Annotated in this window: 59 protein-coding genes and 1 pseudogene (1 of these 60 running past the window's edge); 26 read left to right on the top strand and 34 right to left on the bottom strand. The window is 71.5% G+C overall.

Annotation, left to right across the window (positions count from 1 at the left end; translation table 11 throughout):
- Positions 1 to 491: pseudogene (locus tag ACGFI7_RS32780) on the top strand (2-oxoacid:ferredoxin oxidoreductase subunit beta); the annotation flags it as partial.
- Positions 492 to 529: 38 nt separating this feature from the next.
- Here the strand turns inward: ACGFI7_RS32780 and ACGFI7_RS32775 are convergent.
- The 9 genes from ACGFI7_RS32775 to ACGFI7_RS32735 are packed head-to-tail and all read right to left on the bottom strand — an operon-like array spanning position 530 to position 10,824.
- On the bottom strand, positions 530 to 1,222 hold the full coding sequence (locus ACGFI7_RS32775; protein ID WP_393411391.1) for a hypothetical protein: 693 nt from the start codon (positions 1,220 to 1,222) through the stop codon (positions 530 to 532).
- A complete protein-coding gene (locus ACGFI7_RS32770) occupies positions 1,219 to 2,178 on the bottom strand; it encodes an NAD-dependent epimerase/dehydratase family protein (protein WP_393411389.1) in 960 nt (319 codons plus the stop codon). The genes ACGFI7_RS32775 and ACGFI7_RS32770 overlap by 4 nt, the downstream gene beginning before the upstream one ends.
- Positions 2,175 to 3,476, bottom strand: coding sequence for a nucleotide sugar dehydrogenase (locus tag ACGFI7_RS32765; RefSeq protein ID WP_393411387.1), 1,302 nt, complete (start codon positions 3,474 to 3,476; stop codon positions 2,175 to 2,177). Before ACGFI7_RS32765 ends, ACGFI7_RS32770 begins: the two co-directional genes overlap by 4 nt.
- 17 nt (positions 3,477 to 3,493) lie before the next feature.
- Entirely contained in the window at positions 3,494 to 4,450 is a 957-nt protein-coding gene (locus ACGFI7_RS32760) for an endo alpha-1,4 polygalactosaminidase (RefSeq protein WP_393411385.1), read from the bottom strand.
- Positions 4,447 to 5,313 (bottom strand): NAD-dependent epimerase/dehydratase family protein, encoded by an 867-nt coding sequence (locus ACGFI7_RS32755; RefSeq protein WP_393411383.1) that lies wholly within the window; start codon positions 5,311 to 5,313, stop codon positions 4,447 to 4,449. The genes ACGFI7_RS32760 and ACGFI7_RS32755 overlap by 4 nt, the downstream gene beginning before the upstream one ends.
- On the bottom strand, positions 5,310 to 6,044 hold the full coding sequence (locus ACGFI7_RS32750; protein WP_393411381.1) for a sugar phosphate nucleotidyltransferase: 735 nt from the start codon (positions 6,042 to 6,044) through the stop codon (positions 5,310 to 5,312). Before ACGFI7_RS32750 ends, ACGFI7_RS32755 begins: the two co-directional genes overlap by 4 nt.
- Positions 6,045 to 6,062: 18 nt before the next feature.
- Positions 6,063 to 7,472 (bottom strand): hypothetical protein, encoded by a 1,410-nt coding sequence (locus ACGFI7_RS32745; RefSeq protein ID WP_393411379.1) that lies wholly within the window; start codon positions 7,470 to 7,472, stop codon positions 6,063 to 6,065.
- Positions 7,469 to 8,869, bottom strand: a complete 1,401-nt coding sequence (gene pelF, locus ACGFI7_RS32740) for a GT4 family glycosyltransferase PelF (protein WP_393411377.1) — start codon at positions 8,867 to 8,869, stop codon at positions 7,469 to 7,471. Before pelF ends, ACGFI7_RS32745 begins: the two co-directional genes overlap by 4 nt.
- The gene (locus ACGFI7_RS32735) at positions 8,866 to 10,824 is read right to left on the bottom strand and encodes a hypothetical protein (protein WP_393411375.1); all 1,959 of its coding nucleotides are present in this window, start codon (positions 10,822 to 10,824) and stop codon (positions 8,866 to 8,868) included. The genes pelF and ACGFI7_RS32735 overlap by 4 nt, the downstream gene beginning before the upstream one ends.
- Positions 10,825 to 11,199: 375 nt before the next feature.
- Between ACGFI7_RS32735 and ACGFI7_RS32730 the strand changes: the two genes are divergently transcribed.
- From ACGFI7_RS32730 to ACGFI7_RS32695, 8 genes are all read left to right on the top strand, one after another.
- A complete protein-coding gene (locus ACGFI7_RS32730; protein ID WP_393411373.1) occupies positions 11,200 to 12,018 on the top strand; it encodes a BTAD domain-containing putative transcriptional regulator in 819 nt (272 codons plus the stop codon).
- Positions 12,019 to 12,118: 100 nt separating this feature from the next.
- Positions 12,119 to 13,072: a hypothetical protein gene (locus ACGFI7_RS32725; protein ID WP_393411371.1), complete on the top strand. Its 954-nt coding sequence runs from the start codon at positions 12,119 to 12,121 to the stop codon at positions 13,070 to 13,072.
- A gap of 12 nt (positions 13,073 to 13,084) precedes the next feature.
- Entirely contained in the window at positions 13,085 to 13,975 is an 891-nt protein-coding gene (locus ACGFI7_RS32720; protein WP_393411369.1) for an NAD-dependent epimerase/dehydratase family protein, read from the top strand.
- Between the two features lie 52 nt (positions 13,976 to 14,027).
- Positions 14,028 to 14,690, top strand: coding sequence for a polysaccharide deacetylase family protein (locus ACGFI7_RS32715; protein WP_393411367.1), 663 nt, complete (start codon positions 14,028 to 14,030; stop codon positions 14,688 to 14,690).
- Entirely contained in the window at positions 14,690 to 15,598 is a 909-nt protein-coding gene (locus ACGFI7_RS32710; RefSeq protein WP_393411365.1) for a glycosyltransferase family 2 protein, read from the top strand. Before ACGFI7_RS32715 ends, ACGFI7_RS32710 begins: the two co-directional genes overlap by 1 nt.
- Positions 15,595 to 16,623 (top strand): GNAT family N-acetyltransferase, encoded by a 1,029-nt coding sequence (locus tag ACGFI7_RS32705; RefSeq protein ID WP_393411363.1) that lies wholly within the window; start codon positions 15,595 to 15,597, stop codon positions 16,621 to 16,623. Before ACGFI7_RS32710 ends, ACGFI7_RS32705 begins: the two co-directional genes overlap by 4 nt.
- Before the next feature lie 102 nt (positions 16,624 to 16,725).
- Positions 16,726 to 18,030, top strand: a complete 1,305-nt coding sequence (locus ACGFI7_RS32700) for a nucleotide sugar dehydrogenase (RefSeq protein ID WP_393411361.1) — start codon at positions 16,726 to 16,728, stop codon at positions 18,028 to 18,030.
- The gene (locus tag ACGFI7_RS32695; protein ID WP_393411359.1) at positions 18,020 to 19,204 is read left to right on the top strand and encodes a glycosyltransferase family 4 protein; all 1,185 of its coding nucleotides are present in this window, start codon (positions 18,020 to 18,022) and stop codon (positions 19,202 to 19,204) included. The genes ACGFI7_RS32700 and ACGFI7_RS32695 overlap by 11 nt, the downstream gene beginning before the upstream one ends.
- 23 nt (positions 19,205 to 19,227) lie before the next feature.
- On the opposite strand, the gene ACGFI7_RS32690 is transcribed toward ACGFI7_RS32695, so the two are convergent.
- Complete coding sequence (locus ACGFI7_RS32690; RefSeq protein ID WP_393411357.1) at positions 19,228 to 20,055, bottom strand: glycosyltransferase; 828 nt, start codon at positions 20,053 to 20,055, stop codon at positions 19,228 to 19,230.
- Between the two features lie 32 nt (positions 20,056 to 20,087).
- Between ACGFI7_RS32690 and ACGFI7_RS32685 the strand changes: the two genes are divergently transcribed.
- Both ACGFI7_RS32685 and ACGFI7_RS32680 read left to right on the top strand, forming a co-directional pair.
- Positions 20,088 to 20,636: a dTDP-4-dehydrorhamnose 3,5-epimerase family protein gene (locus tag ACGFI7_RS32685; RefSeq protein ID WP_393411355.1), complete on the top strand. Its 549-nt coding sequence runs from the start codon at positions 20,088 to 20,090 to the stop codon at positions 20,634 to 20,636.
- Positions 20,637 to 20,648: 12 nt separating this feature from the next.
- Positions 20,649 to 21,575, top strand: a complete 927-nt coding sequence (locus ACGFI7_RS32680; protein WP_393411353.1) for a hypothetical protein — start codon at positions 20,649 to 20,651, stop codon at positions 21,573 to 21,575.
- Here the strand turns inward: ACGFI7_RS32680 and ACGFI7_RS32675 are convergent.
- Together ACGFI7_RS32675 and ACGFI7_RS32670 are read right to left on the bottom strand one after the other, a co-directional pair.
- Entirely contained in the window at positions 21,524 to 22,885 is a 1,362-nt protein-coding gene (locus ACGFI7_RS32675) for an O-antigen ligase family protein (RefSeq protein WP_393411351.1), read from the bottom strand. The genes ACGFI7_RS32680 and ACGFI7_RS32675 overlap by 52 nt on opposite strands.
- Positions 22,882 to 23,589, bottom strand: a complete 708-nt coding sequence (locus ACGFI7_RS32670; RefSeq protein ID WP_393411349.1) for a hypothetical protein — start codon at positions 23,587 to 23,589, stop codon at positions 22,882 to 22,884. The genes ACGFI7_RS32675 and ACGFI7_RS32670 overlap by 4 nt, the downstream gene beginning before the upstream one ends.
- A 221-nt stretch (positions 23,590 to 23,810) precedes the next feature.
- On the opposite strand from ACGFI7_RS32670, the gene ACGFI7_RS32665 reads away from it, so the two are divergent.
- Together ACGFI7_RS32665 and ACGFI7_RS32660 are read left to right on the top strand one after the other, a co-directional pair.
- Positions 23,811 to 24,182: a type II toxin-antitoxin system RelE/ParE family toxin gene (locus ACGFI7_RS32665; protein ID WP_393411347.1), complete on the top strand. Its 372-nt coding sequence runs from the start codon at positions 23,811 to 23,813 to the stop codon at positions 24,180 to 24,182.
- The gene (locus ACGFI7_RS32660) at positions 24,179 to 24,514 is read left to right on the top strand and encodes a helix-turn-helix domain-containing protein (protein WP_393411345.1); all 336 of its coding nucleotides are present in this window, start codon (positions 24,179 to 24,181) and stop codon (positions 24,512 to 24,514) included. The genes ACGFI7_RS32665 and ACGFI7_RS32660 overlap by 4 nt, the downstream gene beginning before the upstream one ends.
- A 351-nt stretch (positions 24,515 to 24,865) precedes the next feature.
- On the opposite strand, the gene ACGFI7_RS32655 is transcribed toward ACGFI7_RS32660, so the two are convergent.
- The gene (locus ACGFI7_RS32655) at positions 24,866 to 25,090 is read right to left on the bottom strand and encodes a DUF397 domain-containing protein (RefSeq protein ID WP_393411343.1); all 225 of its coding nucleotides are present in this window, start codon (positions 25,088 to 25,090) and stop codon (positions 24,866 to 24,868) included.
- Positions 25,072 to 25,902: a Scr1 family TA system antitoxin-like transcriptional regulator gene (locus tag ACGFI7_RS32650; RefSeq protein WP_393411341.1), complete on the bottom strand. Its 831-nt coding sequence runs from the start codon at positions 25,900 to 25,902 to the stop codon at positions 25,072 to 25,074. The genes ACGFI7_RS32655 and ACGFI7_RS32650 overlap by 19 nt, the downstream gene beginning before the upstream one ends.
- Before the next feature lie 264 nt (positions 25,903 to 26,166).
- Here ACGFI7_RS32650 and ACGFI7_RS32645 point away from each other — a divergent pair, with 264 nt between their 5' ends.
- From ACGFI7_RS32645 to ACGFI7_RS32615, 7 genes are all read left to right on the top strand, one after another.
- Positions 26,167 to 26,670 (top strand): ATP-binding protein, encoded by a 504-nt coding sequence (locus ACGFI7_RS32645; RefSeq protein WP_393411339.1) that lies wholly within the window; start codon positions 26,167 to 26,169, stop codon positions 26,668 to 26,670.
- A 658-nt stretch (positions 26,671 to 27,328) separates the two neighbouring features.
- Positions 27,329 to 27,574, top strand: coding sequence for a hypothetical protein (locus tag ACGFI7_RS32640; protein WP_164904003.1), 246 nt, complete (start codon positions 27,329 to 27,331; stop codon positions 27,572 to 27,574).
- A gap of 68 nt (positions 27,575 to 27,642) precedes the next feature.
- Positions 27,643 to 27,960 carry a type II toxin-antitoxin system VapC family toxin gene (locus tag ACGFI7_RS32635; protein ID WP_393411408.1) on the top strand — a complete coding sequence of 106 codons (318 nt, stop codon included), beginning with the start codon at positions 27,643 to 27,645 and terminating at the stop codon, positions 27,958 to 27,960.
- Between the two features lie 231 nt (positions 27,961 to 28,191).
- Positions 28,192 to 28,701 carry a hypothetical protein gene (locus ACGFI7_RS32630; RefSeq protein WP_393411336.1) on the top strand — a complete coding sequence of 170 codons (510 nt, stop codon included), beginning with the start codon at positions 28,192 to 28,194 and terminating at the stop codon, positions 28,699 to 28,701.
- Positions 28,702 to 28,711: 10 nt separating this feature from the next.
- Entirely contained in the window at positions 28,712 to 30,364 is a 1,653-nt protein-coding gene (rmuC, locus tag ACGFI7_RS32625; RefSeq protein ID WP_393411334.1) for a DNA recombination protein RmuC, read from the top strand.
- 110 nt (positions 30,365 to 30,474) lie between these two features.
- Positions 30,475 to 31,359, top strand: a complete 885-nt coding sequence (locus tag ACGFI7_RS32620; protein WP_393411332.1) for a DUF6492 family protein — start codon at positions 30,475 to 30,477, stop codon at positions 31,357 to 31,359.
- Positions 31,356 to 32,228: a DUF6492 family protein gene (locus ACGFI7_RS32615; protein WP_393411330.1), complete on the top strand. Its 873-nt coding sequence runs from the start codon at positions 31,356 to 31,358 to the stop codon at positions 32,226 to 32,228. Before ACGFI7_RS32620 ends, ACGFI7_RS32615 begins: the two co-directional genes overlap by 4 nt.
- On the opposite strand, the gene ACGFI7_RS32610 is transcribed toward ACGFI7_RS32615, so the two are convergent.
- The 20 genes from ACGFI7_RS32610 to ACGFI7_RS32515 form a co-directional block, all read right to left on the bottom strand.
- Positions 32,207 to 33,124 (bottom strand): hypothetical protein, encoded by a 918-nt coding sequence (locus ACGFI7_RS32610; RefSeq protein WP_393411328.1) that lies wholly within the window; start codon positions 33,122 to 33,124, stop codon positions 32,207 to 32,209. The two genes, ACGFI7_RS32615 and ACGFI7_RS32610, sit on opposite strands and share 22 nt — an antisense overlap.
- 61 nt (positions 33,125 to 33,185) lie before the next feature.
- Positions 33,186 to 34,061 (bottom strand): glycosyltransferase family 2 protein, encoded by an 876-nt coding sequence (locus ACGFI7_RS32605; RefSeq protein WP_393411326.1) that lies wholly within the window; start codon positions 34,059 to 34,061, stop codon positions 33,186 to 33,188.
- Entirely contained in the window at positions 34,048 to 35,496 is a 1,449-nt protein-coding gene (locus tag ACGFI7_RS32600; protein WP_393411324.1) for an oligosaccharide flippase family protein, read from the bottom strand. The genes ACGFI7_RS32605 and ACGFI7_RS32600 overlap by 14 nt, the downstream gene beginning before the upstream one ends.
- Entirely contained in the window at positions 35,493 to 36,449 is a 957-nt protein-coding gene (locus tag ACGFI7_RS32595) for a hypothetical protein (protein ID WP_393411322.1), read from the bottom strand. The genes ACGFI7_RS32600 and ACGFI7_RS32595 overlap by 4 nt, the downstream gene beginning before the upstream one ends.
- Positions 36,449 to 37,717 (bottom strand): DUF4910 domain-containing protein, encoded by a 1,269-nt coding sequence (locus tag ACGFI7_RS32590; protein WP_393411320.1) that lies wholly within the window; start codon positions 37,715 to 37,717, stop codon positions 36,449 to 36,451. The genes ACGFI7_RS32595 and ACGFI7_RS32590 overlap by 1 nt, the downstream gene beginning before the upstream one ends.
- Positions 37,714 to 38,733, bottom strand: a complete 1,020-nt coding sequence (locus tag ACGFI7_RS32585; RefSeq protein ID WP_393411318.1) for an NAD-dependent epimerase/dehydratase family protein — start codon at positions 38,731 to 38,733, stop codon at positions 37,714 to 37,716. Before ACGFI7_RS32585 ends, ACGFI7_RS32590 begins: the two co-directional genes overlap by 4 nt.
- Positions 38,734 to 38,738: 5 nt before the next feature.
- Positions 38,739 to 39,389, bottom strand: a complete 651-nt coding sequence (locus ACGFI7_RS32580) for a PIG-L deacetylase family protein (protein ID WP_393411316.1) — start codon at positions 39,387 to 39,389, stop codon at positions 38,739 to 38,741.
- Entirely contained in the window at positions 39,386 to 40,165 is a 780-nt protein-coding gene (locus ACGFI7_RS32575; RefSeq protein WP_393411314.1) for a sugar phosphate nucleotidyltransferase, read from the bottom strand. Before ACGFI7_RS32575 ends, ACGFI7_RS32580 begins: the two co-directional genes overlap by 4 nt.
- Entirely contained in the window at positions 40,162 to 41,364 is a 1,203-nt protein-coding gene (locus ACGFI7_RS32570; protein ID WP_393411312.1) for a class I SAM-dependent methyltransferase, read from the bottom strand. Before ACGFI7_RS32570 ends, ACGFI7_RS32575 begins: the two co-directional genes overlap by 4 nt.
- The gene (locus tag ACGFI7_RS32565; RefSeq protein WP_393411310.1) at positions 41,361 to 41,972 is read right to left on the bottom strand and encodes a dTDP-4-dehydrorhamnose 3,5-epimerase family protein; all 612 of its coding nucleotides are present in this window, start codon (positions 41,970 to 41,972) and stop codon (positions 41,361 to 41,363) included. The genes ACGFI7_RS32570 and ACGFI7_RS32565 overlap by 4 nt, the downstream gene beginning before the upstream one ends.
- Positions 41,969 to 42,826, bottom strand: a complete 858-nt coding sequence (gene rfbD, locus ACGFI7_RS32560) for a dTDP-4-dehydrorhamnose reductase (protein ID WP_393411308.1) — start codon at positions 42,824 to 42,826, stop codon at positions 41,969 to 41,971. Before rfbD ends, ACGFI7_RS32565 begins: the two co-directional genes overlap by 4 nt.
- Entirely contained in the window at positions 42,823 to 43,752 is a 930-nt protein-coding gene (gene rfbB, locus ACGFI7_RS32555) for a dTDP-glucose 4,6-dehydratase (RefSeq protein ID WP_393411306.1), read from the bottom strand. Before rfbB ends, rfbD begins: the two co-directional genes overlap by 4 nt.
- Entirely contained in the window at positions 43,749 to 44,816 is a 1,068-nt protein-coding gene (locus tag ACGFI7_RS32550; protein ID WP_393411304.1) for a glucose-1-phosphate thymidylyltransferase, read from the bottom strand. The genes rfbB and ACGFI7_RS32550 overlap by 4 nt, the downstream gene beginning before the upstream one ends.
- 2 nt (positions 44,817 to 44,818) lie before the next feature.
- Positions 44,819 to 46,273: a sugar transferase gene (locus ACGFI7_RS32545; RefSeq protein WP_393411302.1), complete on the bottom strand. Its 1,455-nt coding sequence runs from the start codon at positions 46,271 to 46,273 to the stop codon at positions 44,819 to 44,821.
- 275 nt (positions 46,274 to 46,548) lie between these two features.
- Positions 46,549 to 46,899, bottom strand: coding sequence for a hypothetical protein (locus ACGFI7_RS32540; RefSeq protein ID WP_393411300.1), 351 nt, complete (start codon positions 46,897 to 46,899; stop codon positions 46,549 to 46,551).
- A 73-nt stretch (positions 46,900 to 46,972) separates the two neighbouring features.
- Positions 46,973 to 47,593: a GntR family transcriptional regulator gene (locus tag ACGFI7_RS32535; protein WP_393411298.1), complete on the bottom strand. Its 621-nt coding sequence runs from the start codon at positions 47,591 to 47,593 to the stop codon at positions 46,973 to 46,975.
- A gap of 10 nt (positions 47,594 to 47,603) precedes the next feature.
- On the bottom strand, positions 47,604 to 48,491 hold the full coding sequence (locus ACGFI7_RS32530) for a DMT family transporter (RefSeq protein ID WP_393411296.1): 888 nt from the start codon (positions 48,489 to 48,491) through the stop codon (positions 47,604 to 47,606).
- A 19-nt stretch (positions 48,492 to 48,510) separates the two neighbouring features.
- Complete coding sequence (locus tag ACGFI7_RS32525; RefSeq protein WP_393411294.1) at positions 48,511 to 48,888, bottom strand: hypothetical protein; 378 nt, start codon at positions 48,886 to 48,888, stop codon at positions 48,511 to 48,513.
- Positions 48,889 to 49,201: 313 nt separating this feature from the next.
- Complete coding sequence (locus ACGFI7_RS32520; RefSeq protein WP_393411292.1) at positions 49,202 to 49,696, bottom strand: GNAT family N-acetyltransferase; 495 nt, start codon at positions 49,694 to 49,696, stop codon at positions 49,202 to 49,204.
- On the bottom strand, positions 49,696 to 50,052 hold the full coding sequence (locus tag ACGFI7_RS32515; RefSeq protein WP_393411290.1) for an MmcQ/YjbR family DNA-binding protein: 357 nt from the start codon (positions 50,050 to 50,052) through the stop codon (positions 49,696 to 49,698). Before ACGFI7_RS32515 ends, ACGFI7_RS32520 begins: the two co-directional genes overlap by 1 nt.
- An 86-nt stretch (positions 50,053 to 50,138) precedes the next feature.
- Between ACGFI7_RS32515 and ACGFI7_RS32510 the strand changes: the two genes are divergently transcribed.
- From ACGFI7_RS32510 to ACGFI7_RS32485, 6 genes are all read left to right on the top strand, one after another.
- Positions 50,139 to 50,531, top strand: coding sequence for a hypothetical protein (locus ACGFI7_RS32510; protein WP_393411288.1), 393 nt, complete (start codon positions 50,139 to 50,141; stop codon positions 50,529 to 50,531).
- Between the two features lie 200 nt (positions 50,532 to 50,731).
- A complete protein-coding gene (locus ACGFI7_RS32505; RefSeq protein WP_393411286.1) occupies positions 50,732 to 52,354 on the top strand; it encodes a sensor histidine kinase in 1,623 nt (540 codons plus the stop codon).
- Between the two features lie 84 nt (positions 52,355 to 52,438).
- Complete coding sequence (locus ACGFI7_RS32500) at positions 52,439 to 52,867, top strand: roadblock/LC7 domain-containing protein (protein WP_393411284.1); 429 nt, start codon at positions 52,439 to 52,441, stop codon at positions 52,865 to 52,867.
- Positions 52,864 to 53,214: a DUF742 domain-containing protein gene (locus tag ACGFI7_RS32495; RefSeq protein WP_393411282.1), complete on the top strand. Its 351-nt coding sequence runs from the start codon at positions 52,864 to 52,866 to the stop codon at positions 53,212 to 53,214. Before ACGFI7_RS32500 ends, ACGFI7_RS32495 begins: the two co-directional genes overlap by 4 nt.
- Positions 53,195 to 53,797: an ATP/GTP-binding protein gene (locus tag ACGFI7_RS32490; RefSeq protein WP_393411280.1), complete on the top strand. Its 603-nt coding sequence runs from the start codon at positions 53,195 to 53,197 to the stop codon at positions 53,795 to 53,797. The genes ACGFI7_RS32495 and ACGFI7_RS32490 overlap by 20 nt, the downstream gene beginning before the upstream one ends.
- Before the next feature lie 12 nt (positions 53,798 to 53,809).
- Positions 53,810 to 53,999 carry the 5' portion of a cytochrome P450 gene (locus ACGFI7_RS32485; RefSeq protein WP_393411278.1) on the top strand. 1,028 nt of this gene lie beyond the right edge of the window, so the window shows 190 of its 1,218 coding nt (coding positions 1-190); its start codon is at positions 53,810 to 53,812; its stop codon lies off the right edge, out of view.

The following is a 53,999-nucleotide window of genomic DNA, read 5'->3' as shown; positions in this document are numbered from 1 at the left end:
GGACCATCGATTCGGATCGTAAGCATCTGCAGGCGGTGTTGCGGGAGGCGACCGCGCATCGGGGTGCGTCGCTGGTGGAGATCTACCAGAACTGCAACATCTTCAACGACAACGCCTTCGAGCCGCTGAAGGACCCCGAGGTCCGCGACGACATCACGCTGCGGCTGGAGCACGGTCAGCCGATCGCCAGCGCGTCCAAGGCGGTCATCCGGGGCGCCGACGGCAGCCTGGAGGTCGTGCCCCGCGACGGCGTGGCTGAGGACCGGATCCTGGTGCACGACGCGCATCGCCCGGACCCGTCGGTGGCGTTCGCGCTGTCCCGGCTGGACGAGCCGGCGTTCGAGCACGTGCCGATCGGCATCTTCCGCCAGGTCGACCGGCCGTCCTACGACTCGCTGATGGCCGCTCAGCTGGAGGAGGCGGTGGCGCAGCAGGGCCCGGGTGACCTGGCCGGGCTGCTGATGGGCGGCGACACCTGGCGCATCAGCTAGACAGGCGATCGAGGCGCCGCCGGAGTACCGGCGGCGCCTCAGATGCGTGAGAGCACCCGATCGCTGACGAAGCAGAGCATCCCGAACTCCCTGGCCCGGCGGCAGGCGAAGTCGGCCAGCTCGTCGCTGTCGGCGTAGTCCAGCGCGTACAGGTCGAGCCCGAGGCCGAGCAGGCGTTCGGCGACGGAGGCGTGCGCCTCCAGCACGTCGTCCGGCCACGGCGCGTAGCTCTCGGTGTCGACCCAGCGGGCCGAGAACGACTCGAACAGCACGCCGTCGACCAGGTCGGCGAGCTCGGGCAGCAGCCCGAACCCCCGGTTGGCCAGCAGGTAGCCGGGCCTGGCCTCCTCACGGATGGCGGCGATCAGCAGCAGCAGGTGAGGCAGGTCGTCCGGGTAGTTGTGCTCGATGTTGAGCGTGTCGAGGAACAGGCCGTGGAAGCCGTCGCGCATGGCGCGTACCGCCTGGTCGACCACGTGGGCCACCCAGCGCGGATCGCCCACGTGCACGAACGCGCCGCCCCAGTCGGGGTTGCGCTCCGGCCGGTGCCACGGCGCGGGCGGCCCGACGTCCTCGGTCAGCGACAGGTAGCCGAGGGTCCGCACGCCGCGCTCGCGCAGCAGCTCCAGCTCGGCCCGCGAGTAGAAGTCGGCCTGGAGGACGACCTTGTCGAAGCGGGAGAGCCGGTCGACCTCGCCCGCCCCGTAGTAGAAAGCGATCGGTCCGCTCATCCCGTCCACGACTCCCGGTACCACGCGTACGTCCTGCGGACGCCCTCCTCCAGCGGCACGCGCGGCTCGTACCCGGTGAGCCGGCGCAGCAGCGTGAGGTCGGGGCAGCGGCGCGCGACCGATCCGGCGGGGGCGGGCAGCTCGCGGATGACCGGGTTGACCCCGGCGACCCGCAGGACCAGCTTGGCCAGGTCGCCGATGTTGGTCTCCTCGGTGTCGTCGCCGATGTGCACGATCCGGCCGGCGGCTTCCGGGGCGTCCATGAGCGCCATCATGGCATCGGTGGCGTCGTCCACGTAGCAGAACGCCCGGCTCTGGTCGGAGCCGTAGAGGTCGAAGGGGTCCTCGCCGCGCATGGCGCGCAGCGACAGCTCCGGGATGACGTGGTCGGCGCCCATCCGGGGGCCGTAGACGTTGTGGAAGCGGCCGACGACGGCGGCGAACCCCTTGGCCTCGGCGGTGTGCAGGACGGCTGCCTCGCCGAGCATCTTGGAGATCGCGTAGGTGTAGCGGGGCGAGCCGACGTCCTCGATCATCAGCGGCACGCTCTCCGGCGTCGGCACCGGGACCACGCCGGCGCTGACGCCGCCCGCGTACGCCTCGCTGGTGGAGGCGAAGAACAGCCGCCCGCCGGGGGCGATCCAGTCGAGCAGGTGCATCAGGGCCAGCGTGTTGACCCTGATCACGCGCGCCGGGTCGGACACCACGTTCCGCACGCCGACCACGGCGGCGAGCATGTAGACATGGTCCCAGCGGTGCTCCAGCGCCGCGTACGAGGCCGGGTCGGTGAGGTCGGCCGACCTGATCTCGATCCGGTCGGCGAGCCGGGCCAGCTCCGGGTCGCGGCGGCCGCGGGAGAAGTCGTCGATCACGGTGACCTCATGACCGTCGGCGAGCAGCCGCGCGGCCAGGTGGAGGCCGATGAACCCGGCGCCGCCGAGCAGCAGGACCTTCATGACGCGCGCTCCTTCGCCAGGTAGCCGATGCCGGCGTAGCGGACGCCGCGCGCGATGACGGCGGCCTCGTCGAGGATCCGCCAGGAGTCGAACAGCACCCGCAGGCCCGACCCGGCCAGCTTCTGCGCCACCTCGATCTCCCGGTAGTCCGGATGGTCGTTGATCAGGATCATGGCGTCGGCGTCCGCGAACGCCTTGTCCAGGCTGACCGGCTCGCCCCCGTACTGCCGGATCACCTCGTCGGCGACCAGCGGGTCGTGTCCGCGCACGGTGAGCCCCGCCTTGGCGAAGACCGGCATCATGTCCGCGATCGGGGTGCCGCGCATGTCGTCGGTGGCGGGCCAGCCCTTGTACGCCCAGCCGAGCACGGACAGCCGGACGCCCTCGGTGCGGCCGAACTCCTCCTGGACGAGCTCCACGACCCGCTCGGCGACGTGCCCGGGCAGGCGCTCGTTGAGCGCCCGCGCCCGGCTCACCAGGTACGGTCTGCGCCACGTGCTGGCGAGCATGAGGTACGGGTCCTTGGTCAGGCAGCCGCCGCCCACGTAGCCGGGCTTGGCCAGGTCGGGCCGGGGGTAGTCGAGGTTGGTGGCCCGGATGACCTCCAGCGGGTCGAGCCCGTGCTGTTCGGCGATGAGGGCCAGCTCGTTGCCGAAGGCGTAGATGACGTCGGTGTGGCAGTTGTTCGACAGCTTGACCATCTCGGCGGTCTCCAGGTTGGAGACGGTGATGATCTGGTTGGCCAGGTCGGCGAAGACCTGGACGCCGGCGCGCAGGCTCTCCTCGTCGAGGCCGCCGATCACCTGGGGCAGCTCGACCAGTTCGCGCAGCGCCTGGCCCTGGATGGTGCGCTCGGGCGCCATGACCAGCCGGGGGCGGGCCCAGCGGGCGGCCAGGGCGGGCAGCACGATGTCGCGGCTGGTGCCGATCGGGACCGTGCTGCGGACGACGACCAGCGTGTCCGGGTGGCACCGGCGGGCGACCTCCTCCGCGGCGGCGGCGAGGTTCTCCAGCTTGGGGGTGCCGGTGGTCAGGTCCACCGGGGTGGACACGGACAGGATGGCCGCGTCGAGCGGCTCGTCCGGCAGGTGGTCGCCGATGAAGATCCGCTCGCCGAGGAACTCGGCGAAGGCCTCCGCCACGCCCGGTTCGTAGACGTGGACGCGCCCGCTGGACAGCGCCTCGACGACGCGGGCGCTGGCGTCGACCCCGAACACGGTGTAGCCCTTGCGGGCCATGGCCGCGGTCAGCGTCAGCCCCACGTAGCCCATGCCGATCACGCCGACGGTCTTGGGCATCGGATGCTCCTTTCCTCTCACTGCGGTTCACATGGCGGGCTGACGCGGTCGAGGTCGACCACGGTGACGTTTCCCGCTGTTGCGTGCCTGCGGTAGCGGGCGCAGGCGGCCTCGATGTTCGCCGGGTCCACGGCGTAGTCGGTGGCGAGCACGGCCTTGCCCAGGCTCTTCAGCGCCAGGGCGTCGGCCAGGTTCTGGCGGCACCAGTCCTCGCGGCAAGGGACGTCGGTGGCGCGGAAGAACAGCTCCTCCATCCCGATGCCGTCGATCGCCTCCGGGTAGCCGGTGAAGTGCCGCAGCTCCGGGGAGTTCTGCGGGACGATCGCGAAGCCGGGACGGCGCTGCTTGGCGTAGCGGCTGATGCGGATGACCAGGTCGGCCATCTTCCTGCCGAGGGTGGCGCGGGTCTCGCCGGGCACCGCCGCCAGGTCGATCTCCTCGTACGCGAGCGGGGTGTCGAGGTAGACCCCGTCGAACCCGGCGGCGAGCGCGCGGTCGAGCCGGGGCCGGACGACCTGGTCCCACCAGCGCTCCTCCCAGTAGCGGGCGAAGTGCTCGTCCGGCCAGTCGGGCCAGGTGTGCAGGAGCAGGTCCCGGTCGACGGCCCGGAAGTCGGTGCGGAACTCCTCGATGGAGCCGATCTCGAAGTACGCCAGCATCAGCTTGCCGGTGGCGCGGACGCGGGCGATCTCCTCACGGGTGAAGAAGCCCGCGGCGGTGCCGTCGCGGGACAGGTCGACGATCGCGAGCCGGTGCGGCGACCGGGCGATCGTGTCGAGGCGGCCGTCCGGGTAGCCCTGGAGCACGTACGTGAACGAGGTCACGGACGCCAGCTCGGGCACCGCCGGCCCACCGCCGGGCTCGGGCCCGGCACGGACGGCGGCCTGGACGCACCCGGCCAGCGCGGCGAGCGCCGCCCCGGCCGCCACGACCGGCCTGAGCACGCCCCCGGCGAGGGACGGTCCCGGCCTCACAGCATCGCCTTGATCGAGTCGTGCAGGCCGAACTCCGGCTCCCAGCCGAGGACGTCCCTGCTCCGGGTGAGGTCGGCCCGGCTCCAGCCGACGGTCTCCGAGCGGCCGGGCCCGGACGCGCCCTCCCGGATCTCTCCGGTGAAGCCGGCCTCGGCCGCGAGCAGGCGGACCGCGTCGCGGACCGGCACGGCCCGTCCGCCCCCCACGTTGAAGACGCGTTCCGGCAGGTCGGGCGCGAACGCGGCGCGCACCACCGCGCGGGCCACGTCGCGGACGTCGACGAAGTCACGGCGGGCGCCGAGCGGCCCCAGATCGAGGTCGCGCGCCCCGCCCGTGAGCAGGTCGCGGACCCGGCCGAGCACGCTCTCGCCGGTGATGCCCGGCCCGACCGGGTTGAACACGCGCAGCGAGGCCCCGTCGACCCTGCCGTCGGCGGCCGCCTGCTCCACCAGCAGGGTGCCGGCCAGGTGGCTGATGCCGTAGGCGCTGACGGGCCGGGGCGGGTCCTGCTCACGGGCCGAGCGACCTGGCGGCGTCGGCCCGTACTCGGCGGCCGAGCCCAGCCGGACGAACCGGGCGCCGGGCGCGGCCTCGGCCACCGCCTCGATGATGACGGCGGTGGCCACCGCGTTGCCGCGCATCAGCTCGTCGTACCCGCCGGACATCCGCCCGGCGCAGGTGAGCACGGCGGCCGGGCGGACGGCGCGCAGCAGCGCGGCCACGTCGGCGGGACGGGCGGCGAGCAGATCGAGGTCGGCCCGGCCGGGACAGTGCAGGCCGGTCACCCGAGGGTCCCGCGCCAGCAGTTCCCTGACCTGCCGCCCCAGGAAGCCCGAGGCGCCGAAAAGCAGGACGTCCGTCATCGCACCGGATCCCTGGACGGCAGCGACGGCAGCAGTTGCGGCCTGATCTCGTCGAAGCGGGCGTTGGCCTCGTCGTAGTCGTCGGGCCTGCCGATGTCGAGCCAGTAGCCGTCGAACTCGTAGATGCCCGGCGGCCGGTCCTGCGCGAGCAGGTCGAGGACGAGGTCGTCGAAGCCGAACGACATCCCTTCGGGGTAGCGGGCGATGGTGTCCCTGGACAGCGCGTACACGCCCATGCTGACCAGGTAGCTGAGCAGCGGTTTCTCCCGGAAGCCGACGATCCGGCCGCCGCTCGCCTCCAGCACGCCGAAGTCGATCTTGACGACCCGGGGCGAGGTGGCGACGGTCAGCGGCGCGTCGGAGGCGACGTGCCGGGCCAGCAGGTCGGCGTAGTTCAGGGTGGTGAGCACGTCTCCGTTCATCACCAGGAAGTGCTCCGGCAGCCGATCCCTGATCGGGAACAGCGGCCCGATCGTGGACAGCGGGGCGAGCTCCTCGGTGAAGTCGACCGACAGCCCCCATCGTGATCCGTCGCCGACGAACGCCCGGATGAGCGGGCTGAGATGGCCGACCGCCAGCGTGGCGTGCGTGAACCCCTGGTGGGTCAGCTGCTGCAGGATGATGTCGAGGATCGCGTACTCCTCCCCGATCGGCACCAGCGGCTTGGGCAGGGCGGACGTGTACGGCCGCAGGCGGACCCCCTTGCCGCCCGCGAGTATGACGACGTGCATGTGGTTCCCTCCTGTTGTTCAGCGGTACCGCTGCACGTCCTTGAGGCTGGAAGCCATCAGGACGAGCAGGACGAGGAAGAAGACGAGGCCGGCGAGGAGGAACAGCAGGACGTCGGCCAGAGCTGTCGGGGTCCCGGGCAGCAGCGGGCGCGCCCCCGGGTGCACGGCCAGGGCCAGCGCCTGCGCCGCGCACAGGTGCCGCACCTTGCCCTGGTTGGCCAGCAGGAACGCCACGAAGTAGGCCGCCCCGACGACCACGTGCGCGGCGGCCATGGCCAGGCTCGCGTCCGATAACCTCCCGGTCGCGTGCAGGAACGCCAGCGGCAGCGCGGACAGCGCGGCCAGCGTGACCAGGCAGCCGAGCACGCCCTTGGCCAGCAGCCACCGGCCGTGCGAGGTGAACTCGGCCGGGTAGCGCACCCGCCGGATCGCCGTCCTGGCGTCGTCGTCGAAGACGTGCGCCCGGTACTCCAGCACGCCCATGCCGAGGACCAGCCCGGCGCCGGCGACGGCGATGTCGGTCCTGTCGAGCACGTACGTGGCCTCGGCCTGGAGCAGGAAGAGCGCGGTGAGCAGGCTGTAGAGGAAGGCGGGCGGCAGGCCACGCAGGTTGGCCCGCAGCAGCGTGCGCAGCGGCGGCTCGGCGGCGGGCTCGTCGTCGGCGCCCGGGGCCAGAGTGAGCAGCATCGCGGCGCCGACCACAGCGGCGACGCAGATCACGCCCAGGCAGACGGTCAGCAGGCCGACGAAGCGGTCGGCGACGCCGATGTAGCCGATCCCGGCCAGCACGGCGGGCGCCATCATCGCGGCGAGCCAGGCCTCGCGCCGGTAGAAGAGCAGGATGCCGGACGCGATCTGGAACGCGATCTGCGTGATGCAGAGCGCGACCAGCGCCACGGGCGCGCCCATGGCCAGGGCGAGCCCGGTGGCGGTCAGCGCCGCGCAGCCCACGCCGATCACCAGCCCGGTGCGCAGCACCCGGCCGGCCGAGCGCGGGCAGCCCCGGCCCACCAGCGTGTAGGCGAGCTGGGCGGCGGCGCTGCCGACCACCCAGCCGATCCCGGTGGTGAACACCAGCCCCGGCATCAGCCACTGGGTGCCGACCAGGCCGGAGGCGGCGGGCAGCAGCGCCGCGGGCAGGCCGTACAGCAGGCCGTGCAGGATCTGGGCGACCGGCCTGGCCCGGCGCAGCGGCGCGTCGGGCACCGGCGGCACGGCTTTGGCGGCGACCCGCGAGAACGCGGTCTCGGCCAGCGAGAACACGTCCGTGTGGCCGTACCGCTCGCGGGCGATCTTGTCGTTGAGTCCCTCGCTCTCCAGGATGGCGGCCACCTGGAGCGGCTCGACGGCGCGGGCCAGGCTGGCGTCCATGGGCTCGATGAGGTCGTCGATCGGGTGCGCGTGCCCGTCGTCCCTGGTCGCGGTCATGGCCTCAGCTCCGCGTACACGGCGCGGTAGTCGTCCAGCGACTGCTGGAGGGTGAAGCGTTCCAGCACCCGGCCGCGTGCGATCGCGCCCAGCCGGCGGCGCAGCGGCCCGTCCTTGAGCAGGCGCACGGCGGCGTCGGCGGCGGCCACGTGGTCGCGCGGCGGCACGATCAGCCCGGCGTCGGCGACCGCCTCGGCGACGCCGCCGACGTTGGTGCACACGACGGTCCTGCCGCAGGCCATGGCCTCCACGACCGTGTAGGGGAAGCCTTCGGAGATGCTGGTGAGCGCGACGACGCTGCCCGCGTGGTAGGCGTCGACGGGGGTGGACACGCGGCCCTCGAACACGGCCGCGCCCTCCAGGTCCAGTTCGTCGATGAGCTCCAGGCAGCTCTGGTAGTAGCTCTCGTTGCCGGACGGCACGCCGCCGAAGATGCGCAGCCGGGCGTCCGGGATCTTGTCGCGGACGATCGCGAACGCCCTGATCAGCGTGTGCAGGTCCTTCAGCGGGTCCACCCGGCCCATGAAGACCAGGGTCGGCTCGTCGGGCTCGGACTCGGCGAGCGGGAAGTCGTCCGGGTCGACGCCGTTGTACATGACCCTGATCCGGTCCGGGTCGGCGCCGTTGTGCAGCTGCCAGCGCCGGTTGTACGAGGAGTGCGGGGCGATCCGGTCGGCCGCCACGTAGGCGGCGCCGGCCAGCCTGCGGAAGAAGCTCAGCAGCAGCACCCGGACCGCGTGCGAGACGGGCTCGTGCACGTACTGCAGGTAGCGTTCACGCAGGTAGACCCCGTGTTCCGAGAGCACGACGGGGGTGCCGTACTGCCATTTGGCGGTCATCGCGACGAGCATGCTGAGACCGTTCATGGCCACATGGGTCAGGTCGGTGCGGAGCGGCGGCTCGGCCAGCGGGCGCAGCATGTGGCCCATCAGGTCGCCGGCCACGATCGCGTCGGCCAGGTTGATGCCGTCGGTCCTGTTCCAGTACCACGCGTCCATGAGCTGGGTGAGCGAGTCGTTGGCGACCAGGGCGCCCACCAGGTCGCCGCCGTCGTGCGCGTACCTGTAGAGCGACTCCAGCACGGCCAGGAACTCCTCGCTGCCCGCGCCCATGACGGCCGGGGTGAGCACGATCTGCAGGAAGCGCTCGTACGCCTCGGCGAAGTCCCGGCCGGGCGGGCGGCCGGGTCGCCGGCCGCCGCCCTTCCACAGCGGGAGGTTGATGACCTGCTCCAGGTTGGGCGGCAGCTCCCACACCGGCCGTTCGTCGCCGTCCACGGTCATGGTGACGACGTCCCACCGGTAGTCCGGCATGCCCCTGATGAGCTGGTCCATCCACACGCTCACGCCGCCCATGGCGAACGGGTACGTGCCCTCGGACACGAGCGTCACTTTCACGGGCGCACGCTCGCGTTGACGGTGAGCGGGACGCCGGCCGTCAGGTCGAGGTGGGCGACGGTGTCGGTGCCGTACGCGGTCGCGCCCGGCGCCGCGGCGTTGGTGGCGAACACCTCGGCGTCGGCCGCGGCGCTGAATGTGACCGTGCCGGCAGCCCGGTCGAACACGGCACGCACGCCGGCCAGGTCGTCGAAGTGGTCGGTGCGGTCCTCGACGTAGCCGGCCAGCCCGCCCCAGTTCGGGGTGAGCAGCGGGACGTTGTAGTAGCTCTCGTACTTGGCCATCACGGCCTTCAGCCAGTCGAAGACCAGGCTCTTGTTCGAGCCGTAGTTGCGCAGGTTGCCCTGGTGGAACGTGTGCGTGTACACCGACCCCGACATGACGTGCTGCATGGCGACGTCGCTCTCGTGGCCGAGGACCTGGGCGTAGGTCTGGTCCACCGGCCAGTACGGGAACTTGCCGTTCGGGCCGTAGTAGGAGTTGTAGAACAGCGTCTCCTCGGCCGGCGTGGTCGTGTGGTACGCGATGTTCGTCGGCCAGTCGGGCACCACCATGACCGACGGCTCCAGCGGGTGGCGGATGCCGCAGTTGAAGCACGCGGGCCGGTGGCTGCCGAACGACATGTTGCCGTGGAGATACTTCACGCCCAGGTCGGCGGCGGCCTGCAGCAGGTGCGGGTTGGACGCGGCCAGGCCGTGGTCGGTCGGCGGGTCGATGTCGTTGTTCGGGTCCGGGTGGTAGACGCCCAGGCCCGAGTACTCGCCGGTCTTGAGCACGGTCGGGTCGACGGTGAAACCGAGCGCGGCGGCCCTGGTCAGGTTGTCCTGGATCTCGGCGTGGCTGGTCGCGTAGTCGGTGTCGTTCATCTTGGGGTGGGTGAACGTGTGGTTGATCCAGGTGAACGAGGTCTTGCGGCAGCGCGAGTACGCGGTCAGCCCGTCGGTGAGCAGCGGCGGCAGCAGGCACATGGAGGGCGCGTTCGGGTCGGATCCCTCGCCGTTGTAGGCGATGTTGAGCTTGAACGCGCCGGCCAGCGGGTGCCCGGTGCGGAAGGAGTTCTGCTGCTGGTACGTGCTCACGGCGTCGTTCCTGCTCAGCCGGAAGCCCGGGTTGGAGTCGACGGTGCCGTTCGGGAGCAGGTGGTCGGTGTAGCTGAACCAGTCGTCCACGTCCGCGTTCAGGTAGTGCCGCTGCTCGCCCAGGTAGAGCCCCCTGGTCGCCCACCGGAACAGCCCGAAGGTCAGCAGGTCGGCCTGCGGGAGGTACTGGTTGGAGGTGAAGGTCAGCGCGGCCCGCTCACGGCCGTCGGTGGACGTGCTGCGCACGCCCAGCACGTCGGCGCCGCTGGTGATGAGCGGGTCGGCGGCGCAGCCGGCCGCGATCGTGCTCCGGTAGAGGTACGAGAGCGAGATCGGCACGTTGACGCCGTTGCGCAGGTAGTCGAACACGCCCGCGCCCGCCGGGGTCAGCGCGGTGCTGATCGGCGTGTCGCCGACGCCGCCCTCGCTGCCGGCCCGCAGGCAGTAGTCCTCGGGCCAGGTCCCGTACGCGGTGTAGAGCGAGACCTGGCGGACGCCGTAGTCGCGCTCGTACGCCCATAGAACGTTCCATTCGTTGGCGTCGAGGCCGCTGAGATACTGGCCGCCGTCCTCGTAGAGCAGGCTGTTGCTGGTGAGCAGGATCGCGTTGTAGCGGCCGGCGCCGTCGGCGGCGATCAGGTTGGGGAGCGACTCGGTCCTGGTGTGCACGACGTCGTAGGCGGCGCCGAGCCGGTCCAGCGCGGCCCGCCAGGTGTCCTCGCCCCAGTCGTTCTCGTCCACGGCGACGACGAGGGCGCGCAACTCGACCTGGTCGGTGGCGGCCGCGGCGAGGGCTCGCGCGGTGGTTGCGGCGCGGGTGTCCTGCTTTATCGGGACTTTGCCCGACTTTTTCGGTATCGGCCGTGGAATGTCCACTTTTGGACGGTCGACCTGTCCGCGTACCGGCGCGTGACCGTGCGTTCGATCTTTGGGTGAGGATTCGGCTGGTGCCGAATGGGCGATGAATAGCCCCGAAACGAGCGTCATGATCCCGGCCAGCGCGATCATCCTGCTGGAACGTGCCAGATTAATGTTCTTGGACAGCCGAAAAGAACTCACCAGTATCACCCGTCTAAGCCCAGGCCCCCGATTAGCCGTAGAAATGCCGAGCAACCCGCCTTCGGCAGCCTTGAGTGTGCGGACGACGGGTTTCACTCGAGTTTCATGGAGGTTTCCCGCAAGACAGTTAAGGCGGTGGCAAGCGTTCGCTCTATAACAGGAGAATCAGGAACGGCGCGGGAAGGGGAGCCCATGCAGTTCGGAATTCTTGGGGCGCTGGAGGTGGTCTCGGAAGGCCAGCGCCTCCCCGTCCGCTCTGCCAAGCAGCGGACGCTCCTGGCCCTGCTGCTCTGCCACCGGGGCCGGGTGGCGCGCAGCGAGGCGCTCATCGACGCCCTCTGGGGCGAGGAGGTCGCCGACGCCGGCCAGCGGCGGCTGCGGCTGCAGCTGTTCCGGCTCAGGCGGGCGCTCGGGCCGAAGGCGGAGATCGTCCACGACTCGGCCGGCTACCTGCTGCGGGTGCCGCCGGGAGCGGTGGACGCGTGGCGGTTCGAGGAGCTGGTCCAGGAGGGGCGGCAGGCGGTCAAGGCCGGCGCCGTCGCCAGAGGCGGCGAGCTGCTGCGTACGGCGCTCGGGCTGTGGCGCGGGCCTGCCCTCTCCGGGCTGGACGACCTCCCGCTGCTGCACCACCAGGCCACCCGGCTGGAGGAGGAACGGCTGGCCGCGCTCGCCGACCGGGTGGACGCCGACCTGCGGCTGCACCGGCACGCCGACCTCGTCGGCGAGCTGACGGCGCTGGTCCGTGAGCATCCGCTGCGCGAGCGGTTCCGCGGCCAGCTCATGCTGGCGCTCTACCGGGCCGGGCGGCAGGCGGAGGCACTGGCCGTCTACCGCGACGGGAGGCACATCCTCACCAGCGACCTCGGCCTGGAGCCGTCGCCCGAGCTGCGACGGCTGGAGACGGCGATCCTCACCAGCGACGCGTCCCTGACGATCACCGGCACGGTCCACCACCGCGTGTCCCGCCGTCCGGTGCTCGGCTGCCCGCACTGCGCGCGCCGCCACCGCTGACCATCCCGCCCCGGGCCGGGGCTCCCCAGCCGAACCCGGCCCGGACCCGGCCCGGACTCGGATCTGGCGCCGGGAGGCCGTCTCGGGTGAGGATGCCGGGGTGGTGAAGGCGTGGTGGGGCGTCGGCGCGGTGGTGGTCGTCGCCCTCGTGGTGGCCGCCGTGGTGGCCGCCGTGGTGACCACTGTGCCGGCCGCCGCGCCGGGACAGCGACCCAGGAGCGCGCCGGCGCCTGTCCCGACGGCGGCTGTCCCGACGGTGCCCGAGAGGAGCGTGCCCGACGGGTTCCCCGATGCCGGGAGCACCGGGGTGCCGCCGGGCGCCGAGCTGGCCGTCGTGACCGGCGACCGGACGTTCGCCACGGACGGCGAGGTGGTCGAGGGCCTGGAGTTCCACGGGTTCGTGACGGTGACGGCGCGCGGCGTGACGTTCAGGAAGTGCCGTTTCCTCGGCGGGAAGGCCGACCGGGTGCGCCCGCTGCTCGACACGGAGCACGCCCGCGACACGGTGATCGAGGACTCCGAGTTCCGCGCCGCGCACCCGTCGCCGTCGGTGGACGGCATCTGGGCAGCGCACACCAGCATCCTCAGGTCGGAGTTCACCGGCACGGTCGACGGGATCAAGGCGCACACCGGCACCGTGGTCCGCGACTCCTACATCCACGACCTGACCTGGTTCGCCTCGGACCCCGACCAGGACGGCGGTCCCACCCACAACGACGGCGTCCAGGCCTTCGCCGAGCAGACCGGCGTCACGCTCCGGCACAACACGATCGACCTGTCCACCACCCGCGACCCCAACGCCGCCGTCCAGTCCTCGGCCGACGACCTGCGCGTCGTGGACAACTACCTGGACGGCGGCGGGTGCGTGGTGAACATCGACCACACGCCCCTCGGCCGCCCGCTGCGCGGCCAGCACGTCAGCGGCAACCGGTTCGGCCGCGCCTCCGCGTACGACTGCCCGATCCTGCTCAGCACCGGGGCGGCGATGACGGGCGGCGGCAACGTGTGGCACGACACCGGCCGGCCGATCCCCGAACCCGGACGGCACGACTAGCGGGAGTGGCACATGTGGGAGCGAACGCCGGTGCTGGTCACCGGGGCGACGGGGTTCATCGGCGCGCACCTGGTCAGGCGGCTGGCCACGCTGGGGGCGCGGGTGCACGCGGTCAGCCGCCGCCCGCCGGACGTCCCGGAGCACGGCGAGGAATGGCACGCCGCCGACCTGAGCGACCAGGCCGCCACCGCGGCGCTGGTCGCGCGGACCGCGCCCGAGGTGGTCTTCCACCTGGCCAGCGAGGTGACCGGGGTGCGCGAGCCGGGCGTGGTCGCGCCCACGCTGGCGGCCAACCTGACCGCCGCCGTCAACCTGCTCACCGCCGTCGCGGGCACTCCCGTACGCAGCGTCGTGCTCGCCGGCTCGGTGGAGGAGCCGCGTGACGGCCTCGCGCCCGGCTCGCCGTACGCGGCCGCCAAGGCGGCGGCCACCGGCTACGCGCGCATGTTCCACGCGCTCTGGCAGGTGCCGGTCTCGGTGCTGCGGGTGGCGATGGTGTACGGGCCGGGCCAGCGGGAGACCTCGCGGCTGATCCCGTACGCGACGCTGGAGCTGCTGCGCGGCCGGGACCCTGAGCTGACCTCGGGCACCCGGATGGTGACGTGGGTGTACGTGGAGGACGTCGTGGACGCGTTCGTGCTGGCCGGGTCGGGCCGGGCGGCGGGGCTGGTGCTCGACGTCGGGACCGCCGAGCCGGTGTCGATCCGCGACACGGTTGAGCTGCTCGCCCGGGTGGTGGGCGGCGCCGCGCGGCCCCGGTTCGGCGCGGTCGCGGCCCGCCCGCTCGACCGGACGCAGCGCTCCGACCCGGGCCCGGCGGAGCGGGCGCTGGGCTGGCGGCCGGTCACGGAGCTGGAGGCAGGATTACGCCAGACCGTCGCCTGGTACGCAAAGTACCTGTAACACCCCATCTAGGACGGCGATATCCCTCCTGACGACTGACGCAGGGGGCGGGATGCGTGCGGTGACCAACCTGACCGTGCACGGCATCGGCCACACCACCCGCGAGCTGGACCCGGGTGAGGGAGACACCTGGGTGAGCGTGGCGCAGTTCGAGCAGGTGGTGGACGCCGTGGCGGGACGGCCCGACGTGCGGCTCACGTTCGACGACGGCAACGCCTCCGACGTGGAGATCGCGCTGCCCCGGCTGGTCGAGCGCGGGCTGAAGGCCGAGTTCTTCGTGCTGGCCGGGCTGCTCGGCGAGCCGGGCCGGTTGGACTCCGAGGGGGTGCGCGAGCTGCTCGGCGCGGGCATGCGGATCGGCTCGCACGGCTGGGCGCACCGCGACTGGCGCACGCTGGGCCCGCGCGAGGCGGCCGAGGAGCTGTCGGCCGCGCACCACCTGCTCGGGCAGCTCGTCGGCGAGCCGGTGTCGCGGGTGGCGATCCCGTTCGGCTCCTACGACCGGCTGGTGCTGAGCAGGCTCAGGAGCATGGGCGTGACCCGCGCGTACACCAGCGACGGCGGCCGCGCCCGGCCGGGCGCGTGGCTGCAGCCGCGCACCAGCCTCCGCCACGACCTCGATCGCGGCTGGATCGCGCGGGTGCTGGACGGCGGCCCCTCGCTGCCGCGCCGGGCGGCCAAGCTCGCCATGCGGCTCTACAAGCGGGTGCGCTGATGGCCCGGGTCGCCGTGGTGATCGTCACCTACAACAGCGCCGACGTGCTCGGCGGCTGCCTGGACTCGCTCGCCGCCGGGGCCGAGGGGGTGGAGCTCGCGGACGTGGTGGTGGCCGACAACGCCTCCAAGGACGAATCGGTCGCCGTCGCCGAGCGGGCCGGGCCGCCGGTCCGGGTGGTGCCGGTGGGCAGGAACGCGGGGTACGCGGCGGCGGTCAACGCCGGGATCGCCGCGCTCGACCTGGACGCGCTCGACGGCGTCTACGTGCTCAACCCCGACTGCCGGCTGCGGCCCGGGGCCGTCGCGCCGCTGCTGAGGTGCCTGCGCGAGCCGGGCCGGGGCATCGCGGTGCCGTACATGGTCAACCCGGACGGTTCGCTGCAGCCGTCGCTGCGCCGGCAGCCGACCGTGGGCCGGGCGCTGGCGGAGGCGTTGATCGGCGGCGGCCTGGCGGGCCGGGTGGGCCGGCTGGGCGAGCTGGTGACGGACCCGCGCGACTACGCGCGGCCGGGGGCGTTCGCCTGGGCCACCGGGGCGGCCATGCTGATCACGCCCAGGGTGATCCGCGAGGTGGGGCCGTGGGACGAGTCGTTCCTGCTCTACAGCGAGGAGACCGACTTCTGCCTGCGCGCCGCCGACCTGGGCTGGACCACGTGGTACGAGCCCGCGTCGGTGATCGAGCACATCGGCGGCGACTCCGGGGTGAACCCGACGCTGGCCGCCCTGCTGGTCGTCAACAAGGTGCGGCTCTACCGGCGGCGGCACGGGCCGCTGGCCGGGCTGGCCTACTACCTGGCCGTGCTGGGGGGCGAGTCGGTGCGCGCGCTCGCGGGCCGGCGCACCTCCCGCGCCTCGGTGGCGGCGCTGCTGCGCCCGTCACGCCGGATGACGGCGCTGCCGCAATGAGCCGCGTCCCGGCCGTGCGGGTCGTGCCGTTCGACCGGCTGTCGGCCGCCGAGCTGGACGCCTGGCACGCGCTGCGGGCCGCCAACCCCGCCCTGGACAGCCCGTACTTCCATCCCGGCTTCGCCGCCGCCGTGCACGCGAGCGGGCGCCCGGTGCACGTGACCGTGAGCGGGACCGGCGGCGGGGTCGACGCGCTGGTGCCGCACCACCGCACCGGGCGGATGCTGCGCCCGGTCGGCTGGCCGGGCGCGGACTTCCAGGGGCCGGTGCTCGCAGCGGGGACGCCGTTCCGGCCGCTCGACCTGCTCGCCAAGGGGGTCGCCGGGTACGCGTTCGACCATCTGGTGGAGGAGGCCCCAGGGTTCGGGCCGTGGGTGATCGGGCGCAGGCCGTCGCCGTACCTGGAGGTCGGCGGCGGGCTGCCCGGCTACCTGGGGCGGGCCTCGCGCAGCGGCCGGGACAACATGAACCAGGCGCGGCGCCGGGCCGCGAAGGCGGAGCGGGAGCACGGGACGGTGAAGTTCGAGGCCGACTCGCGCGACCGGGACGCGCTCGCGCTGGTGATCGCGCTCAAGCGGGCGCAGTACGCGGCCACCGGCGCGGCCGACTACTTCGCCGAGCCGGACCGGGTGCGGCTGCTGGAGAGCCTGCTCGGCGCCCGCGACGGGTCGTTCGGCGGGGTGCTCTCGACGCTGCACGCGGGGCCGCGGCTGGTGGCCGCGCACTTCGGGCTGCGCGCGGGCGGGGTGCTGCACTGGTGGTTCCCGGTGTACGACCCGGCGTTCGCCCGGCTGTCACCGGGGTGGATGCTGCTGCGCGAGCTGGTCGCCGCGGCCCCGTCGCTCGGCGTGGACCGGATCGACCTCGGCAGGGGCGAGGACGAGTACAAGCGGCGGGCCAAGACCGGCGAGACCTGGGTGTGCCAGGGCGTGGTGACGCGGAACCCGGCGCGGCGGGCGGCGGCGGTCGCGATGGCCCGGGCGCGGGCGGCGGCGAGATCTGTCCGGACCCGGACACGTACGTAACGTTCCAACGGACATCCCCGACATATCCGGTGGAGGCGGGAAGATCGCGATGACCCGCCGACGGCACGGTCCAGCGATCCAGCGCGCTCAGGCGGGGGAACCATGCGGATCAGCGTCTTCGGGCTCGGCTACGTGGGGTGCGTCTCGGCGGCGTGCCTGGCCTCGATGGGCCACGAGGTCGTGGGCGTGGACGTCAACCCCGCCAAGGTCGAGCTGGTCAACGGCGGCCGGGCGCCGATCGTCGAGGCGCGCATCGGCGACCTGGTCGAACAGGCGGTGCGGGCGGGCCGGCTGCGGGCCACCACGGACGCCGCCGCGGCGGTGGGCTCCGCCGACCTCTCGCTGGTCTGCGTCGGCACCCCGTCCGAGCCGAACGGCAGCCTGTCGACCACCTATCTGGAGCGGGTCGCCGACCAGATCGGCCGGGCGCTGCGCCCCGGGCACGTCGTGGTCTTCCGCAGCACCATGCTCCCGGGCACCTGCGCGGACCTGCTGGTCCCGATCCTGGAGCTGGCCTCCGGGCTGCGGGCGGGACAGGACTTCGGGGTGGCGGTCAACCCGGAGTTCCTGCGCGAGGGGACGAGCGTGCACGACTTCTTCGAGCCGCCGAAGACCGTGATCGGGGAGTCGGACCCGGGCACCGGGGATGTGGTGGCGGGGCTGTACGCGGGGTTGCCGGGTGAGGTGTTCCGGGTGCCGATCCCGGTCGCCGAGATGACGAAATATGCGGACAACGCCTTTCATGCCGTCAAGATCGGCTTCGCCAACGAGCTGGGCGCGGTCTGCCAGGCGCTCGGCGTGGACTCGTACCAGGTCATGGACGTCTTCCTGGCCGACAGGAAGCTCAACATCAGCCCCGCCTACCTGCGGCCCGGGTTCGCGTTCGGCGGGTCCTGCCTGCCCAAGGACCTGCGCGGCCTGGTGTACGCGGCGCGCAAGGCGGACGTGTCGGTGCCGTTGCTGTCGCACGTGCTGCCGGCCAACGAGGCGCACCTGCGGCGGGCCTTCGACCTCGTGACCGCGCCGGGGCTGCGCAGGGTCGGGCTGTTCGGGCTGTCGTTCAAGCCGGGCACCGACGACCTGCGCGAGAGCCCGCTGGTCGAGCTGGCCGAGCGGCTACTGGGCAAGGGCTACGACCTGCGCATCTACGACGCCAACGTGTCGCTCTCGCGGCTGGTGGGGGCCAACCGGGCCTACATCGCCGAACGGCTGCCGCACCTCGGCGACCTGCTCGCCGACTCGGTGGCCGAGGTGCTGGAACACGCCGAGGTGTGCGTCGTCGGCAGCACGGACGCGGCGGTGCTGGAGGCCCTCGACGGCTTCCGGGGCAAGGTGGTCGACCTCGTGCGCGTGCCGGGCGCCGTGGCGCACCGCGACAGAAAGGATTACGTGGGCATTGGCTGGTAGAGCGCTCATCCTCGTCGAGAACCTCTCCGTCCCGCTCGACCGGCGCGTCTGGCAGGAAAGCCTGGCTTTGCGCGAGGCCGGCTGGGAGGTGCACGTCATCTGCCCGATGGGCGCCAGGCAGGACCGCGAGGCCGAAGCGGTGATCGACGGCGTGCGCATCCACCGCTACCCGCTCCGCGCCGCCACCGGCGGGCCGGCCGGATACCTGCGCGAGTACGGGTCCGCGCTGTGGCACACGTTCCGCATCGCCCGCCGGCTCGGCCGCTTCGACGTGGTCCACGGGTGCAACCCGCCCGACCTGTTCTTCCTGGTGGCGCTGGCCATGCGGGGCCAGGGCACGCGGTTCGTGTTCGACCAGCACGACCTGGTGCCCGAGCTGTACCTGTCGCGCTTCGGCCGGGGGCGCGACCTGCTGTACCGGGCCGTGTCCTGGCTGGAGCGGCGCACCTACCGGGCCGCGCACGTGGTGATCGCCACCAACGAGAGCTACCGCGAGGTCGCCCTGACGCGCGGCGGCAAGCTGCCCGGTGAGGTGTTCGTGGTGCGCAGCGCGCCGGTCGTGGAGCGGTTCCACCAGGTGCCCGCCGAGCCCGCGCTGCGCCGCGGCAAGCCGCACCTGCTCTGCTACCTGGGCGTGATGGGGCCGCAGGACGGGGTCGACTACGCGCTGCGCAGCCTGGCCCGGCTGCGCGACGAGCACGGGCGCACCGACTGGCACGCGGTCTTCGTCGGCGGCGGCGACACCTTCGACGCGATGGTGGCGCTCTCCCGGGAGCTGGGGCTGGACCAGGTCGTCGAGTTCACCGGGCGGATCCCGGACGAGGACCTGATGCGTTACCTGTCGACCGCCGACGTGTGCCTGTCGCCTGACCCGTTGAATCCGCTCAACGACGTCTCCACGATGAACAAGGTCATGGAGTACATGGCGATGGCCCGGCCGATCGTCTCCTTCGAACTGCGCGAGGCGCGGGTGTCGGCGGGCGAGGCGGCCCTGTACGCGCCGGCCGACGACGAGTCGGAGTTCGCCAAGCTCATCGCGCGCCTCCTGGACGACCCGGAGGAGCGGCGGCGGATGGGCGAGATCGGCAGGGAGCGGGTGGCGGGGCCGCTGTCGTGGACCCACTCCAAGAAGGCACTCCTCGCGGCCTACGAAGCCGCCGTGGACCCCCGGTGACCGTCATCCCCGCCGGGCCCGCGTCATTCCCTGCGGCTGCTCGCGTCCGTACCCCAGCGGGTCCTCTCCCCTCGCAGCGAGGTGAGGGCGCGGTCGGTGGCGAGCACCGTGAGGTAGCAGGCGGCGTCCAGGATGCTGACTTCGCGGGCGGCGAGGAGGTCGCGCAGCGCCCCGGCGCGCAGCGAGCGGGCCGGGAGGCCGAGGCGGGCCAGCTCCCGGTTGCCCTGCCGCACCCGGACCCGGCGGGCCAGGTGGGCTCGGACGGTGCGGGCCGGCCGGACCACCGACCTGGCCCCGGTCACCACCACCCGCTCGGCGGAGGCGAAGGACGCGTCCACGTAGCCGTCGTCGGAGATCACCTCGGGCAGCGGGAACACCCGCCGGTGCCCCTCCTCGGCCAGCGCGTACACCCCCACCCCTGCCAGCGCCCGGTGCGGCGCGATCAGCCGGTCGTGCACCCGGTGCACCCGGCGGACGACCCGCCCCACCCCCGACAGGTCCCACTCGGGCGCCGGCGCGCAGGCCAGCACCCCCGGCCGGGACGCCGCCGCGGCGAGCGCGCGCACCGACGCCGCGTCCAGCCGCACGTCCGCGTCCTGGTAGACGCGCGGGAAGACGCGGCAGGCGGCGTCGCCCAGGCGCAACGCCCCGGCCTTGCCCGGCTTCGAGGTCTCCAGGACCCGCACCCCCGGCCGGGCGGCGGCCCGCGCGGTGCCGTCCGTGCAGGCGTTGGCCACCACGATCACGTCGAACTCGCCGGGCGAGGTCCCGGCCAGCAGCGCGTCCAGGTTCGCCCCGATCACGCCCGCCTCGTCGTGGGCCGGTATCACCACGCTGACCGTCGGCCTCATCGCACCGCCTTCCGGACACTCAGGAGACCAGTATGAAAGTGGAACCGGGCGAGCTCGACGGGGTGCTGCTGTTCAGGCCGACCCCGCACCGGGACCGGCGCGGGCTGTTCACCCGGACGTTCGACGCCGCCGTGGCCGCCGAGGCCGGGCTGCGGCCGGAGGCGTTCATCCAGGACAGCCAGTCGCGATCGGTCCGCGGCGCCGTCAGGGGCCTGCACGGGCGCGGCGGGCACGGCGAGGCCAAGCTGGTGCGGTGCGCCCGGGGCGCGATCCACGACGTGCTGGTGGACGCCAGGCCGGGCTCGCCGACGTTCGGGCGGCAGATGGCGGTGCGGCTGGACGACGAGGACTTCACGGTCCTGTACGTGCCGCCCGGGCTGCTGCACGGCTTCCAGGCGCTGACGGAGCCCGCCGACACCTGCTACCGGATCTCCCGCGAGCACGACCCCGCGGAAGATCTCGCGGTCCGCTACGACGATCCGGATCTGAAGGTAGCGTGGCCCCTGCCGGTGACCGAGGTCAGCGAGCGCGACCTGGGCGCGGGCTCCTGGGCCGACCTGACGCGCCGGCTCCGCGGCTGAGAGGTGATGTCCGTGAGCGGGTCCCGCCGGGGCGGTGGACGCGCGAGGTCCTTCTGGGTGGTGGCGGCGGCGGTCGTGCTCGCCGCCTGTCAGGCGGAGCCGAGGCCGACGGTCGCGCCGCCCCCGCCGACCCCGTCGGCCTCGATCGCCAGGCCCGACGGCAGCTCCTGCCCCGACCATCCCACTCCGGCCTGTACGGGCGCGCCCGAGGGCATCAAGCTGACCACGCTGCCGCTCAACACCGAAGACGTCGCGTACAAGGTGCAGACGCCAGGAGCGGTGCTCGACGGGGTGCACATCCGCGGCCCCCTGCTCGTCCACGCCGACGACGTCACGATCAAGAACAGCGTCGTCGACGGGCACATCACCAACGCCGACGGCGACCGGTCGTTCCGGTTCACGATCAGCGACACCACCGTCGGCACCACGAAGACCTGCGGTCCGCTGCCCGCGATCGGCCACGACAAGTACACCGCCACCCGCGTGCTCGTCCAAGGCCACAGCGACGGCTTCCGCGTCTCCGGTGACGCCGTGGACATCCGCGACTCGTATGTCAAACTCTGCTCGAACCCCGGCGACCACTCCGACGGCATCCAGGCCTACCACGGCGGCAAGGGCCTGACCTTCCACCACAACACGGTCGACCAGCGCGAGGCCGAGCACATCACCGCACCGATCTTCCTGGTGGACGAGGGGTCGTCGGACGTCGTGGTCACCGACAACCTCGTGATGGGCGGCACGTTCAGCATCCAGGTGCGCAACGCGCGGGGCAAGCAGGTCGTGCGCGGCAACAAGCTCGTCGACAAGTCGTGGGTGTACGGCCCGGTCGACTCCGAGTGCGGCCGTACCGACTGGTCCGGGAACGAACTGGTCACCATCGACGCCGCCTATCGGGTCACCTCGATCGTCGGGCCGCTGGCCTGCGAGGGCGCGAGCTGATCGGCGCGCACCGCGCGCAGCAGCGCGCCCGCCGCGCCGACCAGGAGGAACGAGATCCCCGTCACGGTGTGGAACGACAGCAGGTCGAACGTGAACGACCCCGCCAGCGGCACCACCAGGCAGGCGGCGACGGTCAGCCCGAGATCGCGGGTGACCGGGTCGGCGCTGAGGAAGCGCGCCCTGAGCGCCGCGTAGCACGCGACCACGAACAGCGCGGCGAACGCCGCCGTGCCGATCAGGCCGGTCTCCACCATGGACAGGATGTACTGGTTGTCGAAGATCTGGTGCTTGGGCGCGTACCAGGTGCCGAGCCCGCGGCCCAGCCAGAAGTGGCGGCCGATCTGCTGCGCGGCGACCGCGTAGTCGTGGGTGCGGTACTGGATGCTCTCGTCGTTGCCGAGATTGGTGAACAGGCCGACGAACGTGCCCAGCAGCCCCGGCACGGCCACCCGGATCGCCACCAGGAACCCGGCCGCGACCAGCAGCGCCTGCAGCCGCCGCCGGCCCGGCCAGCCCGCGAACAGCACCACGCCCGCCACCACCAGGCTGAGCATGGCCGAGCGGGACACCGAGAACATCAGCCCGCACCCGATCAGCAGCGCGCACGCCCACCAGCGCAGTGACGGCTCTGCGAGGGCCCGCGCCCGGTTGCCGTAGTGCACGGCCACCGGCAGCAGCATCGCGCAGGCGACGCCGAACTCGATCGGGTGCCCGGTGGTGGCGGCCACCCGCCGCAGATCGGCCCGCTCCAGCACGAACGCGTCGCCCTCGGTCGTGTAGCGCAGGATCGGCAGCTCCATGAGCCGGGTCAGGTCGATCGAGAACAGGAACTGCAGGGCCCCGATCACCGAGATCACCGCGCCGGCCACGACCAGCGTCTTGAGCACCAGGTCCAGCCGCCGCAGTCCGCGCACCCCGTCGCAGACGGTGAGCGCCAGCCCGACGATCGCCACCACCAGCACGAACGAGTGGTCGGACAGGTTGAGCTCGTCCGACTCCATCGGGCCGGCCGTGGCGAAGCCGTAGGTGGCGAGCATGGCGGTGAAATAGGCGAACAGCGCGGTCCGTACGGGATTGCGCCCCTTGGCCGCGCCCAGCGCGAGCGTGAGCTGCGCGCACAGCCACAGCAGCGCCGCCACCAGGCTGACCATGTTCGCGGGCGTCAGCGACAGCGGCAGGTACCTGAGGACGAGCCGCGCGGGCACGACGAGCAGCACGAACGCGAACACCGCCGCGACGGTCGCCCCGTCCGCCCGCGCCGCCCCGTCGAGATCCGGCGTGGTCCTCGCATCGGGTGGGCGGACCGTCACGGGCGGGCCTGCTCGGCGACGGCGAGTTCCCTCTCCTGCGCCGGCGGGCGGGCACGGCGGCGGCGGAGCGGGCCCGCGACGCTCTCGGCCGCGAACGCCGCCGTCAGCGCGCCGATCACGCCGAGCCCGAGCGCCGCCGCCGACGAGCGGAGCTTCCTGCCCTGCTGCGGCGCGGGCGTGGTCGGCGGCACCGCCTCGCTGATCGTGATGTACGTCTCGGGCGGCGCGTGGACCTGCCGCTGCCGGGCGTCGAGCTCCTGACCGACCCGCTCGATCACCTTACGGACGATGGCCGCCGACGCCTCCGGGGTGCGGCTCTCCCCTTCGACGAACACCAGCGGCCCGGTCGCCAGCGACTCCAGGTTGTTGGTGCCGTTGGTGACCTTGTACTCGGTGTCGCCCTCGGCCGTGCCCATCTCGGCGACCATGTCCGGCGTGCTCATGACGCTGATCAGCATCGAGGCGGCCACGTCGAGCCCGTGGTCGAAGTTCAGCAGCGGGTTCACCTCGGGCACCGGCTGGTCCGGGTCGGGCGGCAGTATCCCGCCGCTGGTCGGCGCGGTCAGCACGAGCACGGCGGTGGTGGTGTAGGTGAGCGGGATCGTGCTGTAGGCGTAGAACGCGCCGCCGAGGGCCAGCAGGAAGGCGGGCAGGGCGACGTACCAGCGCCTGATCAGGACGAGGACGGTCCCCCAGAAATCCACGCGCCCTCCCTCCCCTGGGATGTCGGCGTACAAGGGAGGAGCGTTACACGAGCTTTGTCTTACTTGCGAAACACAGGAACCAGGGAGCATTCTCCACCGAATCCGTCCATCGGCAAGAATGATCGTCAAAAACGGTGGCCGTCGGGACGCATGTGGTCGTCAGCGATTCGGCGTCGTGGTGGCACCCTTCTTCAGGTTAAGCATTTGCTACACTTCTGGGCGTGGAGGAGTGGGAGATCCGCGTCACCAACGAGATCCTGGTCTGGATCAACGCCCTGGACGAACGATCTCGGGTGCAGGTCGTCGATGCCATCGACCGATTGGCCGAGGCCGGTCCGAGCCTGGGCCGCCCGCTGGTCGACAAGTTGGAAGGCTCCCAGGTCCACAACCTGAAGGAACTGCGTCCCGGCTCGGCAGGCCGTTCCGAGATCCGGATCTTGTTCGTGTTCGATCCGTGGCGGGCGGCCATCTTGCTGGTCGGCGGGGATAAGTCCGGGGACTGGTCAGGCTGGTATCGGAGGGCCATCCCCCACGCCGAAGAACTGTATGCGAAGTACCTGTCCGAACGCGAGGCGGAGGAGAAGGACCGATGACGAATTTCCCCAAGTGGAGCGACGTCCGCGCCGACGTCGTGGCCACCTCCGGCGGCGAGGAGGCCGTGGCTGAGGCCCGGCGGCGCAATCAGGCGTACATCGACGGCTACCGACTGGCCGAACGACGCAAGAGCCTGGGCCTGTCACAGACCGAGGTCGCCGACTTGATGGGAGTGACCAAGAGCCGGATCTCCCAGATCGAACGCGGCGAGGTATCCACCGTGGAGGCCATCGGCCGCTACGTACAAGCCCTCGGCGGGCAACTCCAGATCTCGGCCGTGTTCGGCGATGACCTCTACATCCTGCGCGGCACCGACACCCACGCCGCATAACTCGAACACCATCTTCATGGCCCGGATCTTCCTCTGTGCGGAGATGGCGCCAGCCTTCCACTCCCCTATCTCACTGGCATGAGACGTCGTTCCCGCCCTCAGCGAGGCAGTTGGGCCCACACGACGCATTCACCCGCCCGCGTGGCGGTCCTCCAGCAGCCGATCGTGAGTTCGTCCACGACCATTCCTGGCTCTGGCAGCTTGACCGCTCACGTCTCGACCTATGTTCGGGCCCTCGGTCGATGACATAACAAGCGCCTGACCACCGGAAACAGTCAGGCGCTCGCGAATGCGATATAAAAGCGGCCCATATCCCTGAAAGGGGATGACGGAAGTCTCGCTGTCGTCAGACTATGCGTCGAACTCGCCGAGCTTGACCCCGCTGAGGAAGGCTCGCCACTCGCGCGGAGTGAAGACGAGCGCGGGGCCGTTCGGGTTCTTGCTGTCACGCACGGCGATGATTCCGGGGATATTGCTGGCGATCTCGACGCAGTTTCCGCCGTTGTCGCCGCTGTGGGAACTCTTCCTCCATGCCGCCCGCTGGAGGTCCGCATGGGTTAGGTCTTGAGCTTCCATTGGTCTCGGGCTTCCTCGATCATCTCTAGAGACTGTCCGGGACGGTAAGCCTCTGCTCGTAGTTTGTCATATCTATCCCAGATCAGCGCAACGAAGTCGTGTTCGGCTGATACCTCGCCTCTACCTGCGGAGTCCACCGATACAGCCGTGGGGCTGTCCGGTAGCTCGGCGATGATGAAGCTGGACAGCAGGCCGGTAGTACACGGAGTGTCGAAGGGGACGACTTGCACCGTGATGTAGGGGCGGTCGGCAACGGCAAGGAGATGCTCCAGTTGCGCGGTCATGACGAGCGGACCCCCGACAGGGCGACGAAGCACCGACTCATCAATGAGGACCCACAGTGTGGGCGGTGCTTCGGTGTCGAGGATGAGCTGGCGGTGCATGCGAGCGCTGACGCCATCCTCGACGCTTCGGTCTGAGATCCCCGCGAGACCGCCCCGAAAGACGGCCCTGGCGTAGTCCTCGGACTGGAGCAAGCCAGGGATCAGGAGGGGATCCCAGCTTCTGAGAACACGGGCCGAGGGCTCGATCTCGTCCGTCCATCGGAGGTACCAGCCTGGACCGGACGGAGATGTGATGCTGCGGCACAGGCGGGCGAAACGGTCACCTGTGCTGAACACCTGGTCACAGCCCGCGGCGAAATCCGGCTTCGGCTTGCGATCCCCCTTTTCGATATGTGCGACGAGTGATGACGAGCAGTCCAAGCGCTTGCCAAGAGCTGACTGCGTCAGTTCGTGCTCGCGACGTGTTCGGGCTAGCTCTCTGCCGAAGCGCTGAACTGGTGTCAGACGCGGATCAAGGTCGTTGCCCATGACCATCCCCTCACCTGTCTTCCCAGCATCTTGACGGGTGCTGACAGATGTTGACGACGAGCCCCATTTGAAGGAGGTTTTTGGGACTCGATTGTGCACCGATTTCTTCTACAAGATAAGTCTTCACCTGGGCAGACTGAAAGTCAAAGGCTTCCGCCCGATCTATGATCATGACAGGAAATGGACGGCCGCAACGCTGCAGACGGAAACTTTGTGACATACCTAGAGCGGGAGCAAATCGACATTCCCTAGAAAAGGATCAAAATGTACGGAAAAGCTTCCTTGTTCGGAGACATCGTGCCGAGAGTCGCTCAATCGGTGAAGGCCACTGCGGTGGCGGAGCGTTCGAGCTCTGTTGGGCAAAGCATGGTCTGGCGGCTTCGGGATGACGCCCGTGCGGTCGGTGATGCCCGTGACCTCGTCCGGCGCGCGCTCCTGCTGGTCGGTCTGGGGCAGGATCTGGTTGACGACGCCGTGCTGATGGTCAGCGAGCTGGTCACGAACGCGGTTCTGTACGGTGACGCGCCGTACGAGCTGGTGGTACGGGTCGATCCGGCCGAGGTGGTGTGCATGGTGGTCGATGCAGGAGCCGTTCGCCCGGTGCGCCGGAGTGCGGATGCTCAAGCCGAGCACGGGCGGGGGCTGCTGATCGTGGCGGAGCTGTCGGCCGGGCTGTACGGCTGCGTTCCGCAGGGGTTCGCCACGCGCCCTGGGCTGGCGGGCAAGGCGACCTGGTTCGCGCTGCCTCGTACGGCAGGTCGGCGATGAGCCCTGCACCGGACCCGTTGGAGGAGTATCACGGCCTTCACGTGGCTCCTCCCCAGGCAGGTCACGAACGGATCGCCTGGGCGAGCCCCGCTGCCTGGTGCGTCCGGTTCCGGGTTCGGCGGCACACGTGCAGTGGTTGTGCACCCTGTTACGAGGTCTGCGTCGCGGGCGGGCTCTCGTTCGTCCGGAGATCCGCCGATGGCGTGGTCCATGAGACGGTGTGGACGTTGACGGCGGAGACGGAACGGATCTGGGGCGCCCTGCTCAGGGGCGAGGCCCGTTGAACAACAATGCGGGCAGGGCAGATCAGGTGGGGTGGCAGCAAGCTGAGGAAGCCGATGCCCTACACCTGTTACTGACTCACCTGCAGCCGGGCACAGACGCCACAGCCGCGCGAGCCGCTGCTGGGGCCGAATACGACGGCGAGATCGGCGTCGCCACTTCCGGTCTCACCATCGATCTTTCCTGAGCAAGCCTTCTGTCAACGGCCATGTGCGTGTCGCCGCATGCCGCCGCCGACACCATGCCCGAGGAGAACCCGTACTCGACGAAACCCTGTGACGCGGACGGATTGCTGCCCATCGGCGCGAGTAGGGCTCGGTCACCAGTTACGCTGAAGGTGCAACACAGGCGTCGCAGCGGAGGGAGTCGAGCGACGGTGAGCGTGGACCTCGAACACGAGCCCCTTCATGACCTCGCCCGCCGGGTCATCCGGTTGGCCGAGGAAACCCAGCACGCCGCTCAAGTGCTCGAACGCCGTCTGGATGCGCTGGAACGCCGCTCCGAAGCCGCCGGCAGAGCCGAACGCATCCTGAGCATCGCCGCTGACATGCGAACCCACCTCGGCCGGGACCGACTGTCCGTCGAAGATCTGTACGACCCGGACACCGGCCTTCCCGCATGATCATCGATTCCAGCGCCATCATCGCCGTCATCAACGGTGAGCCATAGGCCACCCAATTCGCCCACGCCATCGCCGCAGCCGTGTGTCGCATCTCGGCTGTCAACTACGTCGAAGCGGCCATCGTGGCGGACAACCGCGGTGAGGCCATGCGCAACGCCTTCGACACACTCGTCGACGAGATGAGTCTCATCATCGAACCCGTAACACCCAATCAGGCCAGGATTGCGCGCCAGGCGTACCAGATATACGGCAAGGGCAACAACTCCAAGGCCAAACTCAACATGGGCGACTGTTTCGCCTACGCTCTCGCCAAAGACCTCGACCAGCCCCTGCTGTTCAAAGGCGAGGATTTCCCGCACACCGACATCACCCCCGCACATCCCTGACGGTCAACCAATCCTCTTGAGGTTCCCTGCGGGAGTAGCCGCTGGAATGAGAGTCAAGGGACGTCATTCTCCTGGGGTTGATAGTCGCCTGTGACCAACTCTTGCGCTGTCGTGCAGTAAATGTCGATAAGAGGGGTTATCGGAACGAATTTAGCGCTCGTCAAGAATCCTGAGACACAGTTCTCTCGTCAATCCCTTCGGGCTCGAAGTCCGACCGCGAGAGGACTCGATATGACCGACCACAGCCCCGGCACAAGCTCCTATCCGGAGCCGCAGCCCTGGGTGCAGGCCTATGCACCGATCTACCCGCCACAGCCGGCACGTCATGACCGGCGGTGGCTCACCTACGGCCTGACCGCCTTCGTTTCGCTGCTCCTCGGGATCGTCATCGGCTCCAGCGGCGAGACGGAGACCAGCGCGGCTAGTCCGCGCCCCACCGTCACGGTGACCGAGATGGCGGACACCGTTGCCGAAACCGCACCGGAGCAGACGGAGAGCGGCCCGCTGACCACCGCCCCCGGTGACGGCCAGTACCTCGTCGGCGAGGACATCAAGCCCGGCACGTACAAGACCGCGGGCACCGACGGCTTCACCTGCTACTGGGCGCGCTTGAAGGACGCCTCGGGGGAGTTCGGCGCCATCATCGCCAACGGCAACGTCAGCGGCCAGACGAGGGTGACCCTCAAGAAGGGTGAGTACTTCGAGACCAAGGGTTGCCAGGACTGGAAGCGGGTGGGCTGACGTGCTGTCCATGACTCCCTCGTACCTCGTCGTGCTGGCACTCATGCTGACGCTGGTCAGCGCCACGATCGCGTACCTGATCGCCCGCAGCCGCGCCACCGCCGACCGCACCGCTCTGAAGATCGCCGAGGAGCAGCGGAATCAGGCCCGCGAGCGTGCGGATGCCCTGCTCGCGGAGCGGGACATGGCCCGGCGGCAGCTCGCCGAGCTGGGGCAGGCCCACACCGCCGCGCTGACCGAGCGCCGGGTCCTGGACGAACAGCTCGGCCGGCTCTCCGCCGAGCTGGACGCGGTTCGGAACGGCTTCCAGAGGAGGGAAGCCGATGCCCGGGGCCTGCAACTGATGCTTGAGGCGGAACAGGGCGAGAAGGCGGAGACCGGACGCCGGCTTCGCGAGGCCGAGGTCTCGATCGCGGCCTCGACGGGCAGGGAGACGGAACTGCGCACGGAGATCCAAGCCCTCAGGGCGCAGATCAACGAGCTGACCATGCAGAAACAGGCTCTGCTGGAGCAGGCCGCGTCGGTGCATGCCGTCCGCCAGGAGCTCGACCAGACGCGCGTGGACAACAACCAGCTCCTGGAGAAGACCCTGCGCGCCACCGCGGCCGACATGCTGAAGAAATCCCAGGACGAGTTGGTGACCAGGGCCGAAGCCACCTTGGGCGCGGTCAGCAAGCCGGTCCGCGAGCAGTTGACGGAGATGGACCGGCAGCTCAAGGAGTTCACCAACACCCGCGTCGCGGCCGAGGCCACGCTCAACCAGCAGCTGATCACGCTGACGGAGGAGGGACACCGGACCCGGAAAGAGACCCGTGCTCTGGTCGAGGCGCTCAAGAAGCCGCAAGTGCGCGGGCAGTGGGGCGAGATGCACCTCAAAAGGGCCGTGGAGCTGGCGGGGCTCGTCGAACACTGTGACTTCGACACCCAGGTGCACTTCACGGGTGACGAGAGCGCGCTCCGCCCCGACCTGGTGGTCCGCCTGGCCGGCCGCAAGCACGTCGTCGTGGACGCGAAGGTTCCGATGGCCGCGTTCATGGCCGCGGTCGAGGCCGTCGAGGAAGCCGAGGTGAACAGGCACTGGGCCGACCACGCTCGTCACCTGCGCAAGCATGTGGACGCCCTCGGCGGCAAGGAGTACTTCCGGCAGGTCGCCGCTTCGCCGGAGTTCGTCGTGCTGTTCGTGCCCAGCGACGCCTTCCTCCAGCCGGCGCTGGAGAAGGACCCGTCCCTCCAGGAGTACGCGATCTCCAAGAACGTGCTGATCGCGACACCGACCTCCCTGATCGGTCTGCTCCGGACCGTCGCGTTCGCGTGGACCCAAGCCGCGCTGCAGGACAACCTGAAGCAGGTCTACGAGCTCGGCCGGGAACTGTACGACCGGCTGTCGGTCATGGGCGGACACCTGAACGCCCTGGGCAAGTCCCTGGACCGGTCGGTCAAGTCCTACAACGACACCATCGGCTCGATGGAGGGACGGGTCATGGTCACGGCGCGCAAGTTCCAAGCGCTCAAGGTCGTCGAGGGTGATCTGGCCGAACTCAAGGGGGCCGAGCAGGCTACGCGGCCGCTCGGGACTCCGGAACTGGTGGCGTCGGCCAACGCGGAATCGGCGGTCCGGGCGCTCCCGCCGACACCGGATTCGGAAGACGCCGTCGCCGGTTGATGCCGCGCAGCGCGAGCCGGGGTGGAGCGTTGCAGAAACCCCTGTAACACCCCACATATCCCCGCGATATGGATAAGAGGGGCGTTTCACGGGGGGCTGGAGAGGTCTTCATGAGCGATTTGGCCGTCGTCACGCCCACCTACCGGCCCGACGCAGGCCTCTTCGCCCACCTGCACCGCTCGGTCCTGGAGCACACCTCCGGCGGCACCGTCCACCACGTGGTCGTGCCCGCCTCGGACCGCGCCCTGTTCGCCGGGTACGCGGGGCCGCGCTGCCGGGTGTGGACGTACCCCGAGATCCTCCCCCGCCGCATCACCCACCTGCCCGGCACCGCGCTCTGGATCGACCCGGCGCGGCCGTGGCCGCCGCTGCGCGGCTGGGTCGTGCAGCAGGCGGCGAAAATCGCCGTGACGGCCCGGCTGGACGCGCGGGTGGTGCTGGTCGCCGACTCCGACGTGGTGCTGGTCCGCGACGCCGGGGCCGAACACTTCGTCCGTGACGGCCAGACCGTCCTGTACCGGGCCGACGGCGCCGTGCACGACGGCATGCCCGAGCACGTCACCTGGCACCGCGCCGCCCGCGACCTGCTCGGCCTGCCCGGCATCGCCACCCCGCCACTGCCCGACTACGTCAGCCCGCTGGCCTGCTGGGACCCGGCCGTGGTGCGCGCCATGATCGCGCGGATCGAGGAGACCACCGGCCGCGACTGGCTGGGCGCCTTCACGGCCCACCTGCGGGTGTCGGAGTTCATCGTGTACGGGGTCTTCGTCGACGAGGTGCTGAAGACGCCGCCGCCGGGCGACACCGCGATCTGCCACAGCCGGTGGGACCGCACCCCGCTCGACCACGCCGGCGCCGTGGCCTTCGCCGAACGGCTGGGACCCCGGGCGATCGGCATGATGATCTCCGCCAAGTCACGGACCCCCGTGGCGGCGCGTCTGGCCGCCATCCAGCGCTGCGCCCAGGTCACCGAACTCGATGGGAGCCCTCCTTGAGCAAGCTGGCGGTCATCACGCCGTCCTACGCCCAAGACGCCGAACTGTTCGCCCTGCTGCACCGGTCGGTGCTGGAGCACACCTCCGAGGACACCATCCACCACGTGTTCGTGCCGCCCGGCGACAAGGAGCTGTTCGCCCCGTACCAGGGGCCGCGCTGCCACGTGTGGGTCCGCTCCGAACTGCTGCCCCGCCGCTACCTGCGGATGCCCGGCACGGACGTGTACGTCAACTCCCGCCGCCCGTGGCCGCCTCTGCGCGGCTGGGTGATGCAGCAGACGGTGAAGATCGCCGCCGCCGGGCTGATCGACGCCGACGCCATGCTCATCGTCGACTCCGACGCGGTGCTGGTACGGCCGACCGACGCGACGTCGTTCACCCGGGACGGGCGGCTGTGCCTGTACCGCCTCGAAGAAGGCGTCACCGCCTCGATGGAGCGGCACGTGCTCTGGCACCACGTCGCGCGCGAGCTGCTCGGGCTGCCGCCACCGCCGCCGCCCCCGCTGCCCGACTACGTGACCGCGCTGACGTTCTGGGACCCGCAGATCGTGCGCGCCATGCAGCGGCGCATCACCGAGGTGACGGGACGGGACTGGCTGGACGCCTTCAACGCGCAGCTGCACATCTCCGAGTTCATCCTGTACGGGGTGTTCGTGGACGAGGTGCTGAAGGCGGAGCCGCCGGTCAACACGACGATCTGCCATCTGAGCTACCACCACGAGCCGTGGGACGAGGCCACGGCGGTGGCCTTCGCCGACCGGCTGGGGCCGGACGCGGTGGGGATGATGCTCTCGGCCAAGTCCCACATGCCCATGGCGTCCCGGCTGGCGGCGATCCGCCGGTGCGCTCAGGTGGTGGAGTCCGGCTGACCCCCCTTGCGGGACACCACCTCGATCGGCCCGGTGTCCTCGCCGACGACCCGGAACTGCTGGGTGTCGCCGACGTCCTCGCCGGAGGCCGGGTCGTCCTCGGATTCCAGCTCCTCCACCGTCAGCGGGAACGACGGCAAGGAGGCGCGTGCGGGGTGCGTCCCGTTCCGGCGCGGCGCCTCCTCGGCGACGGGAGCGGGCTCGGGGACGGGGTCCTTCTCCTTCAGGACCCGGGCGCGGAGGCGGGCGGGGACGTCGAACCGGATCAGCGCGAACGCCAGCGCCAGCCCGGCCGCGACGCCCAGGAGCCCGCCCCCGGCCGCGGCCATCAGGCGGTTCTGGACGATGGGCTTAGGCACGGACGGCCGCATGACGTCGAGGATGCCGATGTGGGTGCTGATCGGCGCGTCCAGTGCCACCTGCCGTTCGGCCAGCTCCAGCTTGACCCGCTGCTGGGCCTTGGCCATGACCTCCCTGACGAGCCGCGGCGAGGTGCTCTCCACCTCGATGTACACGAACGGCCCGTTGGTGCTGATGCCCAGCAGGTCGGGGTTGGTCCGCCCGTCGTTGATGGTGAGCGAGGTCGGCCCGTCCTCGGTGACGCCCAGCTCGGCCGCGACCTCGGGGGTGTTGGTGGCCAGGATGAGGATGCCGGCGGTGGTCCGCAGCGCGTCGTTGAACTGGAGCAGCGGGTTGGTCAGCCCCGGCTTGGACTCGGGCAGGGTCTCCAGGGTTCCGCCGCTGGCGGGCACGGTGAGCACCATGGACGCGGTCGACACGTACCGGTCGGGCATGAGGAACCAGCCGGCCAGGGCCAGCAGGATCGCCGCCACCGCGACCGGGGGCCCGACGAACTTCCTCCGGGCCAGGCCGACGACAGTCTTCCAAAAGCCCACTATGTCCGCCCCCGTCGAAAATAACGGTACAAAGAGGAAATCGCGCAGTTCATGCCGCCTGTTACACCAAACGCGCAAGAGAGAGCAGCTTGCGGCCCCGGTGCGCCACCGTCCGGCGCTGCCGTCGCGCGTACATCCTGAGCACCTCGCCGCGCGCCCGCCGCCGCTGGTCGTCGGTCAGATCCGCGTGCCGCAGCCAGGACAGCAACTCCCGGCACTGCAGGGTGTTGGCCAGGTGCGCCTGCCAGGCCGGCACCCCGAGCCGCCGGGCCACTCCGGCGATCCGCTCCAGCCGCCAGTTGCGGTGCGCGAGCACTTCGGGCACGTGCGCCCACGGCCCGGCCAGCGCCAGCTTGGCGGCGTACACCTCGTCCTCGCGCAGCATGTTGCGGCGCGGGATGCCGGTGGCCACCGAGCGGCGCAGCATCCCGTACAGCGGGTCGATCAGCAGATGGCTCTCGTTCAGCAGCCGGAGCATCTCGGCGAAGCGGGTCACCGGGTCGTCGGAGGACAGCGCGGTGCCGTCGTAGGCGGCGGTGCGCGGCACGCCGTCGGGGCCGGTGTAGGCGACCTGGGTGGTGACCAGCACGACCCGCTCGTCGGCGGCGAACGCGGCCAGCCCGCGCGAGACGCAGGCCGGGTCGAGCCGGTCGTCGTCGCCGATCCAGCGCACGTACGCGCCGCGCGAGATCCGGGCGGCGTGCAGGAAGTTGTTGAGCAGGCCGACGTTCTCCGGGTGCCGGTGGTAGACGATCCGGGGGTCGGCCGCGGCCAGGTCGCGGCAGAGCTCCTCGGTGCCGTCGGTGGAGGCGTTGTCGGAGACGACCAGCTCCAGGTGCGGGTGGTCCTGGGCGAGCACCGACCGGATCACCCCCTCCAGCCGGTCGGCGCCGTTGCGCACCGGCAGCGCGATCGAGACCAGGTCAGCGGGCGGCATGGGCCCTCCCTCCGCGTACGAGTTGCGACAGCGCGGCGCGCGGCACCGCGACCAGCACGAACAGCAGTGCTCCGGCCCCGCCGGCGACGCTGAGCTGCAGGAACGCGCCGTCGACGACGGCGGCGAGCCCGGCCATCACCAGGCCGGCGAGCACCGCGCCGAGCAGCGGCCTGGCCAGCCCGGCGGCGAACAGCCCGACGGGCACCGCGGCCCGGCGCAGCGCGAACGCGAGCAGCGGCAGCGCGAGCACCACCGCGACCACCGCGTGCGCCGCCGCCGCGCCCTGGATGTCGCCCGTACGGGCGCCGACGAGCAGGGCGGGCACCAGCGCGAGCGCCCAGACCAGGTTCACCCACAGGGTGGCCCTGGTGGCGCCGAGCCCGGCCAGGATGTCGGTGATCAGCATGCTGAGCAGCCGCACGGCCATCACGATCGCCAGGAACCGCAGCGCCTCGGCGGCGGGCAGCCAGCGCTCCCCGTACAGGAACTCCACCAGCGCCGGCGCGAGCACGCACATGACCGCCGCGATCGGCAGCACGAGGCAGCCCAGCAGCGGGACCGCCCGCCGCACCCCCTCGCGGACCGCGCCGGGGCCCTCCTCGGCCAGCCGGGAGAAGCTGGGCAGCGCCACGTACCGCAGGGCGGTGCCGATGATCCCCGGCACCCAGGCGGCGATGTTGAACGCCAGCAGGTAGAAGCCGAGCCGGGCGGTGCCGAGCGTGTCGCCGACGATCACCACGTCGACGTTGAGCAGCAGCCCCTCGATGCCGAGCCCGACGCAGAGCGGCAGCCCGAAGCGGAGCAGCCGGGCCGCCAGCGCCCGGTCGAAGCCGACCGCGATCCGCACCCGGGCCAGCACCAGCACCAGCACGCCGGTGAGCGCGGCCCCGCTGAGCTGTCCCCAGGCGAAGCTGTAGGCCCCGGCCCCGCCGGCGGCCAGGGTGATGGAGACGCTCGCGTTGGCGCAGAACCCGGCCAGGTTGGCCCAGGCGAGCTTGTCCTGCTCGAAGCGGCGCAGCAGGGCGGCGCTGCGCACCGCGGTCAGCCCGTAGACGACGTTGGTGGCCATCAGGATGCGGATCACCCAGGTCGCGTCCGCGTCGCCGGCGAAGCTCGCGTAGAAGGGGGCGATCACCCAGAACAGCCCGTACAGGGTGAGACTGGACGTGATGGCGACGACGGTGGCGGTGGGCGCGATCTCCTCCAGCTCGCCCCGCCACTGCACGGTCGCGGCGATGACCCCGGCGTCGTTGACGAAGATGACGAACTGGCTGGCCGCCAGCGCGATGGCGAACACGCCGAAGTCGTCGTTCGACAGCAGCCGGGCCAGCACCAGGCTCATCGCGAACGACCCGGCCTTCATGACCAGGTTGCCGAGCAGGCTCCAGCGCAGGCCGCGGCCCGCCTTGCGCCCGACCTCTCCGACGTCGCTCACGTACGGTCCTCGACCCTCTCCAGCCAGATCTCCCGCCAGAACGGGACGAACTCGCGCGGGCAGTTCGCGTTGTAGACGCCTTCGCACACCAGGTCGTCGAGGATGATGCAGGGGGTCTTCATGTGCAGCATCCGCCCGGTCCGCTCGTCCAGGCAGCGCTCCACCCGGGCGCGCACCCGCGCGGTCCTGCCGCAGTAGCGGGCCATCTCCTCCTCGAAGCCGAGCCCCCGGTTGAGCAGGTCGGCGTTGAGCGTGTCGCAGATCTCGTCCTTGGTCCTGATCCTGACCAGCTCGCCGGGCCGCAGGTCGAGCTTGCCGGTGGGCGTGGTCCGCCCGGCCCGCCCTTCGACGAACCCCCAGCGCAGCCCGCGCCGGAACCACAGCCGGCGCGGCAGCGCCTTCTTGGCGGCCTCCTGCAAACGGTTGAACAGCCCGACCAGGAACGCCCGCACCACCGCGGGCACCCCGGCGTTCCCGCTGCGCACGTCGGTGACGTACTGGCCGAGGTCGCGGAAGGGCAGGCAGGTCGGCGCCGCCCGGAGCAGCTCGGTGGCCTGGCAGGAGTACGCGTCCTGGCCCTTGCGGGTGTTGACCTGGAGCAGCGGCGGCAGCCGGGGCGACGGCGCGGCGGGCCGCGGCGGCTCGTCCGGCTCGACCTTCCTGAGCCAGGCCTCCTTCCAGTAGAGGGAGCAGGCGGTCTGGCAGCCGCCGTGCGCGGCCCCGTCGCAGCGGGCCCCGGTGAGGTGGACGGCCCGCTCCATCCGGCGCATGCCGCTGCGGCTGATCGTGTCGCAGAGCTTGTGCGCCACCTTGTGCACGGTCAGCCGTTGCCCGCAGTAGCGCGTCATCTCCGGCATGAACGGCAGGTTCTCCAGCTCCCCCCGCTCGTCCAGCGTCGCCAGGATCTCCTCCTGGCTGCGGACCTCGACCAGGTCCCCCACCCGCAGCTCCATCAACCCTCTCCCACTCGCTTGAGCAACCCGGCGCCCTCGAGCGCGGCGGCCGCGTCGGCGATCACGTCGAAGGGCAGCCCTGACCGGTCCGCGACGTCCAGCAGGCTGGGGCCGCCGTCGGACTGGTTCAGCACCCATAACATCGCCAGCTGGGCCTGCCGCGTGTCACTGCGCCCGCCGACAGATCCGTACAGGCCGCGCCGGCCGAGCTGCGGCTCGCCGTACGGGCTGAGATTGCGGTAGCGGCCGTCGCGTTCCAGCACCCGCACCGCGTCCTGGAGCGCCTCCAACGTCCCGGTCATGGCCTCGGCGGTGACGAACCCGGGGTGGTCGCCGGAGGTGTGGTACTCGGGGTAGCCCGCGTACGGGGTCCGGGTGAGGCTGCCGACCGGCAGGTCGAAGCCGGGCGAGCAGTACTGGCGTTCGTCGTACCCGTACGGCGAGAAGTCCAGGACGGTGTGCGGCCGGTCGGCGAGCACGTGCGTCATCACCCGGTCGACGACGGTGTCGCCGCGCCTGCTGCGCTTGTAGGTGAGCGGGCCGGGGTCGCCGGCGCAGGCGAGCGTCAGCCCTGCCTTGATCCGGCCGACGCGGTCGCGGTTGCGGGCCAGCCAGGTGATCGCGCCGATCGTGCCGGGCGCGAACACGAACCGGTACGTCAGCCGGGGCGACTCCAGCCGGGCGGCGAGCGCGACGGCGACCGCGATCCCGGCCAGGTTGTCGTTGGCCAGCGACGGATGGCACACGTGGCAGGAGATCAGCACTTCCTCGTCGCTGGTCCCGCGCACGACGTGCTCGCCGTAGGTGAGGTGCCCGTCGGCCAGCGTCGAGTCGATCAGCACCTCGTACGGGCCCTCGCCGAGCCCGTCGAGCGTCCGCTGACTGAGGCAGAAGCCCCAGGTCTCGCTGTAGTAGCTGGTCCGGTACGGCACCAGGTCCGGCTGGTCGGGCAGCGTGTGCAGCCGCGGGCGCAGCTCCTCCAGCGGGTACGTGCCGCGCACCGGCACGCTGTAGCCCAGCACGTGCAGGTTGAGCCCGCGGAAGTCGATCACCCGGGCGCCGGAGGGGTCCTTGACGTAGGCGTCGCGGATGTTCCACTCCTTGGGCACCGTCCAGTCGAGCACCTGCGTCCCGGTGGGCACCTCGTGCACGTCGAGCGGCAGGTGTTCGCCGATGACGTCCAGCGTGCGGCGCACGCCGTCGCCGGTGATGGAGCGGCAGATCGGGTAGAGCCGCTCCACCAGGGCGTGCATCTCCTCACCGGTCACGTGCGCAGCTCCGGGGTGACGGTGCCGGCGGCCCGCCGGTCGGCGAGCCTGGCCAGCCGGGTGAAGCGCCGCTCGAACCCGTCCGCGGTCAGCCCGTGCTCGCGGTAGGCGTCGGCCAGCTCGACCGCGCCCGCCTTGACGGTCCACCGGGCGTGGAACGCGGGCAGCGCGGCCCTGATCCGGGTGAAGTCCACCCGGTACGAGCGCGGGTCCGCCCCGTTCTCCCCGGTGATGAGCAGTTCGGCGCCGGGCACCGCCTCGACCACGTGCCCGGCGATCTCCGCCACGGTGAGGTTGTTCTGCTCCCAGCCGACGTTGAACGCCCGGTTGTGCACGGCCTCGCGCGGCGCGGCCAGCGCGGCGGCGAACGCCTCGGCGATGTCGGCCGCGTGCACCAGCGGCCGCCACGGCGTGCCGTCCGACAGCACCCGCACGACGCCGGTCAGGTGGGCGTGCCCGACCAGGTTGTTCAGCACGATGTCGGCCCGCAGCCGGGGCGAGAACCCGAAGGCGGTGGCGTTGCGCAGGTAGACCGGCGAGAAGTCGTCGTCGGCCAGCTCCGCCAGGTCGTCCTCCACCCGGACCTTCGACTCCGCGTACGGGGTGACCGGCCGCAGCGGCGCGTCCTCGTCCAGCAGGTCGTCCCCGCCCGAGGCCCCGTACACCGAGCAGGTGGAGGCGTACAGGAAGCGGCGCACCCCGGCGTCCCGCGCGAGCCTGGCCAGCCGGACCGAGGCCGTGTGGTTGATGGCGTAGGTCAGCTCGGGGGCCAGCGCGCCCAGCGGGTCGTTCGACAGCGCGGCCAGGTGGACCACCGCGTCGACGCCGTCGAGCAGCCCGGCGGGCACGTCACGCAGGTCGCCGACGTGACCCGGCGGGTCCACCGGCTCCGGGCCCAGCACGCAGTCGGCGAACAGCCCGGAGTCGAGCCCGATCACCTCGTGGCCGGCCCCGGCCAGCACCGGCGCCATGACGGTGCCCAGATATCCCAGGTGCCCGGTGAGCAGAACGCGCATGCGGATCAGCCTCCAGCGAGATCGAGAGTGAGTTTGCGCAGGTAGAAGGCCTCCGCGTAGCGCGCCTGGCATTCGATGCCGCGGATTCTGGCCAGCCCGAGGAACGCCTCCCTGTCGAACCAGGAGCGGTGGCGCTGCGAGGGGTAGTGCTCCCACAGCAGGGCGACCTTGGCCTCGGCGACGGCGAGGTCGAACGGCTGGTAGGCGTTGGGGCGGCCGAGGTCGCCGTCCCATTTGACGATCTCGTACCCGAGGGTCAGGTGGTCGCGGAAGGCGGTGGGCACCAGTTCGGCCAGCCCGCGGTGGTCCTGGTGGGCGTCGCCCGGGTGCGGGGCCAGGATCAGGTCGGGCGAGATCCGGACGCGCAGGTCCTCCACGGCCCGCTTGGCCTCGTCCCAGTGCGCGGGCAGCCGGCCGTCGGGCACCTTGCAGACGGTCACCCGCAGGTCGGCGCCGGGGCAGAACGCCGCCAGCGCGTCGCGTTCCTCCGCCTCGCGCTCGGTGCCGCCGCCCGACAGCACCAGCGCCTCGACCCGGATCCCCGGGCGGGCGGCGCAGAGGGTCAGCAGTGTGGCGCCGGCGCCGATCGCGAGGTCGTCGCAGTGCGCGCCGACGGCGGCGACCCGGCGCAGGTCGCCCGGAAGCAGGTCGATCATGCCGCGGTCTCCCAGACGGCCCACGGCCGGTCGCCGCGGGCGTAGGCGCGGTCCAGCTCGACGCGCTGGTTGACGGTGTCAGTGGGCCGCCAGTAGCCGCGGTACGGGTACGCGAGCAGCCGGCCGCGCTTGGCCAGCTCCCGGCAGCCGTCGACGAGCAGGTCACCGCCCTCGGGGATGTGGTCGAAGATCTCCTGGCGGAGCACGAAGTAGCCGCCGTTCACCCATAACGGCATCTCGGTGACGGGGGTGATCTGCCCCACCATGCCGCCCTCCTCGACCTCGACGCAGTGGAAGGTGCCGGGCGGCGGCACCACCATCAGCGAGGCTCCCGCGTCCGAGCGGGCGAACCGGTCGACCATGTCGGGCAGCGGCGCGTCGCTCAGCACGTCGGCGTAGTTGGCCAGGAACATCTCCTCGCCGTCGAGATGGTCGCGGACCCGCCGCAGCCGCTCGCCGATGGACGACTCGACGCCGGTGTGCACGAACGAGATCGTCCAGTCGGAGATGTCGTTGGCCAGCAGCTCCACCCTGCCGTGCCGGAGCACGAAGTCGTTGGACGCGGTCTCCTCGTACCGGAGGAAGAAGTCCTTGATCTGATGGGCCCCGTAGCCGAGGCAGAGCACGAACTCCTTGTGCCCCCAGTGCGCGTAGTAGCGCATCACGTGCCAGATCAGCGGCCTCGGGCCGACGAGCTGCATGGGCTTGGGCGCGTCCCCGGGAGCTCCGGTGCGCATCCGCGTGCCGTACCCGCCGCAGAAGAGGACGACCTTCACACGACCTCCAACTCGGGGATGGGGAAGACCAGCCGGCCGCCCCAGTCGTGGACATAGGAGAGCTGCCCGATCAGCTCGTCCCGCAGGTTCCAGGGCAGGACGAGCACGTAGTCGGGCCGGTCGGCGGCGATCCTGCCGGGCTCATGGATCGGGATGCGCGCGCCGGGGGTGAACTTGCCGTGCTTGTACGGGTTGCGATCCACCGTGTAGGCGAGCAGGTCAGGCCGGACGCCGCAGTGGTTGAGCAGCGTGTTGCCCTTGCCGGGCGCCCCGTAGCCGACCACGGTCTTGCCGGCCTCGGCCGCGCCGACGAGGAAGCCCAGCAGGTCGCGCCGGACCTTGGCGACCCGGGCCGCGAAGCCCAGGTAGCCGGACAGGTCGTGCAGCCCGGCCGCCTTCTCCAGGGCCAGCACGTCGCGCACCCGCTCGCCCGGCGTGCCGGACGGCCGCGCCCACAGCCGGATGGAGCCGCCGTGGGTGGGCAGCAGCTCGACGTCGACCAGGGTCAGCCCGCCGCTCGCCAGCGCCCGCTGGGCCGAGGCGACCGTGTAGTACTGGAAGTGCTCGTGGTAGATCGTGTCGTACTGGTTGCGCTCGATCAGCGTGAGCAGGTGCTGCACCTCGATCGACACCCAGCCGTCGTCGGCGACCAGCGTCCGCAGCCCCTCGGTGAAGCCGATCACGTCGGGCACGTGCGCGTACACGTTGTTGGCCACCACGTGGTCGGCCGGGCCGTGCTCGCGGACCACGGCCGCGGCCGTCTCCGGGGTGAGGAACGCCGTCACCGTCGGCACGCCGGCCCGGCGGGCGGCCTCGCCCACGTTCACCGACGGCTCGATGCCCAGGCAGCGCACGCCCCGCTCGACCACGTGCCGCAGCAGGTAGCCGTCGTTGCTGGCCACCTCCACCACGAACGCGTCCGGCCGCGGCGACAGCCCGGCGACGAACGCGCGCGCGTGCTCCACCCAGGACGTCGAGTAGGAGGAGAAGTAGGCGTAGTCGGTGAACGTGTCCTCGGGCGTGATCAGCGGCGGCAGCTGCGCCAGCCAGCAGGCGGTGCACACCCGCAGGTGCAGCGGATAGGTGACCTCGGGCTCGTCGAGCTGCGCGGCGGTGAGGATCCGCTCGCACGGCGGGGTGGCCCCCAGGTCCACCACCGAGGCCGGGCCGGCGGCCCCGCAGAGGCGGCAGGTCGTCATGCCATCGCTCCCGATCTCCCCTGGGTCATGTAGAACGTCCGGCATTCCTCGTACGAGGGCAGCAGCCCGGTGGCGAGCGCCTCGGCCAGCGAGGGCGCGGCGGCGTCCTTGTCCGACAGCACCGGCTCCAGATGGGCGGGCCAGGCGATGCCGAGCGCCGGGTCGAGCGGGTGCACGCCGTGCTCGCGGGCCGGGGTGTACGGGGCGGTGCAGAGGTAGACGACCGTCGCCTGGTCGGACAGGGTGATGAACCCGTGCCCCAGCCCCTCCTCGATCAGCGTCGCGGTGCGCTGCTCGTCGTCCAGCCGGACCGTCTCCCACCGGCCGAACGTGGGCGATCCCGTGCGCAGATCCACCACCACGTCCAGGATCGCGCCGGACACGCACATCACGTACTTGGCCTGGCCCGGCGGGACCTCGGCGTAGTGCAGCCCGCGCAGCACGCCGCGGTGCGAGACGGAGCAGTTGACCTGGGCGAGGTCGAACCGCCGCGGCAGCGCGTCGGCGCGGAACGCCTCCAGGAGCGCGCCGCGGGCGTCCGCGTGGGTGACCGGGGTGTGACGCCAGGCGCCGTCGATGCCCAGGGGTTCCATGACCGGGCGTGTCATGCCACGTCGCACCGGCGGCCCGCCTCTCCGCTCAGCACCGGCCAGGCGGCGTGCAGCGCGTCACGCCAGTGCCGGATCGGCTCGCCTCTCGTGATCGCCAGCAGGCTGTTGGCCGGTCGCCGCGCCGGGCGCGGGAAGGCCGTGGACGGCACCGGCCGCACCCGGTCCGGGTCCGCGCCCAGCAGGCCGAACACCTCCCTGGCCAGGCCGTACCAGGTGGTCTCGCCGGCGCTGGTGGCGTGGTAGACGTCCGGCGGCAGGTCCGACTGGGCCAGCCTGACCAGGTGGTCGGCCAGGTCGGCCGACCAGGTGGGCTGGCCGCGCTGGTCGTCCACGACGTCCACCGTCGGGCGGGTGGCCGCCAGGTCCATCATGGTGCGGACGAAGTTCGGCCCGCCCGCGCCGTAGAGCCAGGCCGTGCGGACCACGTACTGGCCGTGCTCCAACGCCGCCCGCTCGCCCGCCAGCTTCGTCCGGCCGTAGGCGTTGACCGGCCGGGGCGTCGCGTCCTCCGGGTACGGCCCGGCGGCCGTGCCGTCGAAGACGTAGTCCGTCGACACGTGCACCAGCCGCGCCCCGGAACGCTCGCAGACCTCGGCCAGCGTGCGCACCGCCGTACCGTTGACCTCCATGGCCGCGGCCTCACGGGTCTCCGCCAGGTCGACCGCGGTCCAGCCGGCGCAGTTGACCACCGCCCGGGGCCGGTAGGCGCCGACGAAGTCACGCACCGCGCGGGCGTCGCGCAGGTCGAGCTCGGCGCGGGCGAGCGCCAGCACCGGCTCGCCCGTCACGGCGATCCGGTGCACCACGTCGGCGGCCAGCATCCCCCCGCCGCCGGTCACCAGCCATCTCATAAGCCGGCCCACCAGTCACGGTTGTCCGCGTACCAGCGGACGGTCTCCTTCAGGCCCTGCTCGAAGGGGATCCGCGGCCGGTAGCCGAGAGCGCGCAGCTTCCCGTCGTCCAGCGAGTACCGCCAGTCGTGACCCTTGCGGTCCTCGACGTGTTCCACCATGTCCCATCCCTTGCCGCACGCCTCCAGGAGGCGGCCGGTCAGCTCCCTGTTCGTCAGCTCGGCGGTGCCCGCGATGTGGTAGACCTCGCCGGGCCCGCCCGCCTCGGCCACCAGGCGGATGCCCGCGCAGTGGTCCTCGACGTGGATCCAGTCGCGCACGTTCCCGCCGTCGCCGTAGAGCGGCACCTTCCGGCCCCGCAGCAGGTTCGTCACGAACAGCGGGATGACCTTCTCGGGGTACTGTCGCGGGCCGTAGTTGTTGCCGCAGCGGGTGATGGACACGTTCAGCCCGTGCGTGATCGCGTAGGCGCGGGCGAGCAGGTCGCCGCCCGCCTTCGAGGCCGCGTACGGCGAGCGTGGCAGCAGCGGCGCGTCCTCGGTCCACGACCCCTCGGCGATCGTCCCGTACACCTCGTCGGTGGAGACCTGGACCACCCGGGGCACTCCCGCGTCCAGGCACGCCTGCAGCAGGGTCTGCGTGCCCAGCACGTTCGTGCGCACGAACTCGGCCGCCCCGCCGATCGACCGGTCCACGTGCGACTCGGCGGCGAAGTTGACCACCAGGTCGTGGCCCGGCACCACCTCGGCCAGCAGGCCGGCGTCGCAGATGTCGCCGTGCACGAACGTGTGCGCGGCCCCGTCCAGGTTGGCGCGGTTGCCCGCGTACGTGAGCTTGTCGAGCACCGTCACGTCGGCGCCCGCGAGCGCGCGGACGAAGTGCGAGCCGATGAACCCCGCACCGCCCGTCACCAGAATTCTCTTCATGAGCTGATCTGTACCTTGCTGTGATCGCCCAGCACGAGCCGGTGAGCTCTGGGCGTGTCGGGCGCCCGGGTGACCTCGACGTCGTGGCCGACGAGCGACTGCTCGATCCGGCCCACCCCGTCGATCGACGCCCGCGGCATCAGGATCGAGTACTCGACCTCGCTGCGGGTGACCGCGCAGCCCGCTCCGATCGAGGTGTACGGGCCCACGTACGAGTCGCGGACGACCGCGCCCGCGCCGACGATCACCGGGCCGACCAGCCGCGAGCGCTCCACCACCGCGCCCGCCTCGATCCGCACCCGGCCGATCAGCGCGCTGGCCCCGTCGACCAGGCCGTGGTTCCCCGCGTCGAGCCACTCCAGCACGAGCCGGTTCACCTCCAGCATGTCGGCGACGTTGCCGGTGTCCTTCCAGTAGCCGGTGATGACCGACGACTCCACCCGCAGCCCGGCCTCCAGCAGCCACTGGATCGCGTCGGTGATCTCCAGCTCGCCCCGCCACGACGGCTTCAGCTCGGCCACCGCCGCGTGCACGGCCGGGCTGAACAGGTAGACGCCGACCAGCGCGAGATCGCTCTTCGGGACCGCGGGTTTCTCCTCCAGGCCGACGACCCTGCCTCGGGCGTCCAGCTCCGCCACCCCGAACTGCCTCGGGTCGCCGACCTTGGTGAGCATGATCTGCGCCGCCGGGCGTTCCCTGGCGAAGCGGTCCACCAGGTCGGTGATGCCGCCGACGACGAAGTTGTCGCCCAGGTACATGACGAAGTCGTCGTCGCCCAGGTAGTCGCGGGCGATCAGCACCCCGTGCGCCAGGCCCAGCGGCGCCTCCTGGCGCAGGTAAGTAACCTCCAGCCCGAAGGCCGACCCGTCACCGACGGCCGCCTCGATCTCCGCCCAGGTGTCGCCCACGACCAGCCCCGCCTCGCGGATCCCGGCGGCCGCGATCGCCTCCAGGCCGTAGAACAGCACCGGTTTGTTGGCGACCGGCACGAGCTGCTTGGCCGAGGTGTGCGTGATGGGCCGCAACCGTGTGCCCGACCCCCCGGCGAGCACGAGCGCTTTCACCGTCAGTACGCCCCTTCTCCCCGTGCGACCACGGACCAGGTCTTCCACAGGATCTGCAGGTCGAGCACGAGCGACCAGTTCTCCACGTACCGCAGGTCGAGCCGGACCGACTCCTCCCAGGTCAGGTCGGAGCGCCCGCTGACCTGCCAGAGCCCGGTCATGCCCGGTTTGACGACGAGGCGGCGGCGCACGTCGGCGCCGTACTGGGCGACCTCCTCGCGCAGCGGCGGCCGCGGGCCCACCAGCGACATCTCCCCGCGCACCACGTTGAGCAGCTGCGGCAGCTCGTCCAGCGAGTAGCGGCGGAGGTACGCGCCGATCCGGGTGACCCTTGGATCGTTCCGCATCTTGAACAGCACGCCGTCGAACTCGTTCGCGTCGGCGAGCTCGTCCTTGAGCCGTTCCGCGCCCGTGACCATGGTGCGGAACTTGACCAGCCGGAACTCCTTGCCGCCCCGGCCCACCCTGGTCTGGTGGAAGAGGGCGGGGCCTCGGCTCGTCGCCCGGATCAGCGCCGCGATGGCCAGCAGCGGCAGGGCGAGCAGCAGCAGGGCCGTCATGGCGACCAGCCGGTCGAACACGCTCTTGACGAACTGCCGGGCCCCGTCGAACTCCGGGTGCTCCACGTGCAGCAGCGGCATCCCGGCCACCGGGCGGATGCTGATCCGCGGCCCGGCCACGTCCAGCAGCGCCGGTGCGACGAACAGGTCGGTGCGGTCCGTCTCCAGGCTCCACGCCAGCCGGCGCAGCGCCGTCCCGTCCAGCTCCGGACAGGCGAGCACGGCGACCGCGTCCGCGCCGGTGCGCGCCACCACGTCGGCGACGTCCGCGAACGTGCCCAGGACCGGGATCCCGTCCAGGTCGTCGTCCTGCCGCTCGGCCGGCAGGCACGCGCCCACCACCCGCATCCCGTGGTACGGCTGCCGGCGGAACTGCATCACCAGGTCGAGCACCGACTCCCGGTGGCCGACCGCGATGACCTCGCGCATGTACTCGCCCACCGCTCTCCTGCGGTGCAGCCGTTTGCGCATCCGATAGCGGAAGTAGAGCGTGGCGATCAGCCCGAGCGGCAGCATCGCCATCACGAAGCTGCGCGCGATCGCGGTCTGCGTGGCGTACGCGCCGATGGCCACGGCCGCCATCAGCCCGACGCCGCCGTTGAGCACCGCCTTGAACTCGTCCGTGCCCTCGCCGTTGGCCCGTTGCCGGTAGGCGCCGCCCAGCGCGAGCGCGAGCGGCCAGGCGGCGACCAGGCCGAACCCCAGCAGGAACTCCTCCGCCGGGATGTAGATGCCGTTCAGCAGCCGGACGCCCAGCACGCACGCGCAGGCCAGGAGCGCGCACACCGTGTCGCCGGACAGCAGGAGCCGTAGGTACGCGCGCGTCCAGATGCTCGACGCGTGGCGCGGTTCGGCCTTGAGGAGCACGACAGCGGACTCCCCAGTCCCCACCCTCATAGCACCACCCAGGATCTTCGTGCACCGCGTGACAACTGACGTTCCTTGACACGTCTCATGGGTCGTCGAAGTCCCCACGATTCATCAAGGGCGGCGGCCCCCACTAAAGACTAAAGATCAACCTCGCGATGGGGAATATCGTGATATGTCCACAAGCGGACGAAGGTCAACGACCATGAGACCTTGACGGAACGATCCACAAGTGATCTCTTTAGGATGGCCGTCGGCGCTATTACGGCCATATTCCCGCCGCATTACGGCACGGCGGTTTACGGCTAGTCGTACTCCAGGTCCGGCAGTGCCGACGGCGGGTCCGGGCTGCGCCACACGACCACCACTCCGTCGTGCCGCGCGTCGCTCGCCATGGTCAGCCGGTCCAGATCGAAATCCGGCAGATAACGCAACCGCGCTAGGAATGTCGCATCCGTCGCCGAACGCGGCACGACACATCCCTCGCCGTCACGGTCAAGCAGCACATAAAGGACATCGGACTCGGTTTCGGTGACCACACGGACCTCCACCACGTCCTCCCACGCGAGGGCCTCGACGCTCCCGTCGGCGTAGTGGCGGGTCACGCCCTCTTCTGTGACGTACACGTAGGAGTCCGGCATCGGATTGCCGTGCATGGCCGCGATTCTTGCGAGGTTTGGGGTTGTCCCGCAAGGGTTCGCGCGTACCGGGCAACCTGCGCCCGGACCGTCAGGCGCCCCAGGTGTGGGAGAGGTGGGCCGCGACGGCCGCGCGGGCGGCGTCGGCCGGGCCCGTCGCGATGGCGTCGAGCAGCTCGCGGTGCTCGCGCACCAGCACGTCCCTGTCCTCATAGACCCGGCGCAGCCGCACCAGCCCGAGCCGGGTCTCGGCCGCCAGCGCGCCGTAGAGCCGCACCAGCCGGGGGCTGCCCACCGCCTCGATCAGCGCCTCGTGCAGCGCCATGTGCTCCGCCACCGAATCCGACCACGGCGCCTCGGCGTCGAGCGCGGCCATCCTGCCGAGCGCCGCGTCGGCCTCGCCCACCCGCCGCCCGGCCAGCGCCCCCGCCATCAGGTCTTCCAGCGGTCGCCGCACGAACATCAGGTCGTCCAGATCGGCCGTCGTCACCTCGGGGACGTAGGCGCTGCGGTTGCGCTCGCGCCGGAGCAGCCCCTCGTGGACGAGCCGGGCCAGCGCCTCGCGCACCGTCGGCCGCGCCACCCCGTAAGCGGCGGCGATCTCCTGCTCGGGCAGGGGCGTGCCGGGCTCGATCTCGCCGGACAGCACACGGCCACGGAGCGCGTCGGCCAGCGCGCCGACAGCGGAGACGGGTCTGATCGGGGTCCGCACGGGTGCGACTCTAACGCTCCGCCGGATCTTTCTCACGATCCGGTACGAGCACCCGCTGCCGTTCCGGGAGGGCCACCACCACCAGACTGACCGCCAGCAGCACCAGCCCCGCCACCGAGACCGGGGCCAGCCGCTCGTCCAGCACCACCAGGCCGAGCAGCGCCGCGACCGCCGGCTCCGCCAGCGCCAGGGTGGCGGCCGTGGCCACCGGCGTGGTTCGCAGCCCTCTCCCGTACAGGAAATAGGACAGCGCGGTCGTCCCCAGGCCCAGGTAGAGGGCGGCGAGCAGGCCGCGCGGCTCCCCGAGCCAGCCCACGCCCTGCCAGAGCAGGACCGGCATCATGATCACCGCGGCCCCGCCGAACAGCACGCCCATCACCGCGTTGGACTCCGCGCCCGCGCCGATCGCGCCGGCCGCGCTGACCGCGTAGAACGCGTAGAGCAGCCCGCCGAGCAGCGCCAGCAGCACCCCGGACACGACCTGCCCGCCGGCCTCCGCCCCGCCGCCCGCGATCAGCGCGACGCACCCGGCCACGGCCGCGGCGGTCGCCCCCGCCCAGCGCAGGCTCGGCCGGCGCCGGTGCAGCACCCAGGAGAGCAGCCCGGTGAAGACAGGGCCGCTGCCGATGGCCACCACCGTGCCGATCGCCACGCCGGTGCGGGCCACGGCGGCGAAGAAGCAGAGCTGGTAGGCGGCCACGGCCACGGCGGCCAGCAGGAGGCCCGGCCGGATCGCCCGCCTGAGCCCCGGGCCGGCGAACAACGCCAGCGCCGCCCCGCCGATGACCAGACGGGCCGCGGCCAGGGCGACGGAGTCGGCGGAGACGAGCAACCCGGCGGTGCCGGCCGTCCCCCAGAGCACGGCGGCGCCGACGACGGCGAGGGGGCCATTCTTCATGCCAGACATTGTCTGACAACTATACAATTTCGTCCAGCAAGTTATCGACCAGCCGGCCCGCCGACTCCGCCACCTCGGCCGCGTACTCGTCCAGCAGGCCCAACGCCACACGGACCTCGAGGGCGTGCACGGCAGGCAGCTCCAGCAGCGGCTCGTCCTCCACCGCCGCCCCGCCCTCGACCCGGAACCCGTCGCCGGTCGCCGCGACGGACACGGCGAAGACCACCTCACGGCCGTCGGGCAACATGAACGCCGCACCCGTCCGCACCCCTGCGGGCGGCACCACATAAGAGAAGGGACGGCTGCGCACGAACGGGTGCCGTAACTCGGACAGGATCCCCGCCGCCCGGCCCAGGGTCGCCAGCAGATCCGCCGCGGCCAGGCTGTCGCCGTCCACCCGGCCAGCGTAGATCACCCGCCCCTGCCCCATCCACCCCCGGCCCGGTTCGCACCACGGCGACCGTGCCCAGCCACCCCGGACCGTGAGTCGAGAACGGCCAGGACCACGGCGAGGCAGGGGTTGCGACAACGGCGGCCGGGCCGCCCGTCCCCACCCGACGCACCCTGCCCGCGACTTGAACAGCCAGGACGGCGGCGGGTCGACATGCAGAGGACCGTCCGTGGCAGGCGAGGGACGAACGGCCAGGGTGGACGGTGGGACGAGGGGACGCGGTGGGTGGTGGAGTCGGGTTGACCACAGGGGCGAGGGTTCAGGGGACTGGGTCGGTGGCGAGGCGGGCGTGGCGTTCGACGTCGTGGCGGATCCCGTCGTAGTGGAGTCTGCCGCGTTCGACGCCCTCCGGGAGGAAGCCGGCCTTGAGCGCCACCCGGCAGGAGGCCTGGTTGTCGAGGCGGTGGCCCAGCTCCAGCCGGTGGAGGCCGCGTTCGCCGAACGCCCAGCGGGCCAGTTCGTCGGTGGCCGCCGCCGCGACGCCGCGGCCGCGCGCCTCGGGGAGGGTCCAGTAGGACACCCACCCGGTGTCGTGGTCGTCGATCCGGGTCACCGCGACGTTGCCGACGACCCGCCCGTCGAGGACGGCGGCGAAGGCGTGGCCGGCGCCCTCCCAGGAGGCGATCCACCCGATCGCGTCCTGCGGGGTGATGACGGGCCACGCGCTCTGCCGTCGCATGTCAGGCGCCTGGAAGGCGCGCAGCACGACGGGCGCGTCCTCCTCCCGCCACTCCCGAAGTCTGATCTGTCCCATTAACCGCCTATTTTATGGGCGGCCTCGAACGCGGTGACGAGGTGCTTCGGCGCGGTCAGGCACCACGCCTCGGCCGTCAGCTCGAACAACTCGTCATAGTCGATCCGGTCGAGGTGGACGACGACCCACCCGAACCGCCCCGCGGTGAACTGCACCTCGAACACCTCGGGCCGCTCGGCCACCAGCGCCAGCTGCTCCTCGATCGTCGCCTTGAGCCCGACGGTCTCGGTGTCTTCCCACAGGTATCCGAAACCCTTGCCCCGCACCTTGATCGCGACCCAGCCCGGCCCGTCGCTCGTGCGCACTTCCGGCAGGCTCTCCAGCAGCACGAGGAACTCGTCGACACTCACACCCATGGGCCCCTGTGTACCAAACGCCCCCGACACTTCCCGGCCGACGATCACCCTTCACCCCAGCTCCCCGCGCGTCTAAAATGATCAACATGACCGACGCCCCGTCGGCCCCCTGGCCGCTGACCATGCGGGCCGCGTACGCCGCGCTGACGCTCCAGATGGCGTTCGGGCTGATCGCGCTGGCCGTGGGCGTGGGCGGGGCGGTGGCCACGATGCACCTGGCGCTGGGGGCTTACGCCGCCGCGTGGGTGGCGCTCATGGCGTTGACCGCGTTGATCATGGTGCGCTTCCCCCGGCGCGAACGGCGGGTCAGGTGGGGCGCCGTGGCGCTCCAGGCAGCCATGATCACGGTCCATCTGGCGATCACGGCGATCGATCCCGGGCTCGAGGTCCGGTCGTTCCTGGCGATGGAGGTGTTCGTGCCGGCGTTCGTCATCGCCCTGCTGCTCACGCCCGCCGCCGGCCGCTGGTTCGACCGCTAGAGCCGTCGCACACTCAGCCCGATAAATCGACATTTGAGTTGACTCAGGGTGGCATGAAGTGAAACGGGTGTTTTCCTGTTGTCTCTGATCCCGGTGGTGCTACCGTAAGCGCCTGTTCCCGTTCGCGCTCTGTCACGCAGCGGTAACAATAAGCCTCTGCTGCACGGGGAGCAGCAGCACAGACCCCCGAGGACACGCGGATGTCAGCAGACGTACCTCTTCTCCAGACGCAGCGCAGACTCGCTCCCAAGGAGCTCACGGTCATCACGGCCCTGGGCACCATGGTCGTGGTGGCATGCCTGTGGCTGTGGGCGGTGTTCGCCACCCCGGCCGACGCCAGAGGGGTCATGGCGATCACCGGCGGCCTCTGCGCGGTGCTGCTGACCGGCGCCGCCGCGGCCATCGCCCACTACGTCGCCGTCGGTCGCCGCCAGCGCGAACAGGTCAGGGCCGCCGCCGCCCGGGTCGCCCGGCTGGAGCGGGAGATCGCCCGGGTGTCCGAGGACACGCTGCCCGCGCTGGGCCGGCAGGTGCGGGGCGGCGGCTCCGTGACCGACGCGCTGGCCCGGGTGCCGCAGCCGCCGGATGGACCGTTGCAACAGCTCCTCAAGGCCGTGGCGCACGAGCTCGACGGGCTCGAACGCGAGCGGGCCATCGCGCAGACGTCGCGCTCCGCCACCGAGGCCGAGATCATCACGCTGACCCGCGACACGCTGCCCGAGCTGGTCAAGCAGATCCAGATGGAGCGCAAGCCCGTCACCGCCGCGCTCTCCGAGGTGCGCCAGCCGGTGCACGCCCCGCTGCGCGACCTGCTCGCCGAGACGGCCCGGCAACTGGCCGAGGGCGACCGCCGCGGCGCCGCGGTGATGGCCGCCTGCGCCGGGGCCGCGGCCCGGGTGCAGGCCCAGGCGACCAGCCTGCTCGCGCTCCTCCGTGACCTGGAGGAGCAGTACGGCGACCAGGAGGAGGTCTTCTCCGACCTGCTCGACCTCGACCACCGGGTGTCCCAGCTGGGCCGGTTGGCCGACAACATCGCCCTGCTCAGCGGCGGTCGCTCCGGCCGCCGGTGGACCCGGCCGATCGTGATGGAGAGCGTCCTGCGCGGCGCCATGGGCCGCATCAGCGCCTACCAGCGCGTCCGCGTCCACTCCACCAGCACGGTGGCCGTGGTCGGGTACGCGGCGGAAGGCGTGATGCACGCGCTCGCCGAGCTGATGGACAACGCCGCCACCTTCTCCGCGCACGGCACCGAGGTCCACGTGTACGTGGACGAGGAGGACGCCGGCATGGTGATCACCATCGAGGACAGCGGCCTCGGCATGCGGCCCCGCGAGCGCCAGCACGCCGCCAAGCTCGTCTCCGAGCCGCTCGACCTGCGCACCCTGTCGGGCACCCGGCTGGGCCTGGCCGTAGTGGGCCGCCTGGTCGACAAGTACGGCCTCACGGTCAGCTTCCGGCCGTCGGCCAGGGGCGGCACCGGCGTCGTGATGCTGATCCCGCGGGTGCTCATCACCCAGCCCAGGACCGCTTCGGAGTCCCCGGCCGAGATCGAGCGGCAGTCGCCTCCCGCCCTGGAGGCGGCGACCGTGACCGCCGCCGTCACCGTGCCGGCCCAGACCACGCCCGCCGACGAGGAGCCCGAGGAGCAGTCGCTGCCGCGGCGCCGGCGCGGGCAGACGCTCGCCGAGGCCGCCAGGTCGCGACCGGCGACGGCCGTGAAACCGGCGGCGCGCGACGGGCGGGAGGCGGCGGCCAGGTTCGCGGCGTTCCGCCAGGCGGGCGGCCGCGGGCGGCCCGCCGATCCGGCCTCCGGCGACTCCTAGACCCCGGGCGCTCACAGCACCGGACCCACTTGGATCTCAGATTGGAGGCAGGGGCCGCCCTCCGGGCGGACGCCCCGCGTTTCGATGAGCACTATCGACGCATCGCGTTCCACGGACCGCACCATCGACGGGCTGCTGGAAAGCCTCAAGGACCGGACGCCCGGCATCAGGCACGTCCTGGTGCTGACGAGAGACGGGCTCAAGATGAGCTACAGCAGCGGCCTGTCCAGAGACAGGGCCGACCAGCTCTCGGCCCTGTCCGCCGGGATCCAGAGCCTCTCGCTGAGCGCCTCGGCCGAGTTCGGCGACGGCATCGGCGCCGGGCAGGCGATGGTGGAGTTCGCCGGTGGGCTGCTGCTCATCGTGCCCGCCGGAGAGGGCGCGCACCTGGCGGTGGTCGCCGACGAGGACGGCGAGGTCGGCCTGATCGCGCACAACATGAACGAGCTGGTCGAGCAGATCGGGGTCTATCTGACCGCGGCCCCCAGACCGGTCGAGGGCGGCGCCTCGTGAACCGCCGGCCGATCGACCGGGAGAGCCCGGACCGCCTCTACACCGTCACCGGGGGCCGCACCCGCGCCGACGAGACCGCGTTCGACTCGGTCTCGCTCATCGTGAGCGAGTGCGAGCCCGTCCCCGGCATGCAGTCGGAGCATGTCAAGATCCTCCAGCTGGCCCGTCGCCCGACGGCCGTGGTGGAGCTCTCCGCGGAGCTGCGGCTGCCGGTCAGCGTGGTGAAGATCCTGCTGCGCGACCTTCTGGACACGGGCCGCATCACCGTACGCCACCCGTCCGCCGAGACGGGCAAGCCGGCCCCTGACATCCTGAGGCAGGTGCTCGTTGCACTCCACAACCTCTGACGACGCCCTCGTCCGGACGCCGCTGCTCGACTCCGCCACGGACGCGATGAAGATCGTGATCGTGGGCGGGTTCGGCGTGGGCAAGACCACCATGGTCGGCTCGGTGAGCGAGATCCGCCCGCTGAGCACCGAGGAGGTCATGACCGAGGCGAGCGTGGGCATCGACGACGCGAGCCGGGTCCGTACCAAGACCACCACCACCGTGGCCTTCGACTTCGGGCGCATCACGGTCAACGACAGCGCGGTGCTCTACCTGTTCGGGGCGCCCGGCCAGGAGCGGTTCTGGTTCGTCTGGGACCAGTTGTTCGCCGGCAGCCTGGGCGCGGTCGTGCTGGTCGACACCCGCCGGCTGGAGGACTCGTTCTACTCGATCGACCGGCTGGAGCACCACGACATGCCGTTCGTGGTGGCGGTCAACCGCTTCGCGGGCGGGCCGTCGCTGGACGCCGTGCGCGACGCGCTGGCCCTGTCGCCGGACGTGCCGCTGGTCGACTGCGACGCACGGGACCGGCTGTCGTGCAAGCACGTGCTGATCACCCTCGTCGAGCATCTCACCCGCCTGTACGACCGGACTCCCGCCTGAGAAGGACACGCCGTGACGAACCCCGGATATCCCGAGCACGCCGACGCGGTCCGGCTGTACGAGCCGGAGGTCCTCGACGACCCGGCCGCGTTCTTCGAGACGCTGCGCCGCAAGCACGGCCCGGTCGTGCCGGTGCTGCTCGACGCCGATCTGCCCGCCTGGCTCGTCCTGGGCTACCGCGAGCTGCACCACGTGACCAGCC

Source organism: Nonomuraea sp. NPDC048826 (assembly GCF_043198225.1).
Taxonomy (GTDB): domain Bacteria; phylum Actinomycetota; class Actinomycetes; order Streptosporangiales; family Streptosporangiaceae; genus Nonomuraea.
This window is presented reverse-complemented; position numbering and strand designations above follow the sequence as displayed.

Bases quoted from the DNA above. Each gene is read 5' to 3' on its own strand.
- ACGFI7_RS32765 (WP_393411387.1), bottom strand. From the start codon at position 3,476: ATGCCCAAGACCGTCGGCGTGATCGGCATGGGCTACGTGGGGCTGACG.
- ACGFI7_RS32755 (WP_393411383.1), bottom strand. From the start codon at position 5,313: ATGACGGACGTCCTGCTTTTCGGCGCCTCGGGCTTCCTGGGGCGGCAG.
- rmuC (WP_393411334.1), top strand. From the start codon at position 28,712: ATGACTCCCTCGTACCTCGTCGTGCTGGCACTCATGCTGACGCTGGTC.
- ACGFI7_RS32700 (WP_393411361.1), top strand. From the start codon at position 16,726: ATGCGGATCAGCGTCTTCGGGCTCGGCTACGTGGGGTGCGTCTCGGCG.
- ACGFI7_RS32515 (WP_393411290.1), bottom strand. From the start codon at position 50,052: ATGGGTGTGAGTGTCGACGAGTTCCTCGTGCTGCTGGAGAGCCTGCCG.
- ACGFI7_RS32685 (WP_393411355.1), top strand. From the start codon at position 20,088: ATGAAAGTGGAACCGGGCGAGCTCGACGGGGTGCTGCTGTTCAGGCCG.
- ACGFI7_RS32540 (WP_393411300.1), bottom strand. From the start codon at position 46,899: ATGCACGGCAATCCGATGCCGGACTCCTACGTGTACGTCACAGAAGAG.
- ACGFI7_RS32770 (WP_393411389.1), bottom strand. From the start codon at position 2,178: ATGAAGGTCCTGCTGCTCGGCGGCGCCGGGTTCATCGGCCTCCACCTG.
- ACGFI7_RS32580 (WP_393411316.1), bottom strand. From the start codon at position 39,389: ATGATCGACCTGCTTCCGGGCGACCTGCGCCGGGTCGCCGCCGTCGGC.
- ACGFI7_RS32690 (WP_393411357.1), bottom strand. From the start codon at position 20,055: ATGAGGCCGACGGTCAGCGTGGTGATACCGGCCCACGACGAGGCGGGC.
- ACGFI7_RS32530 (WP_393411296.1), bottom strand. From the start codon at position 48,491: ATGAAGAATGGCCCCCTCGCCGTCGTCGGCGCCGCCGTGCTCTGGGGG.
- rfbD (WP_393411308.1), bottom strand. From the start codon at position 42,826: ATGAGATGGCTGGTGACCGGCGGCGGGGGGATGCTGGCCGCCGACGTG.
- ACGFI7_RS32720 (WP_393411369.1), top strand. From the start codon at position 13,085: ATGTGGGAGCGAACGCCGGTGCTGGTCACCGGGGCGACGGGGTTCATC.
- ACGFI7_RS32510 (WP_393411288.1), top strand. From the start codon at position 50,139: ATGACCGACGCCCCGTCGGCCCCCTGGCCGCTGACCATGCGGGCCGCG.
- ACGFI7_RS32650 (WP_393411341.1), bottom strand. From the start codon at position 25,902: ATGGGCAACGACCTTGATCCGCGTCTGACACCAGTTCAGCGCTTCGGC.
- ACGFI7_RS32705 (WP_393411363.1), top strand. From the start codon at position 15,595: ATGAGCCGCGTCCCGGCCGTGCGGGTCGTGCCGTTCGACCGGCTGTCG.
- ACGFI7_RS32775 (WP_393411391.1), bottom strand. From the start codon at position 1,222: ATGAGCGGACCGATCGCTTTCTACTACGGGGCGGGCGAGGTCGACCGG.
- ACGFI7_RS32630 (WP_393411336.1), top strand. From the start codon at position 28,192: ATGACCGACCACAGCCCCGGCACAAGCTCCTATCCGGAGCCGCAGCCC.
- ACGFI7_RS32500 (WP_393411284.1), top strand. From the start codon at position 52,439: ATGAGCACTATCGACGCATCGCGTTCCACGGACCGCACCATCGACGGG.
- ACGFI7_RS32620 (WP_393411332.1), top strand. From the start codon at position 30,475: ATGAGCGATTTGGCCGTCGTCACGCCCACCTACCGGCCCGACGCAGGC.
- ACGFI7_RS32505 (WP_393411286.1), top strand. From the start codon at position 50,732: ATGTCAGCAGACGTACCTCTTCTCCAGACGCAGCGCAGACTCGCTCCC.
- ACGFI7_RS32520 (WP_393411292.1), bottom strand. From the start codon at position 49,696: ATGGGACAGATCAGACTTCGGGAGTGGCGGGAGGAGGACGCGCCCGTC.
- ACGFI7_RS32545 (WP_393411302.1), bottom strand. From the start codon at position 46,273: ATGAGGGTGGGGACTGGGGAGTCCGCTGTCGTGCTCCTCAAGGCCGAA.
- ACGFI7_RS32710 (WP_393411365.1), top strand. From the start codon at position 14,690: ATGGCCCGGGTCGCCGTGGTGATCGTCACCTACAACAGCGCCGACGTG.
- ACGFI7_RS32655 (WP_393411343.1), bottom strand. From the start codon at position 25,090: ATGGAAGCTCAAGACCTAACCCATGCGGACCTCCAGCGGGCGGCATGG.
- ACGFI7_RS32730 (WP_393411373.1), top strand. From the start codon at position 11,200: ATGCAGTTCGGAATTCTTGGGGCGCTGGAGGTGGTCTCGGAAGGCCAG.
- ACGFI7_RS32585 (WP_393411318.1), bottom strand. From the start codon at position 38,733: ATGCGCGTTCTGCTCACCGGGCACCTGGGATATCTGGGCACCGTCATG.
- ACGFI7_RS32565 (WP_393411310.1), bottom strand. From the start codon at position 41,972: ATGACACGCCCGGTCATGGAACCCCTGGGCATCGACGGCGCCTGGCGT.
- ACGFI7_RS32660 (WP_393411345.1), top strand. From the start codon at position 24,179: ATGACGAATTTCCCCAAGTGGAGCGACGTCCGCGCCGACGTCGTGGCC.
- ACGFI7_RS32595 (WP_393411322.1), bottom strand. From the start codon at position 36,449: ATGGAGCTGCGGGTGGGGGACCTGGTCGAGGTCCGCAGCCAGGAGGAG.
- ACGFI7_RS32745 (WP_393411379.1), bottom strand. From the start codon at position 7,472: ATGACCGCGACCAGGGACGACGGGCACGCGCACCCGATCGACGACCTC.
- ACGFI7_RS32645 (WP_393411339.1), top strand. From the start codon at position 26,167: ATGTACGGAAAAGCTTCCTTGTTCGGAGACATCGTGCCGAGAGTCGCT.
- ACGFI7_RS32570 (WP_393411312.1), bottom strand. From the start codon at position 41,364: ATGACGACCTGCCGCCTCTGCGGGGCCGCCGGCCCGGCCTCGGTGGTG.
- rfbB (WP_393411306.1), bottom strand. From the start codon at position 43,752: ATGAAGAGAATTCTGGTGACGGGCGGTGCGGGGTTCATCGGCTCGCAC.
- ACGFI7_RS32715 (WP_393411367.1), top strand. From the start codon at position 14,028: ATGCGTGCGGTGACCAACCTGACCGTGCACGGCATCGGCCACACCACC.
- ACGFI7_RS32750 (WP_393411381.1), bottom strand. From the start codon at position 6,044: ATGCACGTCGTCATACTCGCGGGCGGCAAGGGGGTCCGCCTGCGGCCG.
- ACGFI7_RS32605 (WP_393411326.1), bottom strand. From the start codon at position 34,061: ATGCCGCCCGCTGACCTGGTCTCGATCGCGCTGCCGGTGCGCAACGGC.